The following is a 57,671-nucleotide window of genomic DNA, read 5'->3' on the forward strand; positions in this document are numbered from 1 at the left end:
CTGCGCATGGCTTGCATCTACCAAACCGGCCTCGACTTTAAACGCCTCATCGACGGGCAAGAAATCTTCGCTGCTATCGTCCGTAAACAGCTTTGAAAACTGCGACGCCGCATGCACGGGTGGCATGGCGAGCAATAGCGCCACCAGCACGATCCAGCTTCTTAACCACATTGTCATCAACAATTTACTCCTGCACCCTTGTTTCTGCCGCCACCCATGCCAGATATTCTGGCAAACCCTCGTTCACATGGATGCCTACAATCTCCGGAAGTTCATAAGGATGCAGCATCCTTAACTTAGTCGCGCAGTCAGCATAAACCTGACAAGTCGTTTTGATGGTCAGTCCAATCTCTTCCGCTTGCTCAACTTGCCCTTGCCAGCGATAGATTGATGTCACCGGGCTTGAAATATTGACACATGCCGCCAACTTCTCTGTAACCAGCGTCTGCGCGATATGCTCGGCACATGCCCTGTTCGGCACATGCGTAAACACGATTATAATTTCCTCTTTTGGCGTCATGGGCGCTGACTCACAGACAGGATTCTGACATGCGTTTTCTCATCTTTGCTATTCTACTGGCTTTTCCGTTTCTGGAGATAGCCGTCCTGATCGAACTCAGTCAGCGCTATGGCTGGTGGGTACTGGTCTATTTGGTCACGATTGGCTACCTGGGCCTGAAACTTATCCGCAGCGAAAAAGACCTGATTGCTGCGCGTATGTTCCAGCAAATGAGCGCGGGTGGCAATCCCGTTTCGGCGATGTTTTCAACCGCCAGAAATATGTTTGCCGGGGTACTATTATTAATCCCAGGCGTCATTAGCGACGTGCTCGCCGTCATATTGCTGCTGATTCCCGGCAACAATGCGGGCGTAGGCACAACTGGCAATCAAAACAGCGCGCAGTATCGTGCCAGCGCCAACGACGAAGTGATTGAAGGCGAATTTACCGAAGTAGATGACAGCAAGCCAGCAGACAACGTGGTGCACTTACCTCGCAAAGATTAACCCGACAGAAAACAACGCCTTATGAATCGTGTCTTGATTGAAAATAGCGGCCACATTTTTGATGTGCGCCCTAGCCAAACCGTGCTGGAAGCCGCCATCGAAGCCGGTATCAACCTGCCTTACGGTTGCCGCAATGGCGCCTGCGGCGCATGTAAAGGCAAAGTGTTGACCGGCAAAGTCATGCATGACGACTTTCAAGGCAATGCGCTGACCGATGCAGAACTAGCCGCAGGCCTGGCACTGTTTTGCTGTGCGCGCCCACTGGAAGACCTCGTCATAGAATGCCGCCAGATTGATATGGTGCAAGGCATCAAGCCACGCATTCTGCCCGTGCGCATCCAGCATAAAGAGCAGCTAGGCGATGACGTCATGGTGCTGCATTTACAGTTGCCAGGCACCGAACAACTCACCTTTATGGCCGGGCAATATGTCGAATTCCTACTCAAAGACGGACGCCGCCGCGCATTTTCCATCGCCAATGCCCCGCACGAAAAAGGCTTTATCGAGCTGCACATCCGCAAAATTGCCGGTGGTCACTTCACCGAACAAGTATTTAACGAGATGCCGGTAAAAACCATACTTCGCATAGAAGCACCCTTGGGTAGCTTTTTCCTGCGTGAACAAAATGACAAGCCTATCATCATGGTCGCCGGTGGCACTGGTTTTGCGCCGGTGAAAGGCATGATAGAGCACATGATTTTCAACCAGATCCAGAGACCGGTTTACCTGTATCGCGGCGCGCGTCAGATGGATGATTTGTATATGGATGACTTGTGCCAGCGCTGGGCGCAGTTTATGCCGAATATTCAATATATCCCGGTGATTTCAGATGGCAACAACAGTGATAACTGGGATGGCCGCCGCGGACTGGTGCATCAGGCCGTGCTGGAAGATCATGCGGATTTGAGTGGATTTGAAGTGTATGTGTGTGGCGCACCTGGCATGGTAGATATTGCCAAACAGACGTTTGTCGCGCGTGGGCTGCCTGAAGAAGAGTTTTATAGTGATGCGTTTACGTTTGCGCCTAAGTAACTTGCCTCTGCCTTGCGCTATTTTTTCGCCTGTAGGCGAGTCACTTTCTGATGCTTGCCCCTCAGAAAGTAACCAAAGAGGAGGGCACCCAGCCATCACGGCCTAAAGGCTCCCTTGCGTTGCTCAAATTAGGACTTTCGTCCGTTGCTTTGCTGGACTTAGGCATAAGCCGGTCACGAAACTCATCCTAGCGGGCTGCACACTACGCAGCCCACCGCGGGATTCGGACAGTCGCTCCCTCTACTCTTATTTTGTCTCCGCTACTCAGCGTGATGGAATGGGATTTGTCTCGCCAAACTCAACATAGTAGAAGTTTGAACGGTTAAAAAACAGATTGGTTTGTTAAAAGCACAAATAGTAGCATTCGCCTGGTGTTCGGGGTCCCCATCTGCCGCGCCGAGCAACGCAGGGTTGGCGGGAGTTCTCGGCCATCGGCTGTTTGAGCTCCGCAACAAGCCACGTTCTGTGTGGCTTGTCAGGGCGAGTTTCGATGGACGCCCGGCAAACCGAGTAGCACAGGAATCAAGCGGAAGCTGGGGTGCATTTCTTTTGGTTACTTGTTCTTTGGGCAAGCAAAGAAAAGTAACTCGCTGTAAAAGCGAAAAGGGCTGGTTAAAAAATTACCCTTTTAACCATCTCGCAATATCCATCGCATAATAAGTCAACACGCCATCCGCCCCGGCGCGCTTAAACCCAAGCATCGCTTCCAGCACACACGCTTTCTCATCCAGCCAGCCATTCTGTGCGGCAGCTTTAAGCATAGCGTATTCACCACTGACATGATAAGCATAGGTCGGTACACCAAACTCGTCTTTGACGCGGCGTACAATATCCAGATACGGCATACCTGGTTTCACCATCACCATATCGGCGCCTTCTTCCAGGTCCAGCGCGACCTCTTTCAACGCTTCGTCAGAGTTGGCCGGGTCCATCTGGTAATTGTATTTATTGCTTTTGCCGAGATTGCCAGCAGAACCAACCGCGTCACGAAACGGACCGTAGAAAGCAGAGGCGTATTTGGCGGAGTAGGCCAGTATGCGTGTGTAGATATGCCCGTGCTCTTCCAGCGCATCGCGAATGGCGCCAATACGGCCATCCATCATGTCAGAAGGCGCGACCACATCGGCGCCTGCTTCTGCATGACATAAGGCTTGTTTGACCAGGACCTCAACAGTTTCATCATTGAGCACATAACCCGTGTCATCAATCAGGCCATCCTGGCCATGCGTCGTGTAAGGATCCAGGGCGACGTCAGTAATCACGCCCAGTTCAGGGAAGGCCTTTTTCAGGGCTTTGACCGTACGCGGCACCAAGCCATCCGGGTTGTAGGCTTCTTTGGCATCCAGACTTTTGTATTGCTGTGGCACGACCGGGAACAAGGCCAGCGCAGGAATACCCAGCTTGACGCATTCTTCGGCGGTTTTCAGTAATACATCAATACTTTGACGCTGCACGCCTGGCATGGAGCCGACGGACTCAATCTGCCCTTCGCCTTCCAGCACAAATACCGGGTAAATCAGGTCATTCACCGTGAGGACGTTCTCGCGCATCAAACGGCGAGAAAAATCGTCCTTACGCATGCGGCGTGGACGGATAGCAAGAAATTGATTACTCATGGTAGCCCTTTGCTTTACCCAAATACCCTGGCCAGTTCAGCGCCGGGATCGTCCTGACGCATAAATGCTTCACCGACCAAAAAGCCGTTAACGTTGTGGCTGCGCATCAGGGCGACGTCTTCCGGTGTAAAAATACCGGACTCAGTGACCACAAAGCGATCTTCTGGCGTGTTTTCGAGCAAATCGAGCGTGGTTTGCAAGGTGACATCAAAAGTGCGCAGATTACGGTTATTGATGCCCAACAAAGGCGTTTCCAGTTGCAGGGCCAGTTCGAGTTCGTCTGCATCATGCACTTCTACCAGCACCGCCATACCCAGATTATGGGCGGTCAGTTCCAGCTCGCGCATTTGTGCCAGTTCCAGCGCGGCAACAATCAGCAAAATGCAGTCAGCGCCCATGGCACGCGCTTCATAGACCTGATAAGGGTCGATCATGAAGTCTTTGCGCAGCACTGGCAATTTACAAGCAGCACGGGCTTGTTTTAAATAAGCTGCGGAACCCTGAAAATATTGTTCATCCGTGAGTACGGACAAGCAGGCGGCGCCGCCTTTTTCATAGCTTTTGGCGATTTCCGCAGGGTTGAAATCCGCGCGAATAATGCCTTTGGATGGGCTGGCTTTTTTAATTTCAGCAATCACTGCTGGTTTATCCGCATCGACCTTATCAACAATATTGCCGATAAAATCACGGCAATCAGGCTGATCCAGCGCTTCATCACGCATCGCATTCAGCGGCTTGATCGCTTGTGCCTTAGCGATTTCTTCGCGTTTGGTGGCTAAAATTTTATTTAAAATATCAGACATAATGTACTCGCATGTTTATCGTTTCACTTACTGGCTGCGCGCATGCGCGCTTACTGGTAAGTATGATCTTGATGTTTAATCCAGCCGCTCTGGCGCCCTTGCGGATCGTGGTGCGTCCAATGCATGATGCCACCTTTGGGGTTGTAAATATACTCACCTTTAAAGGTCACTACATCACCTACACTCAGTGCTTCCACCCGTGGTGCCAGGTCAATATTATGCGCAAATAACAAGGTTTGTTCAGGCGAGATACTGACCAAAAAACGCTGGTGCCGGGCACCTTTGTTATCGTCAGGCAGCAGTTTTTTCACCACACCGCTCCCCGCCAGCCAGACATGGCTTTGCTTTTGGGCAAAAGCCTGCTTAACGGCGGCATTGTCTTCTGCTGCCAGACCAGCAGACAGTGATTGCAGGTTAAGCGTTTGAGCCTGTGATTTAACTTCAACCGTTGACTGCGGCCGATTGCTTGTACCATAGCTGCTTGCGCCCTGTTGCGACGTTTGCTGACACGCAGCCAGCAAACAAACCAGCGCAATCAATCCGTAGCGTTTCATGCCGCCTGGCTCAAGGCTTTCAGTTGTTGCAGTTTATTCAAGGCCGCGCCTGAGTCAATGGATTGCGCCGCTTGCGCAATGCCCGATGGCAAATCATTTGCCAGGCCAGACACATAAATGGCAGCACCTGCATTCAGCAATACAATATCGCGCGCCGGGCCTTTTTCACCAGACAGCAAGCCCAGGATAATCTCGCTGGAATGCTGTGCGCTTTCCACCCGGATGCTGTTGATGTCATGCAACGGCATGCCAAACTGGGCCGGGTTCAAAGTGTACTCACTGACTTTGCCGTCTTTGAGTTCGGCCACATAAGTGTCGGCAGAAAAAGAGATTTCGTCCATTTCGTCCGCGCTATGTACCACCATCACATGCTCGCTACCCAGTTTTTGCAAGGTTTGCGCCAGCAATGGCACAAGATCGCGATGAAACACGCCCATGACCTGGCGCTTGGCACCGGCCGGATTGGTCATTGGGCCTAACAAGTTGAACATGGTACGCACCCCAAGTTCACGGCGCACAGGCGCGGCATACTTCATGGCGGCATGATGATTTGGCGCAAACATAAAGCCAATGCCCGCTTCATTGACGCAACGCACCACTTGCTCCGGCGTCAACGCGATATTCACGCCCAGCGCCTCCAGCACATCGGCAGAGCCACTTTTTGAAGAGGCTGCACGGCCACCATGTTTGGCGATTTTTGCACCAGCGCCTGCGGCAACAAAGGCTGATGCCGTTGAGACATTAAATACCTTGTTAGGTGCACCACCCGTGCCACAAGTGTCAATCAAATGACGCGTATCGCTAATATCCACTTTGCTGGAAAGCTCACGCATCACCTGCGCGGCAGCGGCAATTTCAGTGACGGTCTCGCCTTTAACACGCAAAGCAGACAAAAAGCCCGCAATCTGGATCTGGGTAAATTCGCCGCTCATGATCTGCTGCATGATTTGCAGCATTTCTTCATGCGTGAAATCGGTATGGTCAATCAGTCGCTGCAAGGCGATTTTAGGCGTCATACTCACCATTAATAACCTTTCAGGAAGTTGTCCAGCAACTCATGTCCGTACTCGGTCAAGATAGATTCGGGGTGGAATTGCACACCTTCCACGGCCAGTGTTTTATGCTTGACGCCCATAATCTCGCCATCTTCAGTCCAGGCAGTGATCTCCAGACAATCCGGAATGGTTTCACGCTCAATGACTAGCGAGTGGTAACGCGTCGCGGTATATGGGTTAGGCAGATTCCTGAAGACACCGGTATTGGTATGGTGGATCAATGAGGTTTTACCATGCATCAGGGTTTTGGCCTTGATGATCTTGCCGCCAAAGGCCTGGCCGATGCTCTGGTGACCCAGGCACACGCCCAGCAGCGGAATCTTGCCAGCAAATTCATGAATCAGTGGCACAGAAATACCTGCCTCATTCGGCGTACAAGGGCCAGGGGAAATCACGATTTTCTCCGGCTGCATTGCTTTAATCTGTTCCAGCGTGATCTCATCATTGCGGTGCACATGTACGTCTTGCCCCAGCTCGCCGAAATACTGCACGAGGTTGTAGGTAAAAGAGTCGTAGTTATCAATCATCAACAACATATCAGGCTCCCTTTCCTGCATGGGTTTGAATATTGGCCGCTTGGTTATCTAAACCAGCCTGCACCAGTTCGGCGGCACGAATCACCGCCTTGGCTTTATTTTGGGTTTCGTCCCATTCAGACTGCGGCACCGAGTCGGCAACAATACCAGCACCCGCCTGCACATAAAGCTTGTTGTCTTTAATCACCGCCGTACGGATGGCAATCGCCACATCCATATCGCCGTTAAAACCTAAATAGCCGACGGCACCTGCGTAAATACCACGCTTGGACGGCTCCAGTTCCTCAATGATTTCCATCGCGCGTACTTTGGGGGCACCGGAAACCGTGCCTGCAGTAAATGTCGCTTTCAGCACATCAATCGCATCCAGGCCAGGTTTGAGCTGGCCTTCTACATTGCTGACGATATGCATCACGTGTGAGTACCGCTCAATGGTCATATTGTCGGTGACTTTCACCGTCCCCGTCAGCGCGACACGGCCGACGTCATTGCGACCCAAGTCCATCAATTGCACGTGCTCGGCACGCTCTTTGGGATCGGCCAGCAATTCGGCTTCCAGCGCCAGATCGTGGTCACGGTTTTTACCGCGAGGGCGTGTACCTGCAATCGGGCGGGACGTTACCGTGGTGCCTTCCAGGCGCACCAGAATCTCTGGCGAAGCGCCAACCACATGATGGTCGTCCATATCGTAATAGAACATATATGGTGATGGATTCAGGCTGCGCAAGGCACGGTACAAACTCAGTGGCGGGGCGTCAAAGTCTTGCACCATGCGCTGGCTGAGCACCACTTGCATGATGTCGCCCTCAAGAATGTATTGCTGGCCTTTTTTAACTGCCGCTTTGAAGTTATCTTCACCAAACTCTGAAATAGCTGCTGTTTTTGCAGTTGGTAATGCCGCAGGAATCTCAACGTTGCAACGTAATTTCTCCACCAAAGCATGCATGCGCGTACACGCAGTTTCATAGGCATTAGACTTGGCCGGATCGGCATACACAATGAAATACAATTTGCCGGACAGGTTATCCACCACAGCAATCTCTTCAGACACCATCATTAAGATGTCTGGTGTACCAATCACGTCTGGCTTTTTCCGCTTGCCCAGACGCTTCTCAATGTATTGAATGGTCTCGTAACCAAAATAGCCCGCCAGACCGCCGGTGAAACGCGGCAATCCATCGTATGGCGGTGTTTTGAAACGGGCCTGATAGGCTTTAATAAAGTCGAGCGGGTTTTGATCAGTGTGCGACTCAATGACTTGATCGCCTTGAATGACTTGCAGGGCCTCATCACGTACGACAATACGCGTGGTGGCTGGCAAGCCGATAATCGAATAGCGGCCAAAGCGTTCGCCGCCTTGTACGCTTTCGAGCAGGTAAGAGTAGGGTTGATTCGCCAGTTTCAGATACAGCGACAAAGGCGTATCCAGATCGGCAAAGGTTTCCATCACCAGCGGAATACGGTTGTAGCCTTGCGCCGCCAGCGCGTCAAATTCGGTCTTGCTTAAGGTGCTTAACATGATGCTTTTTCCAGGTTGATCGTCGAGTGTGTCGTGGGCAAGCCTCACGACAGATCAGTGCAAATGGCGTGCACCAGCGCCGGGGAGTAGGACTAGCCCCGCCACGAACGACGCCAGCTTAATACTGGCCAACTGGAAGAATGATGAGCACAAAACATCATGATATCTGGACAAATTTCTTGTTATCCCCGCTTAAGAGAGCAGGTAACTCCAGCAAGTTCACCACCTCGGTGAGTTGCTGTACCGTGGCATCCACGGTTGCCACATCAATGGCGCGCCCTTGATTATACCCATAAGGCACAGTCACGACAAAGCACCCCGCAGCATGTGCTGCCTGAATATCGGTTTCAGAGTCACCCACCAGCACTGCCTCGGCTGGCAAAGTGCCTAGCTTTTGGCAAATATGCAACAGCGGCAACGGGTCTGGTTTCTTTTTAGGCAAGGTATCGCCGGAGACAACGATTTCAAAAAAATCCGCCAATCCGGCATGCTGCAATAAAGGCAGGGTAAACTTTTCCGGCTTGTTGGTGACACAGGCTAAACGATAGCCTTGTTTTTTCAATTGTTGCAACGCTGGCAACACGCCAGCAAAGACCTGGCTGGCTGTCGCATTCGCCTCATAAAAACCATGATACAGCGGTTGCGCACGGGCAAATTCCTGCTCAGAGGGCTCACCGTGCATGCTACCAACCAAACAACGTTTGATCAGGTTTTGCACGCCTTCGCCAATATAAGTGGTGATTTGTGCCTGGGGTAACATGGGCTTGCCTAACGCCACCAGCATACGGTTGGCGGCTTCGGCAATTTGCGGCGCGGTATCAAGCAGGGTGCCGTCCAGATCGAACATCACCACCCTGACTTGGAACCGCATCTTGATTACCCTTGCAACGCTTTAAATTTATACCGTTGCCAAGGCAGCTCGCAACTGACCAACAATCGTGTCATAACGGTTAGGGTCAGTGTCTTTACCCGCACCAAACACAGCGCTACCAGCCACGAATGTATCGGCACCGGCTTTTGCAATTTCAGCGATGTTGTTCGCGTTCACGCCGCCGTCCACTTCCAGCCAGATTTGACGACCAGTCTGCTCGTAGTAAGCATCAATGCGTGCACGGGCCTGTTTCAGTTTATCCAGGGTTGCTGGAATGAATTTCTGGCCACCAAAACCTGGGTTCACAGACATCAGCAGAATCATGTCCACTTTGTCCATCACGTAGTCCAGGTAATGCAATGGCGTCGCTGGGTTAAATACCAGGCCAGACTTGCAACCGCTGTCACGGATCAATGCCAGGCTGCGGTCGATATGATCAGACGCTTCCGGGTGGAAAGTGATGATGTCAGCACCGGCTTTGGCAAAGTCAGGGATGATACGATCCACTGGTTTTACCATCAAATGCACGTCGATCAGCGCGCCAGCATTGTGAGACAACTCACGAATGGCATCACAGACCAATGGACCAATGGTCAGGTTAGGCACGTAATGGTTATCCATCACGTCAAAGTGAACAATGTCAGTGCCGGATTTAATGACGTTTTCGATTTCTTGGCCTAATTTGGCAAAGTTGGCAGAAAGAATACTTGGGGCAATGCGAAAAGTTTTATCCATGCTGGTGTTCCGTCTCTTGAGTTCCGTGAATTAATCTAATAAAAATTTAGCAAAACCAATATTTTACCGCCAATTTGTTTCAAATTGACAGGATTCTTGCTTGTGACGCGTGAATATAAGAAAATGTCGGCACTATTAGACATGGATTTCCATCCAAACGCTCATGAACTGTTTGCAAGCGCCGATTTGTTTATCTTTTGACCCTGTCCCGCAGGTAAAATAGCGCCATGCAACTGTATACCATTGGTGTCAACCACACCACCGCCCCCATTGCCATCCGCGAGAACGTTGCGTTTAACAACGAAACCTTGCCGCAGGCGCTGGCGGATCTGGCACGTCATAACGTGGCAGAAGTGGCGATTTTATCGACCTGCAACCGCACTGAAATCTATGTGCAGTCCATCCGCCCCGAAGTGGTGATTGACTGGCTGGCGGCCTATCACCGCTTGGACGCAGACAAATTGCTGCCTTACACCTACACCTTGAGTAGCCACGAAGCGGTCAAGCATGCGTTCCGCGTCGCCAGTGGCCTGGACAGCATGGTGCTAGGCGAGGCGCAAATCCTCGGGCAATTCAAACAGTCAGTCAAAATTGCGCAAGATTCAGGCACGCTGGGCACCATGCTGCACAAGCTGTTCCAGCGCACTTTTGAAGTGGCCAAAGAAGTCCGCACCAATACCGACATTGGCGGCAGCTCGATTTCGATGGCCGCCGCCGCGGTTAAACTGGCGCAGCGTATTTTTGGTGACCTGAGTTCACAAAGTGTGCTGTTTATTGGCGCAGGCGAAATGATAGAGCTGTGTGCCGACCATTTTGCCGCGCAAAAACCCAAAAAAATCACCGTTGCCAACCGCACACTAGAGCGCGGCGAACAACTGGCAGAGAAAATTCGCGGCCAAGGCTTAAACGTACAAGCCATTTTGCTCAATGACCTGCCCGAGCGCTTTCAAGAATTTGATATTGTCATCACCAGCACCGCCAGCCAGTTGCCAATTGTCGGCCTGGGCATGGTGGAGCGCGCCATTAAAGCACGTAAGCACCGGCCGATGTTTATGGTCGACCTCGCCGTGCCGCGTGACATTGAGCCCGAAGTCTCCGCGCTGGATGATGTGTTTTTATACTCGGTCGACGATCTGGCGCAAGTGGTGACCGAAGGCCTGGGCAACCGCCAGGAAGCCGCCGTCAATGCTGAGCTCATCGTAAACTCGCGCGTAGAGCACTTTATGCAGTGGCTCAAACAACGCGAAGCGGTGCCCACTATTAAAGCCTTGCGCGACCAGGTAGACACCGTACGTAAAGCCGAACTGGAAAAGGCGCTTAAATTACTGCAAAAAGGCGAATCGCCGGAAAAAGCCCTCGAAGCCCTAAGTAATGCACTCACCAATAAATTTTTGCATGGTCCCAGCCATGCGCTCAACAACTCTCACGGCGATGCCCATGCGCATATGGAGCACCTCGTGAAACAACTCTTTCAAATTAAAGAATAACTTTTCAAGCCTGGCATCCGCGCACGCTTTGAAGATTAGGTAACCACATGAAACCAAGTATGTTACAAAAGCTCGCCAACCTCAGCGAGCGCCTCGAAGAACTCAACCGCCTGCTCAGCAGCGAAGGCGTGACTGACAACATGGATAACTACCGTAAGATCATGCAGGAACATACGGAAATTACCCCGATTGTTGAGCAGTACCATATCTATGCACAAACCGAGTCTGACATTAAAGAAGCGCATGCCATGCTGGCCGACCCGGAGATGAAAGAGTTTGCCCAGGAAGAAATCGACACTGGCAAAAAGCGCTTGGAAGAAGTCGCGCTGACACTGCAAAAACTGTTACTGCCCAAAGACCCTAACGACGATAAAAACATCTTCCTTGAAATCCGCGCCGGTACCGGTGGTGACGAATCCGGCCTGTTTGCCGGGGACTTGTTCCGCATGTATTCACGCTTTGCCGACCGCCAGGGCTGGAAAGTGGAAGTCGTCTCCGCCAACGAAGGCGAAGTCGGCGGCTACAAAGAGGTCATTGCCAAAATCATCGGCTATGGTGCTTACTCAAAACTCAAGTTCGAATCTGGTGGTCACCGCGTACAACGCGTGCCAGATACTGAAACCCAGGGCCGCATCCACACCTCCGCCTGTACGGTCGCCATTCTGCCCGAGGTAGAAGAAGTGGGGGATGTTGAAATCAACCCGGCCGATATCCGGATTGACACCTTCCGCGCTTCAGGTGCCGGTGGTCAGCACATCAACAAAACCGACTCTGCCGTGCGCATTACCCACGCACCCACCGGCATCGTGGTCGAATGCCAGGATGGCCGCAGCCAGCACGCCAACAAAGCGCAAGCCATGCAAGTGTTGGCTGCGCGCATTAAAGCCAAGCAAGTCGACGAACAACAAAGCAAAATCGCCTCCGAGCGCCGCAACCTCATTGGCTCCGGTGACCGCTCAGAGCGCATCCGCACCTACAACTACCCGCAAGGCCGCATTACCGATCACCGCATTAACCTGACACTCTATAAAATTGAAGCGATCACTGAGGGCGATATGGACGAGTTGATTAATGCGCTGGCGACTGAATATCAGGCAGATTTGCTGGCAAGTTTGGGTGAAGAAAATTAATGCGCTCATTACTCACCTTCATTGGATTAATGTTTTTTCTAAACTTAGCTTTTTCTGAAGAGTTTAGTATCGAGGAAAAAAACCTAATCGCCTTGCCTAAGCCGGTAGTTATGGCAATTAGAGCACCAAAAAATTTCGAATTTCCTGAATGTAACCTGGTGGGAAAAGTAGTGAATATTACTGACACTGCCAAAGCTTCAGAATATATCGCAACCACATCTCAAGCATGTGGCTGGGGTGCAGCCGCAGGACCTATTTGGGTCGTCGCAAAGGTGAACGGTGGCTATACAGTTGTACTACAAACAACTGCATACGCTACTGAAATTTTGAAACATAAAGCTCATGGCCTTCATCAATTAGTGACTACTAGTGGCACAGCAGGCCACGCGTCTTACACACGCTGGGAATTTACTGGTAAAACCTACAGACAACTAGAAAACTACGTATTCCTTCCAGATGATGAGAAGTTATGCAAGGCTCATAAAGAAATATGCCCTTTTGAATCGAACAATTAGTGCGTTGGCGACAAACCGCGTCAAGATAATTAGTTAGCCATGCGCACGCACATATTCATGACATCTTTCAAAATTCCAACGGCCCCCCGCAGCATCCAAAAAGACAACCCAATCAAGTTTCTACTGGATAGCGAGGCTGTAGATTGCCTGGCACACAATATCGGACTGGTACACCCAAGCTTTGACGCACAGACTTTTAAGCAGTTAGCACTTACCAACATTGCACCACTAGGCTTTATGGATAGGTCGGCGCATATTGCGGCTGCTTTAAAAGCAACGCTGCCGGCCAAATTCTCGGATGCCACAGAGATTCTACTTAACACGCTGACGCCGCCCAACGTGCATACCGAGCGCCTGGGCTTGAGCGTGTTTTTCTACTTGCCACATACGCGTTTTATTGCCGAATATGGGCGTGATGCGCAACACAATGGTGGCGAGGATCCTTTTGACACGGCCATGCGCGCTCAATATGAATTGACGCGCCGCTTTACAGCCGAGTTTTCGATTCGCCCGTTTTTGATGCATGATTTTGACCGTACGCTGAACCAGTTAACGCAATGGCTGGATGATCCTGACCCGCATGTGCGGCGCTTGTGTTCTGAAGGTACGCGCTCGCGTTTGCCATGGGGCGCACGCATCCCGCAATTGATTAAAGACCCGACGCCAACCTTGCCGATTCTGGAGGCGCTCAAAAACGACCCGAGTTTATATGTGCGCCGCAGCGTGGCAAACCACTTGGGCGATATTGCCAAAGACCATCCGGCAGTAGCGTTTGAGCTATGTGAGCGCTGGCTCACCAATGCCGACAAAGACCTGAAATGGGTGATCCGCCATGCCGTGCGCCATCCAGCCAAACAAGGCCACGCCACGGCGATTGCTTTGCGCAAAGCGGCCGGCGGCAGGTGATGATGTCTCACACTGTACAACAATGGCTACAAACGGCCCGGCAACAGTTGGCGCAATTTGTCCCGCCGGATGAGGCGAGTATGGAAGCGCAAATATTATTGATGCATGTGCTGAATGTGAACCGTGCCTGGCTGATTGCACACGCAACTGACAACCTGACTGACATGTCTATCACCAAGGTCGAATCACTCTTGCAACGCCGTTTGCAAGGAGAACCGGTTGCGCATATTTTGGGCTCACGCGAGTTTTTCGGGCTCGCGCTCAAAGTCACGCCAGACACCCTGATTCCACGCCCGGATACCGAAACCCTGGTCGAAGCCGCCTTAGCAAAAGTCAATGGCCGCATGCGCGTACTGGACCTAGGCACCGGCACCGGTGCCATCGCACTGGCCATTGCCAGGCATGCACCGCACTGCGAAGTCATTGCAGTAGATGCTTCAACCGGGGCGCTGGCTGTCGCCCAGGAAAACGCGCAAGCATTACACTTAAACAATGTGCAATGTGTGCAAAGCAACTGGTTTGCGGCCTTGCCTGCGCACAGATTTGACCTGATTGTCAGTAATCCGCCCTATATCGAAACAGATGATCCGCATTTGCTGCAAGGCGATTTACGTTTTGAGCCCATCAGCGCACTGGCCTCTGGTGCAGATGGCTTACAAGATATCCGGCAGATTATCGCCGAGGCCCCTGACTACTTAAATGCCGGGGGCTGGTTAATGCTGGAACACGGCTACAATCAGGCCGAGGCCGTGCAACAATTATTGAACGCGCAAGGCTTGCGCACAGTCGAAACCATCAAGGACCTGGGTGGGCAGCCCCGCGTGACGATAGCGCAATGGCCGTAGTGTAAACCAGTATGATTTTTGCTTGAGTAAAGATGCGTTAGTCTCAAGCAACACTTCTGGAAAGACAAGCTATGCAACATATTCCACATATCAAAGCCGTTTTATTCGACCTGGATGGTGTGCTCTACATCGGGAATCAGCTGATTCCCGGGGCATTGTCAGCGGTTGCCCAATTACGCAAGGCAGGGATTAGCGTGCGTTTTGTCACCAATACCAGCACGCTTTCTCTCGACTCATTGCAGCAAAAACTGAATGGTTTAGGCTTCAATACAGTGCCCGAAGAAATCATGAGTGCACCACAAGCGACCATACAGTATCTGAAAAGACAGCCTAACCCGGTCTGCAAATTATTGCTGGCAGAGGACGTTAAAAAAGACTTTGCCTGTTTTGATCAATCAGAAACGGCAGCCAATTATGTGGTGATTGGCGACATCGGTGATCAGTGGTCTTACGAGTTACTCAATGAAGTATTTCATTGCCTAGTGAATGGTGCGCAGTTGATTGCCATTCATAAAAATCGTTTCTGGCAAACCGAGACCGGTCTGCAAATGGATATCGGTGCATTTGTGACTGGCCTGGAATATGCCAGCAATACCAAAGCCATGCTGATGGGCAAACCGTCACAACATTTCTTTAATATGGCGGTCGATGGGTTACGACTCAAGCCATCCGAAGTAGTCATGATAGGCGATGATATCGATGCCGATGTAGGAGGCGCACAAGATGCCGGATTACATGGCATTCTGGTGAAAACCGGCAAATATAGGGAAACCTACACACGCTTGTCAGCGGTAGATCCGGATGCCATGATCAACTCGGTGGCCGATTTGCCAGCGTTGCTGGGCTGCCTGTCCGAAGCGGCACAATAAAAGCAGATACGCCCCGTCTCGCCGTTTGGGCATGCTGCATAGTATAATTGCAGCATGTCTGAATCGAATTCTGTTGGTATCGTCAAAGCGCAGGTTGCGCATTTTACCCAGCCGCTGACCCTGAAAAGTGGCGCAGTGCTGCCACAATACCACCTGACCTATGAAACCTATGGTGAACTCAACGCGGCCAAAACCAATGCCGTGCTGATCTGTCACGCCCTGTCTGGCAACCACCACGTCGCTGGCCGCTATTCGGCAGATGATAAATATCCTGGCTGGTGGGACAACCTGATTGGCCCCGGCAAACCGTTAGACACCAATAAATTCTTTGTGATCGGCCTCAACAACCTGGGTGGCTGTCACGGCAGTAGCGGCCCTTCGAGTGTCGATCCACTGACTGACAAGCCCTATAGCGCGACATTCCCGGTCGTGACCGTGGAAGACTGGGTAGAATCACAAGCCCGTTTACTGGATTACCTGGGCATTGATCAATTAGCGGCCGTGATTGGTGGCAGCCTGGGCGGCATGCAGGCACTGCACTGGAACATCGTTTACCCTGAACGCGTGCGTCATGCGTTTGTGATTGCCTCTGCGCCTAATTTAACCGCGCAGAACATGGCGTTTAACGAAGTGGCGCGCCAGGCCATTATTACCGACCCGGAGTTTTTTGACGGCGATTATTACAACCACGGCACGGTACCGCGTCGTGGTTTGCGCATTGCGCGTATGCTCGGCCACATCACCTATTTGTCTGACGACGTGATGGGCGAGAAATTCGGCCGTAAGCTGCGTCATGGTGACGTCAAATACAGTTTTGATGTCGAATTTGAAATGGAATCTTACTTACGCTATCAAGGCGATAAGTTTGCCGGTGAGTTTGACGCCAACACCTATTTGCGCATGACGCGCGCGCTGGATTACTTCGATCCGGCACTGGATTATGACGGTGACTTGAGCAAAGCGCTGCGTCGCGCGCAGGCAAAATTTGTGGTGATTTCATTTACCACCGATTGGCGCTTTTCACCTGCGCGCTCGCGTGAGATTGTCAAAGCACTACTCGATAACGCCTTGCCAGTGAAATATGCCGAGGTCACCTCAGATCACGGCCATGACGCATTCCTGATGCCAGACCCGTATTACCACGACATCATGCGCGCATATCTGGAGCAGATTAAAGTATGATAAATGCGAAAATTACAAATATTCGCCCAGATTTTGCATTAATTACAAACTGGGTGAATGCCAAAGCCAAAGTCTTAGATTTGGGCTGCGGTGACGGCACGCTGCTGACACATTTGCACGAAACACTGGCAACCACAGGCTACGGTATTGAAAAAGACGATGCCAACTGGCTGGCGGCATTAAAAAATGGCGTTGATGTGATTCAAATGAACCTCGAAGAAGGCCTCTCCGGCTTCGAAGACCAGTCGTTTGATACGGTGATTTTGTCACAAACTTTACAAGCTATGCACAACACTGAAAGCATCGTGCAAGAGATGCTGCGCGTGGGCCGCGAAGTGATTGTGACTTTCCCCAACTTTGGTTACTGGCGTAACCGCATGCAGATTACATTCGGCACCATGCCAGTGTCTAAAAGCCTGCCTTACCAATGGTATGACACACCCAATGTGCACTTGTGCACCATCAATGATTTTGACGATTTTTGCGTGCAGCACCAGATTCAGGTCATTGAACGCAAAGTGATTACTGGCGGCCAGGATGTGCACTTACTGCCCAATCTGATGGGCAACCTGGCGATGTATCGCCTAAGAAAATACAGCGCCTGATCGCCGCCACAGCAAACAATTACCCTAATATTCGCTGCCTACACTGGCTGACGAATAACCACTACCAACAATAGGGCGCATCTCGCATGCTGCCCTATTGCCCACAAAAGACCAACAATTAAAAATAACAGATATATTGACTTCCATCTATTATTTATCAATAATGATAATCATTCTTATTATCAATTAAATAAGAATACATGGTAAGACGTTTGTGAGTAACGCAGCCAGTTAAAAGATTCTGGCGCGGATTAAAGACGCCAGTCATTAATAATTACTCAAAAGGAAGTTAGTAAAATGAAAGCTCAATATTTAAGCATCGCTATCGGTGCAAGCCTGTTTGCAATCACCAGCCTGGCACAAGCCAACACTACTTACAGCAGCTTTGTCGACGTCACGGACTCAGTCTCGTTTGATGGCTGGAACCAGCTGAACCGTAACCGCGTTGATGATAATGGCGCCGCTAACCCACTGACCGCAGCACAATTGGCCGCAGGGACTGCAGGTAACGTTACCGGCTCAGGAGACGCATTGCTGACCCAGGTTTCCGGCAGCTACTACCCCGCTGGTTTTGGTTTGTATGGTGATGGCAACCTCACATTCACTGACAATACCGTTGCAAGCAACATCAGCGCACTGGCATTTCAGGGCATCGTCAATGACTTCAATGCCTCATTCGGTGGCGAAGCCTACACTATCACCCTGAGCTACAACGGCGGTAGCCAGGCAATCGCAGGCACATTGGTCAACTTTGTGAATACTGGTACTGTTGATGACTATTACTACTACTCCTGGGATTTGAGCGGTATTTCTACACCGATCACCTCTTACACTTTAAATTTCAGCGCTGGCTTCTCACAAGCCCTGGCCTTCCAGGTTGATCAAGTTGCCTCCGTGTCTTCAGTGCCTGAAGCTGACAGCTATGCCATGATGATGCTGGGCCTGGGTGTGATGGGTGCTGTTGTACGTCGTCGCAACAAATAATCACCGCATAATAAAGCCATGAAAAAAGCCCCGGGATTGCCGGGGCTTTTTATTTGTTAACCATGCTAATTCAAATTCAACGCTTTCAAACGACGATACAGCGTATTTCTGCTCATGCCTAACTGGCGTGCCACAGCAGAGACATTCCCCGCCTGCTGCTGCATAGCGACACGAATCGCTTCATCAGACTGTGCTTTCAAGGTTAATACCGGTTGCAGCACGGGGTCACGCTCGGCCTCCACTGCCATTTCATCCAGAAAATCATGCGTCAGGTGCTGCCGCTCGATCACGCCGCCATCGGCCAGTGCTACTGCCGTACGCAACACATTATGCAACTGGCGCACATTGCCCGGCCACGGGTGCGTGGCAAATATGGCCATCACGTCATCACTTAGTGTGGTTTGTGGTGCCTGCTCGATTTGCAGAATCATCTGAATCAGGCGTGACATATCCTGGCGCTGGCGCAAGGCAGGTAACTGCACGGTTAACCCGTTGATACGGTAATACAAATCACTGCGAAACTCGCCTGCGGCGACTTTATCCTTGAGCTTCTGGTTGGTAGCGCTCAGCAATATAAAATTCACCGGGATGGATTTGCTGGAACCTAAAGGCGTCACGCTGCGTTCCTGCAATACACGCAGCAACCTGGCCTGTAACGACAAAGGCATATCGCCGATTTCATCCAGGAACAAGGTACCGCCATCAGCCTGCTGGATTTTGCCGACATTGCCTTTACGCTTGGCGCCGGTATACGCCCCTTCTTCATAGCCGAACAATTCAGCTTCGATCAATCCTTCCGGCAACGCCGCACAATTGACCGCAATAAACGGCTGCGTTCTGCGCACACTGGCATCATGAATCGCCCGTGAAAATAATTCTTTACCGGCGCCGGTTTCACCCAGGATCAAGACCGGGATATCGCGGTTAAGCACTTGCTTGACCTGACTGATGGCTAATTTTAATTGCGGGTCGCCGCTATCCAACAACTCCAGGCTGGCCGCCGATTCACGAGGCACAGACTGCATCGGCCTGCTGGCTATGCCAGGCGCCTGCAGACTGGACGCACGTGCAAACAGGCGCGCACCGTTGCGCAAACGCAAGGGGAACAAGACATCAGACGACAATCCACGCTGTTTGAATACCAGCCAAGATTCATCAAAAATATCTTCAAACGGGATGCGACGGGCGGATAACACATCCTGGTCCAGCGGCAGGCCGAACTGGAACTGGCCGCTACGGTTAATCGCCTGCAACTGGCCCTGCGCATCAAACAAGGCCACGCCTTCCCACAAAGTGCCGATAAATTCTGGCCGCACATGAAAATGCACGCCAATGTCACCCTCGGCCGTGGCATGGAACAAGCGGTTTTCCACCATTTGCGCGGCCATTTTGACCAGGGCAAGTGTGTGTTGTTGCGGCGCATTTAAGTCATTGGACACATCCAGCGTGGCGACCAGGTGATTGTTGGCCGCAAATATAGGCACGGCAGAGCAACTTAATGAATGATGATAAGCCATAAAGTGCTCGGCACCTTGCACGCTGATCGGCAGGCGCTCGACCAGCGCAGTCCCAATCGCATTGGTGCCACGGTGTTCTTCGCTCCACGAGGCGCCCGGCAACAATGAAGCACGAATCTGGTTTTCTTCAACGCCTTCACCGCGCGTGCGCAAGATCACACCTTCGCTGTCAGTCAAAATCACCAGGCTGCGCGTATGGGCAATTTGCTCGCTGAGCGTGAGCATTTCCGGCTCGGCATGCGTCAGTAATAAACGGTTCTTTTCCAGTCGCTGCGACAGTTCCTGCGCCGTAATAATCTGGTCTTCACCTGGCGCCTGCTCGTCCACGCCTTTGACCATGCAACGCCGCCATGAGCGTGCAATCGCCTCAGCAATGGCACGCTGATCGTCGCGCATGCCAGGCTGTGGCATTTGAGAAGCGGGCGGGGAATATTTATTGGGCATTTAACACTGAACACCTGTCACATCAGATTGAACAACTGTACCAGTATGACACAGTCGTGAACAGTATTCGCCGCGCGGCGCCCCCTCATGAATGTTTTCATACCAGATTAAGCAATTGATTTTAATTCATTTTTTACAATTTCCCAAATAATGCATGCAGTTGGCACGCGCGTTGCAAACAATGGCAAGCCGTCACAAAAGAAGCCTTTGCTGACCGCTTGCAACACCACACATTCCAGCTTCACCGCAACCATTTTGGAGGTTATTTATGCAACAACGTATCAAGCTCGCCATCACTGCAATGATGCTAGCCAGCGTGAGCACCAGCGTATTGGCAAATGCCGAACTGGACGCCATGATGAAAGACGACAACCAGTGGCCGATGGCGCGTAAAGACTACGCAAACCAGGGTTACAGCCGCTTGTCGCAAATCAACAAGAGCAACATCAAACAATTGAAATTGGCTTGGACATTTGCCACCGGCGTTAACCGCGGCCACGAAGGTGCGCCACTGGTCATTGGCAATACCATGTATATCCACACCGCATTCCCGAACAACGTGTATGCGCTGGACCTGAACGACAACCAGAAAATCCTGTGGTCTTATTTTCCTAAACAAGACCCGGATGTACAGTCTGTATTGTGCTGCGACAACGTAAACAAGGGCTTGGGCTACGGCGACGGCAAGATTCTGCTGCAACAGAATAATGGCGTGCTGGTGGCTTTGGATGCCAAAACCGGCGCCAAATTGTGGGACGTGAAGGTAAACGACCCGAAAATGGGTGCTGCCAACACCAATGTACCACACGTGTTTAAAGACAAGGTCATTACTGGCTGTTCTGGTGGTGAGTTCGGCGTGCGTTGCCATATTTCAGCATACAACCTCAAAGATGGCAGCCTGGCATGGAAAGCCTATAGCACCGGTCCTGATAGCGAAATGCTGATCGGCAAGGACTTCAACAAAGAAAACCCGCACTACAACGCCTTATCTGTGTATGAAGACGTGAACGGCGGCAACAAAATGGGCGGCTCCTTCAAGCCGCTGGATAAATCTCAATTGAAATATCCTGAAGCAGACCTGGGTGTGCGCACCTGGTTGAAACCGCAGCAACAGAAAGACGGCTGGCAAAACGGTGGCGGCCCAACCTGGGGCTGGTACTCATACGATCCTAAATTGAACCTGATGTACTACGGCACCGGCAACCCAGGTACCTGGAACCCGGACGTACGTCCTGGCGATAACAAGTGGTCGATGACGATTTTTGCCCGCGACCTCGATACAGGCATGGCACGCTGGGCTTACCAGATGACACCACATGACGAGTGGGATTACGACGGCATGAACGAGATCATTCTGTGGGAAGCCAACGGCAAACAACTGGCCTCACACTTTGACCGTAACGGTTTTGGCTACACCTTTGACCGCACTAACGGCACTTTGCTGGTAGCGGAAAAAATGCATCCGTTCGTCAACTGGGCGACCAAGATTGACCTGAAAACAGGGATTCCGGTCAAAGACCCGAAATACTCCACGCACCAGGATTACAACGCCAAAGGCGTGTGTCCTTCGGCGCTGGGTGTGAAAGATGAACAGCCAGCGGCTTACTCGCCAAAAAACAAAACCTTCTACGTGCCGCTGAACCACGTGTGCATGACGTATGAGCCTGTTGAATCCAAGTATGTGGCTGGTCAACCATGGGTTGGTGCTACTTTGACTATGTTTGCTGGTCCTGACGGTGTGATGGGTGGCTTTATGGCCTGGGATGGCCTCAAAGGCAAAGCCCAGTGGTACAACAAAGAGAAATTCTCTGCCTGGGGCGGCGCATTGGTCACGGCCTCTGACCTGGTGTTCTACGGCACGCTGGACCGTTGGGTCAAAGCACTGGACGCCAAAACCGGTAAAGAACTGTGGAAGTTCCAGGTCGGTTCCGGCGTGGTCGGCAACATGATCACCTACGGCCACAAAGGCAAGCAATACGTAGGCGTATTGTCCGGCATTGGTGGCTGGGCGGGTGTGGCCATGAACCTGGGCCTGACCAACGATACCGATGGTTTGGGTGCAGCCGGTGGTTATAAAGAGCTGACCAAATACAACGCTGCGCCTGGTGGCGGTGGCATGAACGTATTCAGTTTATAAGGAAGGAAATCTGATGCAATTATTCAACAAAACCTTGCTGGCCACAGCATTGCTGGCGATGACTGCTTCAGCCATCGCTGGCAGCGGTGCCGAAGCACTGGCACAGAAAAGCGGCTGCCTGTTATGCCACGGCGTAGACAAAAAAATTGTAGGCCCTGCTTACAAAGATGTCGCAGCCAAATACAAAGGTGACAAAACCGCAGAAGCCAAGTTGATTCAAAAAGTTAAAACTGGCGGTAGCGGTGCGTGGGGCGAGATGCCTATGCCACCTAACAGCCCACAAGTGAAGGACGACGATATCAAGACCATCGTCCAGTGGGTATTAAGTTTGTAGTTCCCCTGTGAAATAAAGCGTCAGTGGCAGCGCTGGAATATGGCTGCCATGCTTGCAACGGTGCCTCCACTGGCGCTGCATTTCCAACGTTTTACCATTGATCTCCGAGTGTGGCCAACCCGCAAGGGTTGGCTTTTTTTTGCCTTGAGATTGGCGACCAGTTAAAAGCGTTTACAATGCGGGCATGACCATTGCACAAACCCTGTTTACGCGCCGCATGCTCATGTGTGTGGCACTCGGCTTTAGCTCCGGCCTGCCACTTTACCTGCTACTGCAACTCCTGCCCGCCTGGCTACGCAGTGAAGGCCTCAACCTTAAAACCATCGCCGCCTTTGCCTTTATGCAGTTGCCCTACACCTGGAAGTTTTTATGGGCGCCGCTGATGGACAGATACAGCCTGCTACAAGCGCTCGGACGCCGCCGCAGCTGGATATTAGCCACACAACTGGCCTTGCTTGCCAGCATTATCAGCCTGGGCATGTTTCAACCGCAACAAGACATCACCGCCGTCGCTTTCCTCGCCACCCTAGTCGCCCTGTTTTCCGCCAGCCAGGACATCGTCATTGACGCCTACCGTCGCGAAATTTTAAGTGATGAAGAGCTCGGCCTGGGCAACAGCATACACGTCAACGCCTATCGCATCGCGGGGCTAGTGCCCGGCTCACTGGCACTGATACTGGCCGATCACCTGCCATGGTCGCAAGTGTTCCTGATTGTCGGTCTGTTCATGTTACCGGGCATCGGCTTTACCCTGTGGTCACAAGAGCCTGCCATTGTCAGCACACCCAAAACTCTGCTGGCCTCGGTCGTAGAGCCATTTAAAGAATTCATGCAACGCAGCGGCTGGCAGCACGCGCTGTGGGTATTACTGTTTATCCTGCTATACAAACTCGGCGACAGCATGGCCACCGCACTCGCCACCCCGTTCTATATCGACATGGGCTACAGCAAAACCGATATCGGCGCGATTGTGAAGGGCAGTGGCCTGGTGATGCAAATTGCCGGTGCCTTTGTCGGTGGTTTATGGATGCTTAAACTCGGCATCAATCGCGGCCTGTGGGTGTTTGGGGTAGTGCAGGCCTTATCAATACTCGGTTTTGCCTGGCTGGCACATAGCGGCCCGTTTACCGAGATTGGCGTGGTTGAACGCAGCATGCTGGGCATTGTGATTGGTGTTGAAGCGTTTGGCATCGGTCTGGGCACCGCGGCCTATGTCGCCTATATGGCGCGTGAAACGAATCCAGCGTATACCGCAACACAGCTCGCATTGTTTACCAGCCTGTCGGCCGTCCCGCGCTCTGTGTTTAATGCACTTACTGGCGGCATGGTGGAAAGCCTGGGTTGGGAACAGTTTTTTTATGTGTGTACCTTGCTGGCGATCCCGGGGATGTTATTACTATTTAAAGTAGCGGCGTGGCGGGAACGGTAGTTGATTGCTGATCAAGCATTCCTTTTCGCCTCTCGGCGAGTCACTTTCTGGTGCTTGTCCCCCAGAAAGTAACCAAAGAGGAAGACACCCAGCCATCACGGCCTAAAGGCTCCCTTGCGTTGCTCAAATTAGGACTTTCGTCCGTTGCTTTGCCGGACTTAGGCATAAGCCGGTCACGAAACTCAACCTGGCAGCTCACACAAAACGTGAGCCGCTGCGGGATTCGAACAGTCGCTCCCTCTACTCTTATTTTGTTTCCGCTACTCAGCGTGATGGAATGGGAGTTATCTCGCCAAATGAACGTCGCATAAATACGGACGGTTCAAAAAAAACAGATTGGTTTATGAAAATCACGAACGGTGGCGCTCGAACGATGTTCGGGGTCCCCATCTGCCGCGCCGAGCAACGCAGGGTTGACGGGAGTCTTCGGCCATCGGCTGTCCGAGTTCCGCAACAAGCCACGCTCTGTGTGGCTTGTCAGGGCGAGTTTCGATGGACGCCCGGCAAACCGAGTAGCACAGGATACAAGCGGAAGCTGGGGTGCACTTTCTTTTGGTTACTTTTCTTTGTGCAAACAAAGAAAAGTAACTCGCCGAGAGGGCGAAACAAAACTTCCCAATCACCACTCCCCAGACAAAGAATCACTTTTTTAATCAATCCGCATAATCCACCGTCAATGGTGCATGATCACTAAACCGTTCCGCCTTATATACACTGGCCGCAATCACCTTTGCGCCCAATGCCGGGGTTGCCAGTTGATAATCAATACGCCAACCGACGTTTTTGGCATACGCCTGCCCGCGATTACTCCACCAGGTATAGCATTCATCCGTGGTATCAGGATATAGACCGCGATAGGTATCCACCCAGCCCACACGCCCCAGCACATCGGTCATCCAGGCACGTTCTTCTGGCAAAAAGCCGGAATTTTTGCGGTTGCCTTTAAAGTTTTTGAGGTCTATCTCCTGATGCGCAATATTCCAGTCACCGCAAATCACCACGTCACGACCAGAAGCGACCAACTGCTCAAGATGCGGCAAAAATAAATCCATGACCTGGAACTTGAATTGCTGGCGCTCTTCGCCACTGGAGCCACTGGGCAGGTATAAAGACACCACACTCAGATTGCCATACTGGCATTCCAGGTAACGACCTTCAGCGTCAATGTGCGCATGACCCAAACCAATGATGACTTTATCAGCAGGCTGTTTACTGTAGATGCCCACACCGCTATAGCCTTTTTTCTCGGCATAGTGGAAATAGCCGTGATAACCGGGCGGCTGCAACATCTCGGGTTGCATGTCGCCAGCTTGCGCTTTGAGCTCCTGCAAACAGACGATATCGCCGCCACTATTCGCCAGCCACGGCAAAAAGCCTTTGTTACAGGCCGACCGTATGCCATTGAGGTTCAAGGTTATAATACGCATTGTCTAAATACTTTCTGCTTTTAAAAATGACTACAAACACATTAAGTGCCGATTTTATTGCTTTTTCCATCCACAAGCAGGTGCTGCGCTTTGGCGAATTTAAAACCAAAGCGGGGCGCTTAAGCCCCTATTTTTTTAACGCTGGCCTGTTTGATGATGGCGAAAGCATGCTCAAACTGGGCGAATTCTACGCCAACAGCATTCTACAGTCTGGCCTACAATTCGACATGCTGTTTGGACCCGCTTATAAAGGTATTCCGCTGGTCACGGCCATCAGCATTGCGTTTGCGCGCATGGGTAAAAACTACCCTTATGCCTACAACCGCAAAGAGGCCAAAGACCACGGCGAAGGCGGCACATTGGTCGGCGCCGCGCTCAAAGGCCGTGTGCTGATTATTGATGATGTGATTTCTGCAGGCACGTCTATCCGTGAATCCGTAGAGCTGATCCGCCACGCGGGTGCCACGCCTTGTGCAGTAAGCATTGCTTTGGATCGCCAGGAAAAAGGCTTGGGCGAATTGTCCGCGGTGCAAGAAGTGGAGCAAACCAACCAGATGCCAGTCGTCAGTATCGCCAAACTGGCCGATTTGTTCACGTATCTGCAAGGAAATGATCAATTGGCGCAATACTTCCCGGCGATTGAAGCGTATCGTGCACAATATTGCGTACGATAGACAGTGAGCCAAACAATAAAGCGAGCAAAGGCTCGCTTTATTTATTTAAGCATACCCATTAAACGCGACATAATCAGCGCTGGGTTATTCTCCACCGCACCATTCGGCGTCAATTGATTCACGACATCCGGCAAATGTTCGGCAATTTTGCCAGTCAGTTCGTCAGTGCTCATGTTCAGCTTACCAGCAAGCCCTGCCAACACAGAGCTGCCTAATGCAGCACCAATTTGTTGTGCGTTTACGCTCTGGTTAGCGCCTGTACCCACCCAGGAATCCACCTGTTCAGTCAAACCACCATTTTTCAGGGCTTGCAAAATCCCAGGCAAACCACCGTACTGCTGAAACAACTCCATGGCCAGTTTTGCCAATGGGCCTTTATCACCCATGACTTTGTTCATCATGGCGCCAGCGACGCTATCGAATAATCCCATTATGGTTACTCCTAATATAGTTAATTGTTTTAAACTTTTCTTTCGCCTCTCGGCGAGTCACTTTCTGATGCTTGCCCCTCAGAAAGTAACCAAAGAGGAGGGCACCCAGCCATCACGGCCTGACGGCTGCCTTGCGTTGCTCAACAAAATAAGCGGTCACGAAACTCGCCCTAGCAGCTTGCACACTACGCAAGCTGCCGCGGTGCTCAAACAGTCGCTCCCTCTACTCTTATTTTGTCTCCGCTACTCAGCGTGATGGGATGGGATTTATCTCGCCAAACTCACGTCACATAAATGCGGGCGGTCTAAAAACCAGATTCTTTTTCTTCAATTCGCGAATGGTTGCTGTCGTATGGTGTTCGGGGTCCCCATCTGCCGCGCCGAGCAACGCAGGGTTGACGGGAGTCTTCGGCCATCGGCTGTTTGAGCTCCGCAACAAGCCACGTTTTGTGTGGCTTGTCAGGGCGAGTTTCGATGGACGCCCGGCAAGCCGAGTAGCACAGGAATCAAGCGGAAGCTGGGGTGCACTTTCTTTTGGTTACTTATTCTTTGGGCAAGCAAAGAAAAGTAACTCGCCGAAAAGGCGAAAAGCAACCGCCCCACCAAAGAACAACCTTCCTAAGCTACCCCTAAAACCCCATCAAAACCGCTCGTGTGCACCTAAATACCGCCATTGCCCCGGCGGTAATTTACCCAAATTGATACTACCAATCCGAATCCGCTTCAATCCAACCACATGCAAGCCAACCAATTCGCACATGCGACGAATCTGCCGTTTGCGGCCTTCACGCAACACAAATCGCAATTGGTCTTCATTCTGCCAAGAGACTTTAGCGGGCCTTAGCTGAACGCCATCCAAACTAAGGCCGTGGTTTAATAACGCCAGGCCATTATTGCTCAGCTGGCCTTCTACCCGCACCAGATATTCTTTTTCTACATTGGAGTCATCACCAATCAGTTTACGCGCCACACGACCATCCTGTGTGAGCACCAGCAAACCGGTGGAGTCGATATCCAATCTGCCAGCCGGGGCCAGACCACGCAAATGCCCGCGCTTGAAGTCGATGCCACTGCTATCTTCTGACCATTGATTGTCGGGATTAAACAACACGACCGCTGGTTCATAACCATCTTCGGCTTGCCCGCTGACGTAACCAACAGGTTTGTGCAGCAAAATGGTCACCGTTTCGGCCTGGTGCTCTTTGGCATAGGTACTGATGATAATCTCGGCATCTGGATCTATACGCGTGCCTAAGGTTTCGATGATTTCGCCATTGACCTTGACCCAGCCGTTGACGATCCAGTCATCGGCTTCACGGCGTGAGCATAGGCCACGGTCTGCCATCACTTTAGATAAACGCGGTTGCAAGTCAGCGTCTGCCTCGGTTGTGGCTGGTCTGCGAACGGGTGAGCGGTCAGCTGTTTTCGCAGCATATGGGCGATCTTTATCACGCGGCTTTTCGCTACGGCCTGCGCTTGACCTGTTTACAGGTGGGCGTCCGCCAGCATGTGCTGGCTTCCCTGCCGATTTGCGCGGTTCTTTATCTTTAAATACTTTGTCTTTGCGGGGTGCCTGCTCTTTTGGGCCAGCATCTTGCTGCACCTCGGCATACACCTCTTTTTTAGCAGGTGGTTTAGTACGATCACGCAACTCAGGTGACAAGCGCCTAACGGTTTTCTGGCGCGCTTGATCAGTGGTGGCGGGGGATTTATTGAGTTTGAGCGTAGACAAAACAGTCGTCTCACTAATGAAAGATGAATAAGGTGCTATTGTAATTTATTTGGCTGCTGACGCACGAAAATTCAGGCTACCAGGTTGCTTGCGTGCACTCTCTGGCATATAGCGCAAAATGCTTTCGGCACGCGCCAACGCTGGTTTTTTGGCCATAAACTGCTGTTTCCAGGCACGGTGCGGATTTTTGATGATGCCAGCCAGCCAGGCGGCCTGGATCGGATTCATCTGCGCAGGGGAGAGCCCAAAGTAATAATTTGCAGCCGCATGTGCGCCACACAAACTCGGGCCCCAGTCGACCGTATTTAAGTACAGGTTGAGAATTTGTGTTTTATCCAGCGTATTTTCCAGCTGTACGGCATACAGCAACTCTTCTATTTTACGCTTCCAGGTACGCTCACCGTTGGTGAACATATACTTCACCACTTGCTGGGTAATGGTGCTGCCCCCCACGGCCTTGTCAGTACTTTCCTTGCCGAGTAGTTGCTGCATTTGTGTGATGGCATAACCAGGGTGGTGCCTGAACTCGGCATCTTCGGCAATGATGGTCGCCATCGGTAACCAGCGGCCCATTTTGTCATAGTTGAGCCAATGTACTTTTTCCGGATGCTTTTGCTCATCCAGCAGCGGGCAATCATATTGCACAGACGAAGCGGTGACTTTGCTTAAGTCCAGCCCACTCACGTGTAATTGCGATAACTGCGGTTGCACACTCCAGCTTTGACGGGGCCAGCGCAAGATTCCTGTGGCTGAAAGCGCACCTGAGACAGTGGCTTGAGAGATGGCACTAGAATGCGCACGCAAAGGACTCAGCAAACTGGCCAGAGGCGTGGCTGGCAGGGTCCAGTTCAGCTTTAATGAGCGCATGGTAGCCTTGCCTTCAAAATCAATTTTGAATGGCTGATTGGCCGCATCCACTAATAAATAACCGTTTAATTGCTGCCCATCGAGCTTTAACCACAACGCCACAGAGTCCAGCATCAATGGTTTATCACTGACGGATTTGGCTTCCAGCCAACAGTGCTGGCAATGCACACGCAAACCATCAGCATCATAAAGCCGGACATCGCCATGATGCAGGCTGAAGCCTTTTTTATCCAACAACCAGCGCCCCGCTGGAGAAGTCGCCAGCATCAGCATGGGCAGTACGCGCACTTGTATGCCACTGCCTACTGGCAACTTTACCCGCCAGGCAGTTTTGTCATAAGGTTGCCAAACCCAGGCCGCCACGCCGAGGATGGCCAGCAAAGAGGCAATCAACAGGCTAATAATGAGGCGTAAGCACCATTTTTTCAGCATTGTGGCGTCACCTTAAACCAGCAAACGCTCCACCACCTTGCCTTGTTGCAGATGGTTTTCAATGATGTCATCAATGTCGCTTTCATCGACAAAGGTGTACCACACCGCGTCCGGGTAAATCACCATCACCGGCCCTTCGGCACAACGGTCCAGGCAACCGGCACGATTGATGCGGACTTTGCCTGCGCCCGCCAGACCTTGTTGTTTGACTTGTTTTTTCATATAGTCAAACGCGGCCTCGGCGCCTCTGTTCATGCAGCAGTCTTCGCCATTTTCGCGCTGGTTAAGACAGAAAAATACGTGGTATTGAAAGTGACTTGTGGTCATAACGATTGCCTTGTAAAACCTCGCACCGGATGCAACGCTTATTCGGTGGAGAGTTGGTCATCTCTGGTAAAGGTCCAGGTACGCGTAATGCTCAGTACATCGGTATCCTGGCGGATATCTTCCGGAAAGACCGGAAAGGGGGCAGCCAGCTGGACAATGCGGCGTGCAGATTCATCCAATAGCCTGTGCCCGGAGCTCTGGTGGATACGAATACTTTCTATACTACCATCGGCTTTCACTGAAACGGTCATTTGCAGCCTGCCATAAAGCTTTTGTGTCATCGCCGCTTGCGGATAATTCAGGTTACCGACACGTTCAATTCTTTGCCGCCATTGCTCAACATAATTGGCAAAACGATATGCACGCGTGCGCGCACCAACAAACTGGCGCTTGGGCCGCATTTCGTATTCTTCCTGCTGCTTGGCAATCAGCGCCTCTAGCTTAGCCATCTCTTGCATGGCTGCCGTTTGCGGCTGCGCTTGCACCGGCACATGTTGCGAAGGTGGCTGCTGCCTGGCCGCCGCATGTGGCTGCGACAACGGCGGTGTTTGCAGGCTGGTCACGGCCTGACTGGCTTTTAACTGTGTGAGCAGCGCTTGTGCTTCTTGTTCCAATTGCGCCACACGCTGTTTTTCACGCACCAGCTCGGCCTCGTGCGGACTGCTCGCAGTCGTGACTGATGGTAGCGTCGCCTGTGCGGCATGCGGCATGGACGCCTGCATTTGCTGCACACTGGGTAGCGGGCTCTTCATCTGCCGTTTTTCATCGGTATTGCCGCCGCGGTCCAGATTGGCTTGCGCCAGTGCATCGGCTTTTTCAGGCGCACTTTGCGTTTTGCTGTTCACCAGCATCACTTCTAATGAAGGAATCTGGTCTTTAAAGGCTTTAAGTTCCGGTTGAAAATGTAGCGTGAGCACGACCGCATGTGCCAGTAGCGAAAACCACAACGCCCACACCAGTGGTGAGCGTTTGCGGAAACTCTCCGGTAACCCCATGCGGCGCTTGTCCAACTATCCCTGCAAGGCCTGCAACAATTTTTGGTGTACGCCACCAAAGCCGCCATTACTCATCACCAGCACATGATCGCCTGGTTGCGCCATAGCGGTGACCGCAGCCACCAACTGACCCAGCTCATCATAGGTTTGCGCTTTTTGCTGGATGGGGGCTAAGGCAGCGGTGGCATCCCATCCTAAATTATTGGCATAGCAAAACACAGCATCCGCATCACGCAGGCTGTCGGGCAAGGCATCTTTCATCACGCCCAGCTTCATGGTGTTAGAGCGCGGCTCCAGCACGGCCAGAATGCGGGCGGCGCCCACTTTGGCACGTAACCCGGCCACCGTGGTGGCAATCGCCGTCGGGTGATGCGCAAAGTCATCATAGACGGTGACGTCATTAGCCACGCCTTTTATTTCCATACGGCGCTTCACATTTTTAAACTCACCAAGGGCTTCAATCGCGATACAGGGTGCGACGCCGACATGACGTGCGGCGGCAATGACCGCTAATGCGTTGCTGCGGTTATGTTCACCAAGCAAGTCCCAGCTCACATTGCCCTGGCGCTCACCGTTTAAATACACATCGAAACGGCCTTGTGCATCAACGTTTTGCACTTGCCAACCACTGACACTGTCTATGCGCTCCAAGGCACTCCAGCAACCGCGCGCAATCACGCGATCCAGGCTGTCCTGCTGGTTAGCCACAACCAGGCCTTGTTGCGGTACGGTGCGTACCAAGTGATGAAACTGTTTCTCGATCGCGGGTAGGTCTTCAAAAATATCGGCGTGATCGAATTCAAGGTTATTGAGCACGGCCGTGCGTGGACGGTAATGCACGAACTTGGATCGCTTGTCGAAGAAAGCGGTATCGTATTCATCGGCCTCGATGACAAAAAACGGGGAAACCGATTTCTGGTCTTGTTTAGGCGTTTGTGGCAAACGGGCAGACACGCCGAAGTTTTCTGGCACACCACCAATCAGGAAACCAGGCGCCAAACCTGCATATTCGAGCACCCATGCCAGCATGGAAGAAGTGGTCGTCTTGCCATGCGTACCCGCGACCGCCAATACCCATTTGCCTTGCAAAACATTCTCGGCCAGCCATTGCGGACCCGAGATATAAGGTAAACCCTGGTTGAGAATTTCTTCCATCAGCGGATTACCACGTGTGACCACGTTACCAATCACATAGATATCTGGATTCAGGCTGGTTTGGGCAGGGTCGAAGCCCTCAATCAATTCGATGCCTTGCGCTTCGAGCTGTGTACTCATGGGGGGGTAAACATTGGCATCACACCCGGTGACACGATGACCGGCCGCTTTGGCCAGCACGGCGATGCCGCCCATAAAAGTGCCACAAATACCAAGGATGTGAATGTGCATAAATTTTACCAGAACAATGAATGCATGCATTTTACCAAACAACGTCTGGTAAAGCGGTAGCGATTAGCGCTCAATTTTTGGCAAATAATGGCTGGTACTGGCGGCAGCGGGCAACAATATCCGCAGACTGGAAAATATCGGTAATTACCGCCAGTGCATCGGCACCTGCCTCCACCAAGTGGCGGGCGTTATCCAGCGTAATGCCGCCAATGCCGACGACGGGCACGGACAATGACTGTTTGGCTTGGGTAAATAATGCAGCGGCGGCGCTAGGCGCATTGGGCTTGGTAGAAGAAGGGTAACACGCGCCAAAAGCCACATAACTCGCGCCTGCGGCCTGCGCCTGCTCGGCCAATTCAAAGCGGTTATAGCAAGAAGCGCCGATGATTTTCTGTGGGCCCAGCATCTCACGTGCAGCAGCGATTTCACTATCATGCTGGCCGACATGTACGCCATCCGCATCCAAGGCCGCAGCCAGCGCCACATGGTCATTAATCAACAATGGAACATTGAATTGGCGGCACAGAGCGAGTAGAGCTGTCGCCTGCTCTAAACGCAAAGTGTCACTGGCCGTTTTATGCCGGTATTGCACCAGCGATATGCCACCTTGTAACGCCTCTGACACTTGCGCGCAAAGCAGCGCTGTGTCATCGCAATCTGGCGTCACCAGATATAAACCGCTAATGCTGAAGTTCACTCGCTTTTTCCTGCACGTCTGACTCGCGCGCCCAGAAGAACCGGTCAGGAATAAATTGCCCCATGCCAGGGCGGAACGCATGACGTAGGGTCTGCCAGGTAAACTCCTGCGCTTCATGCACGGCCTCTTCCATGGTCAAGCCGTGTGCTAGGCAAGCGGTAATCGCACTGGTCAAGGTGCAGCCGGAGCCATGATAACTGCCCGGCAAGCGCTCCCAGTGGTAATCTTTAATCAGCCCCGGGATCTCGTTTTGCACACCGTACAAGCTATTAACGACATCCAGCGAGCGCTCGTGCGTACCGGTAATCATCACATACTCGGTGCCCATGCCCAGCAGGCGCAACGCACACTCCTCGAGCGAACTGTGTTTGACTTCATCACTCTCATCGTAATAAGCCAAGCGGCGTGCTTCCAGGCTGTTGGGCGTAATCAGCGTCGCTTGCGGAAATAACAGTTCGCACATGGCGGCCTGCATTTCTTCATTAGACAGTTCATCGCCGCGGCCAGAAGCCAGGATAGGGTCAATGATTAACGGCACATCCGGGTAATCGGCAACGATTTCTGCAATCACCGCCACGTTTTCCACGCTGCCCAACAGGCCCAATTTAAAGGCGCTGACAGACACGTCTTCCAAGATCGCACGTGCCTGGTCATTAATCCAGTCTGCATCCAGTGGCATCACACTTTCCACGCCTACGGTATCTTGCACCGTAATGCCAGTAATCACAGACAGCGGGTAACAACCAATACTGGCGAGCGCCATGATATCTGCCTGCACACCGGCACCACTGCTCGGGTCTGTCGCGGCAAATGTTAAAACGGTGGGAGGAGTATTGGCCATGAAAATTCCTTTGGAGCGGCTGACGGGAATCGAACCCGCGTATCAAGCTTGGGAAGCTGGCGTTCTACCATTGAACTACAGCCGCGAACGAATGACCGCTATTTTACTTGCTGTCTGGTCGAATACAAAACATTATTCAGCACAAAAACAAAAGCCGGACAATTGTCCGGCTTCTGCTTGGCTGATTAAATTAAATACAATTCGAGTTCACGCCGTCTGGCAACTTCACGCCAGAACTCAGGATAGGCGTACTACCCAAATGATCTTCGTTAGTAGGACAAGCCACCGCATCCAGGTCTTCCTCGTCACCAGCAGCAGGGTTCAGAGAAACGATAAACATCGTATTCAATACCGGGTTGTTTGGAATCAAACCGCCCAGGCCCGCATTGTCACGTGGTGAAATATTCTGCACAGTTGTTGGGGGCGTCACAGGCAGCGCCAAAATACTGGCTGTCGTTTCACCGGTATTACTTAGCAACTCATAATTGCCTGCATCAGTGCCACCTAAGGTGATACCAGAAACAAAGACTTGCTTGCCATTACCAACCGCACTATCTATGAACTGGCCATTCGCTGCCACAACCGTCAGTTGGTCACCTGTAATCATACCATTAATGGTTGCCGGCCCAGTATTCACAGTTGCCGCAGTCGTGGTATCAAAAAACTTATCGTTCGCAGTGATCCCGCTAACCGTCACTGGCGCCCGGGTAATGGTACCCACATTACCGGAAGCCTGATTGATTGGTAGCCCGGTGCTTTGGTTTGTCTCAAAACTATAGCCATATACAGCCCGATCAATTTGAGCGCCATTTCTGGTGACAGTATTTTTCACGTTCTCAATTGACAGCGGGTTCGTTGTCACGAGCTTATCAACGCCGACATTTTTATTGTCATAATTCGCGCTGACAATATCACTGAACTTAATCACGTCGCCATCTCGGCCTTCTGTGACAACCTGCAATCCAGAAATATCTGCCGTCGTTGTCGCGTCATATACCTTGGTCACTGAACCCTCTAACGTTGGCGTAATCGCGACTTTTTCTGAATAAATCAAACCGTTACCAGTCGCTGCAGCATTGATTTGTTCAGTGCCATTTTTCACACCGTCATAAGTAGTGCCATATTGTTTAAAGTCGTAATTGGTATAAATCTGAGTACCACGTTGACCAACATCCGGCGATGCAGAGTAGATTAACCAGCGCCCGCTAGCACCCGTTGTGATGCCAAAATTACCGGTGTTTTTGTAACCCCGCCCAGCAACCAATGTCACTGCATCTTGTGAGTTGCTGGTAGTGACAATATTACCCTTTTGAATCACATCCCTGCCAGCACGCACGAAGATTGTTTTAGAGTTGCCCTGAATGCCAGTGCCTGTTTTTGCACCACCATTAGCGGTCACTGTCTCGACTGTGACATCCCCATTGCTGCTTTGCAATTTCACTTCAGCCGCTGAACCGCCAGACTTATTCGTCCCATTTCCATCTGCGCCTGAAGCAGTGATGTTCTTGGTAGTAATTCCGGTGCCCGCAGCAATATCAACCGCACCAGCACTCTTACCATCCGTGTTATTACGGCCTTCACCACCACTGGTATTGATATTGCCAGTCGTCACTGCACCATTTGCTGCAGACAGTGTGACTTTATTACCAATGGCGTTAAAACCACCTTTAGTCGTCACATCACCAACCTCAATATTGCCATAGGTACTTGTAACTGAAACTTCACCGGATGTTCTGGCAACCGCAGAAGCACTGCCGGCGTTACCGGCACCGGTGCTAATTCCACCAAGTATTGTTGCGTTACCTGCTGTAGTGACGCTCACATTACCACCTTGGCCACCATACTGCTCCGAATTACCCGCTGCACTGCCAGAGGTATCGATCTTGCCAGACATATCCAAGCTGCCCGCTGTGATATTCACACTACCGCCATTAAAACCGCGTGTTGAACTGGATGCTGAGCGCCCATTCGCTGTAATATTAGCCGTGCCCAACGCAGCCAAGCCATCGACGGTAATCGCCACACTCCCTGCGTGCCCACTGCCCTGGATATTACCGTTAGTACTGATATTACCTGCCGTATGCGTCAATGTTGCCGCCTTCAAAATCATGGCACCACCCGCTGCTGTAATATCTGCCCCAATGGCTAAATTACCCGTCTTATCACCATCTGCATCAGCAATTAAAGTGATGCTGCCACTACCAGGCGTGGTCGTCGCCACCGTTTTAATAGCTGCATTCACATTGATATCATTATTGGCCTCAAGACGAATACTGCCACCAGTATTCATCGTCAGTGCACTGTTTACTGTGATATTGTTGTTCGCTTGCAAGAACAACTCACTGAAACCCACCACATCAGAAATTTGAATCGTCGTGGTATTGCCTGCATTATCAGCAAAGGCGACATCTGGCGTGCCATTGGCATTGTTTGTAGGCGAAGCTTGTGTGCTGGAATCCAGCACAATATTTTCAGGGTCTAACAATACCGTACCGCCGATGCCATTCAGAGACGCGACATTGACCTTACCGATAAAGGCCAAGTTTTGCTTGCCTGACACCTCAACAAAACCACCATTACCACGAGTAGCACCGCCTTGTGCAGAAATGCTGCCGTAGTAACGTGTCAAATCATCGGCCCAAACAACCACTTTACCGCCATCACCTGTTTGAAGTGCATCCGCTTTGATGGTTGCGCCCTGCGCAACATAAGTGGTTCTGGAGTTGTACACAGCATCGTTTTTGCCTTGGTAATCACCACCCACCAGCACTTTACCGCCACCGGTGTCACCTGAAGCATCCAACAAAGCACCATTCATCAATGCAACTTGCTCACCAGTCACCTCAATCGTGCCGCCCGTGGTGCCTTGACCTTTGGCGATTAATTGGCCGGAAACTTCTACCTTAGCGTTATCGCCGCCTTCGAGGCGGATCATACCGTTGCGCTCAACCAGCTGGTTGGCTTCAACAATGCCGGAAATATTGATGGCTGATGAACGCGCATTGGTTGCCATTTGTACAAAGCCACCATCAGCATAAATGTTACCGCTATTCTTAATAGTGGCTTCCAGCGCATCGCCTGATAATTTGGCTTTTACCAAACCATTGCCAAAAAAGTCCAATGTTGCTGCTTGTGCAGAGCCAAGTACGACACTGCCGTTGCTAGCGACTAATGTACCGCTGTTATCAACCGTTTTGCCGAGCAAGACAATATAGCCTTCATTTTTCGCTTTAATGACACCATGGTTTTCGATATCTCCTCTGATGCTACCAACCGTGAAGTTGTAATTACCTTTCAGAAAGTCATCATTGGAAATATTCAAGGTTGAAGCCACAATATTACCGACGTTCACCTCAGCGCCTTTTCCAAACAGAATACCATTCTGGTTGATCAGGAACAGGCTACCATTGGAGTTCAACGTACCCATGATTTCAGAGCGGCTATTACCAATCACACGATACAGCGCACGGCCAGCATCCGGCATAATCACATCCAGCTGATGCCCCTTCATCACGCCAAATTTGTAGAAATCTACAATGTTGACATTCGCCGTATGGATATACTGCGTTTGAGTTGGAGTCACCTCTTTTACGGTTAAATCCCCTACAGGCACGCCAGCGATCACATTGGTATCGGCGGCATAAGAAGAGACTGGCATGACCATGGCCGCAAAAGCGCTTGCAACCAGATAACGCCATTTGCCAGACTGGGTGAATAAAACATTTAGTGCCGCATTTGCCGCAGGCGCTGCTCCTGTTTGGCCGCTCACGCTGGATTTACCATGTGCTCGCGCTGTTTCGGCAACGGCGACCCAAGCTTGCTGGAGTTTGCTCCAGACCAGACGATAGACATGGTTTAAGGATGCTGCTTTCATGACACTTCTCCTTTAGTAAGAAACGCCACTGATCCTAATTAAGGGCCAGTGGGTTACCATCACTTCTCTCAATTCCTGAATATGTGTGTAATTTTGTTTCAGGAAGTTATTTTTGTATGTAGCCCACTATGACTAATCGACGCGATGATTAATCCAACTCCAATTGGATTAATCGATACTCATGTGGGCTACTTTTATATGTCCAGGCTTTTGCCTGGATCATTGCTTACTACAGATTTAAAACTAGAAATTTTTTCTTACTTGCGCCCAGAGTTGGTACTCAGTATTACTTTCCGCGCCATCCAGGTCACGCTTTTGCTGTGAATAAGTGGTGGTCAAAACCCACTGCCCCGGGAACTGGATATCAGTACCAACACCAATATGGTTAGAGCGGACATAAACACTATTACCGATTGGATCATGATTCAGCTTGCCGCGACCAGCATCATAAAAAGCAAATGGCGTCACTGACTGAATATAAGGTGTGACATCAGCGCCCGTGGTCGCAAACGTTCTACGCACATCGGTGCCTACCATCCAGCCCTGATCTGCCTGGCTAGGAATCTCTGAGAACTGGCGCCAGCGGTTGATGGCACCAATCCCGAAACGCTCTGCAATATCCAGGTTATTACCCGCACCTTGGTAATCGGCACGCACCACCCAGTTCACACCATTCTCAAACACTTGGGTGCGGCTCGAGGTCCAGTTCCATTTCACAAAACTGCCTTGGGTATCCAGCTGATTTCTATCATTGGCCTTTGCAGCAGAGTCTTTATATGAGACGTTACCGCCAGTGACCAGGAAACTCCATTGGTAAGCTACGCTACCGATATCATTAATCCAGTCGCCTACCAAGCCTAACTCCAGGCTACTAATATCGCGGCGATTATTAATGGAAAATGCATCGACATCATCATCCAGAATCTTGTAGTTACCACCTACTTTGAACGCAACACCTTTTTTGGTTTCACGCAGTAATGGATGCTCAAGTGAGCCATAAAAATAATGCGCATCACCAGACGCATCAAATTGCTTGAAGTCACCGCCGAGCTTGTAATCTACATAGCTGTATGCCAAGTTCATGATCGTGCCAGCGCTGCCGACAGGCGTAAAGTACAAACCACTGATAGAACGCTGCCCTTCATCTCTGGAGGTTTTACCGACCACCGCCAATTGGTCACCACGGCCACGGAGGTTATTCACCGCCACACCAAAGCCTAACGTTTCACGATTTGTGTAACGGTTACCATAGTTGTTGGCACTGACAAAACCGGTGACACGAGGCGTGCGTGGTTCCACAGAAACCGCCACATCTGAACTACCGACAGCCTCACCCGGGTTCAACTGTGAAGTGACCTGTATACCAGGCAAGCCGTTCATTACCATGATGTTGCGCACCAAATTGCGCTCATTGAGCACATCGCCCTTATTCAGGCCATATTCTGACAGGGATTGAAAATATTCCTGATCCAGGCCTTGCCCGGTCTCAGCTTTCACCTCACCTAGCGTACCTTCCAGGATGGAAAGCTCGACGACGGCCTCTGCCTCTGTAGTTTTCTGTAAATCCTGAGTTGGCAAATATACTTGTGTCAGCAAGTAACCACGCTGACGATAGTAATTACGCACTGTACCGACGGCTTCGTTCAATTCACGCATGCCAATTTCATGACCGGTCAGGTGTGCAAGTTGCGCCGCCAGCACTTCATCTGAAAATTGTTTATTGCCAGAGAATTTGAATGCCTTGACAACAATCTTGAGGCTGGACTTTTTTTGTTTCTTTTCTGGCGTAGGTGTTTCTTCTGGCACCTGAATAATCGGTCTTGGTTCAGGCAAAATAGGTCTAGGCAAATTCTGCTGAATGTCTGGTATTTGAACACCACCGGCCAGCACTTGCGATGTATAGCTTAATGCCAACAGTTGCAACAAGCCTATACGCTTTAATTGTATTTTCAAGATGACTCCCCAAAGCTTTAAAATTCCATAATCTTTTTAATGGTATAACAAGGTCAAAAGTTACTTTAAAAAACCACCAAACGCTAACTTTTTTTTACAACAAATCGACCAATTAGTAGCATATTTGTAACTTTCACTAATATTCCAGCGCATCCACATCCAGCACCCAGCGGATTTTTGCTTGCAGCGGATGTGTCCTGACCCACTCGACCGCCACCTGCAATAGCTGCTGCAAGGCGCCGCGATGTGCAGACTGCAGCATCACATACCCGCGCTCCATACGATTTAGCCTGGCAATGCCTGGACGCACCGGGTCATAGACCAAAGGCTGCTCGGACAAGGCTGCCACTTGTGCAGCGACATAATCCCTGGCCGCTTGACTAAAGTCAGTCAAAAACTGGTTCACCAGCGTGTAGTCGGTCGCCTCAGCCTTCATCACAGCGATATAGGTTGCTGGCGGGAATTGCATCACCATGCGCTCCTGCAACAAGTCATCGGCAAACGCCGCATAGTTTTGCTCGCGCAGTGCAGCAAACAAGGCATGCTGCGGAAAGGCGGTTTGTATCAGCACCTCGCCCGGCTTATCCCCACGACCGGCGCGACCTGCCACCTGCATCAACTGTGCAAACAGGCGTTCACTGGCCCGATAATCAGGGCTGTATAGTGCGCCATCGATGTCCAACACCCCTACCAGCGTCAAATTGGCAAAATCATGGCCTTTGGCCAACATTTGCGTGCCAATCAGAATATCAACTTGGCCAGCATGTACCGCGGACAACAGCTCGGTTAAAGCATCCTTAGCCTGAATGGTGTCGCGGTCCACGCGGGCGACACGCGCCTGCGGAAAAAGCTGCTGCAAGCTTTCCTCAACCCGCTGGGTGGCCTGACCAACCGGGCGCAAATCGGGATTACCGCAGCTCGGACATTGCACAGGAATCGGTTGCTCATCGCCACAATGGTGGCAACGTAATACGCGCTGGCGCAAATGCAATACCGCTTTGGCAGAGCAGCGGCGGCAATCCGCCAGCCACTGGCAAGCGGAACAATGCAGCACGGGCGCATAACCGCGTCGATTAATAAACAGCAAGCTTTGCTCACCGCGCTGCAAACGTAGCTCAATGGCCTGTTTTAGTTGCGGCGTCAGTCCGGCTTCCGGCGGGCTGTGCGTAGTATCAATACAAAAAATACGGGGCAATTTGGCCTGGGCTGCCGCCCGTTTGGTCAGCGTCAGCAATCGGTAACTGGCTTTTTTTGCATTCGATGCAGCTTGTGCCTGATCTCCCATAGCGTTGTACCAGCTTTCCAGCGAAGGCGTTGCGCTACCTAATACCACCGGGATCCGGCATTGTTTGGCGCGCACCAGTGCGACATCTCGCGCATGGTAGCGCATGCCATCCTGCTGCTTGTACGAAGTGTCATGCTCTTCATCCAGAATCATCAATTTCAGATGCGGCATGGGCGTAAACACACTTAAACGCGTGCCGATGATAATACGCGCAACACCGGATTGTGCCGCCTGCCAGTTTTGCAAGCGCTCACTCTCGCTCAAATGGCTATGCAAGGTCACCAGTGGAAACTGGCTCAAGCGACTACGGAAGCGACTTTCTAATTGCGGTGTGAGATTGATTTCGGGCACCATGATCAACGCCTGTGCTTGCGGCTCCGCGAGCACGGTTTGCAGCAAGCGGATATACACCTCGGTTTTACCAGAGCCGGTGACACCGAATAACAACCAGGGTTGGAAACGATCTAAATCGCCCAAAATCGCCTGGACCGCCTGTGCCTGCTCATCATTCAGTGTCGGCTCCAGATCCGATGCGGGCAGGGAAGGGCGCGTCGCAATCACTTCGCGCCTGGACACGTAGCCAGCATCCAGCAGTGGCTGTATGGCTTTGCGCCAGGCACCGGACACTTCGCCCAACATCGCCTCACTGCATTCACCCTGCTGCTGCAGGGACGCAACCAGCCTGGTCAGCACTTGTTGCCGCTTACCAATAAAGTCTTCCGGAATGGTATTCGCCAACTGATACAGCCACATTTTTCGCGTCACCGCCGGTTTAATCTGGCGCAAACGCAGTGGCAAGCTGGCCAGCACGGTCTGGCCAAAAGGGTAGTGATAATAGTCGGCGCAAAACCGCAGCAACTTCAAGGTCGCGGCATCAAACGGCACATCGTCAAACACCTGCAGCACGGCTTTAAGCTTGTGTTGTGCAATATCAGTCTCTGTCAATAACGCCATGACGATGCCCACCAATTGCCGCCCGGCGAAGGGCACCACGACGCGATTGCCTTCGCGAATCAACAGGCCAGGATTTAAATAATCAAACTGACGATCCAGTGGCACGTCCAGCACCACACGCACAATACTGGCGGGGGTTGCGGCCTGAAGGTCGGTGACAGTTGAACACATGGGTGAAAATGCTTAATTAGGTTAAAATGGCGGTTTGACTATTCAGCACCATTTTAACCTTGAAACAAACGATCACAGCACTCATTCTGCAAGCGGTGAAACCGCTGGTAGAAGATACCTCCAGCCTCAATATCATTCTTGAGCGGCCAAAGTCTGCCGACCACGGCGATTTTGCGACCAATATCGCCATGCAACTGGCCAAGCCTTTAAAGCAAAACCCACGTGCGATTGCGCAGCAGATTATTGATGGCTTGCCCGCCAACAATGTCATTAGCAAAGTCGATATAGCGGGTGCAGGCTTTATTAACTTCTTTGTCTCGGCTGACAGCAAACAGGCAATTGTGCACGAGGTGCTGCAAGCAGGGGCTGGGTTTGGCCGCAACCAGGCTGGCCAGGCTGAAAAAGTGCAGGTGGAGTTTGTCTCGGCCAACCCGACCGGACCGTTGCACGTCGGTCATGGCCGTGGCGCCGCAGTGGGTGACTGCTTGTGCCGCCTGCTGGATGCCAATGGCTGGGACGTGACGCGTGAGTTTTATTACAACGATGCTGGTGCCCAGATCGACAATCTGACCAAGTCAGTCTTGGCACGTGTGCAAGGCATCAACCCTGATGATGCAGGCTTCCCGGAAGACGGCTACCGCGGCGACTATATTGTCGATATTGCGCAAGCCTACCTGGCCAAAGCCACTATTATTGCTGACGACATGCAAGTGACCGCCAGCGGCGATGTGAATGATACCGAGTCCATCCGCAAATTTGCCGTGGCTTATTTGCGTCACGAGCAAGATCTGGACTTGCAAGCTTTCCAGATCAAGTTTGATGTGTTTTCACTCGAAAGTGCCTTATATAGCGAAGGCAAAGTAGAAAACACCGTGCAATCCCTGATCGCCAGCGGCCACACCTACGAGCTGGATGACGCCTTGTGGCTGCGCACCACCGAATTTGGCGATGATAAAGACCGCGTCATGCGCAAAAAAGAAGGTGGTTTCACCTATTTTGTGCCGGATGTCGCTTATCACCGCGAAAAATGGAACCGTGGTTTTAAACGCGTGATCAACGAGCAGGGCGCAGACCATCACAGCACGATTACCCGTGTGCGTGCAGGCTTGCAGGCGCTGGACGTCGGCATCCCGCAAGGCTGGCCGGAATACGTACTACACCAGATGGTGACCGTGATGCGCGGTGGCGAAGAGGTCAAATTGTCCAAACGCGCCGGTAGCTACGTCACTTTGCGTGACCTGATTGAAGAGGTCGGCTGCGACGCCACGCGTTATTTCCTGGCTGCCCGCAGCCCGGATTCGCAACTGGTGTTTGATATCGACCTGGCACGCGCGCAAACCAACGACAACCCGGTCTATTACATTCAGTATGCACATGCCCGCATCTGCAGCGTGCTCAACCAGTGGAACGGCGATGCAGCCAATTTAACGGCGGCTGAACTGTCGCCACTGCAAAGCGCCACAGAAACAGCGCTAATGCAAGCGCTGGGCCAATACCCTGAAGTGGTGAGCAGTGCCTGCCAGGCATTGGCACCACATATGGTGGCCAACTACCTCAAGGAGCTAGCCAGTGCCTTGCATAGTTATTACAATGACACCAAATTTTTGGTGGATGACGAACAAGTCAAACTGGCACGTTTGGCGCTGATCACCGCCACCCGCACGGTGTTGCGTAATGGCTTGGCGTTATTGGGCGTTGGCGCGCCGGAAAAAATGTAAGCATCCCTTTAATGACTGCTGAATTGATTGGTTAACCTCACAATGAGTCGCGACTACAAACCCTCACAAGCCAAAGCAAAAAGCAAAAGCAGCGGCAGCACTTTCTTTAACGGCCTGCTGGTCGGCCTGTTTTTGGGTGTCGCGTTAACCGTGGCCCTGATTATCTACATCAAAGGTGATCACAGCCCATTCTCCAGCGCATTCAAAAAAGACGAGGGCCAGCAAGAAATCCCGATCAAGAACACCGTCACCGAAGAAGAAGTCAAACCTGGTAGCGCCTCTATTGAGGACCCGAACAAGTTTGATTTCTATACCATTTTGCCCGACACCGAGAGCAAAATCAGTGAACAGCAAGTGAAAAAAAACCCGACCATCAAGCAAGAAAGCTATTTTGTGCAAGTCGGCGCCTTTGCCAAAGAAGATGATGCCAACAATCTCAAAACCCGCTTGGCCCTGGTTGGTTTTGAAGCGTTTGTACAAACCGCAGAAATCCCCAACAAAGGCACCATGCACCGGGTGCGTATTGGCCCGCTCAATGACTTGGCCAAAATCAACAAAATTAGCCACGATCTGGAAACCAATGGCTTCCAGGCCAATCTGATCAAGGTCAATATCGAATCTTCCACCCATTAATGCGGTTGTCATCGTATGCACAGCTGCCACGTTAATGCATGATGTTCCACAAAACTTTAGGAAACTGACTTTATGAAAAATATGTTGTTGAGTTTGATGCTTTGGGCTGGCTTTACGGCGACCTCAGCACTGGCAGACCCGCAAATGGGTGAACAGTTTGATCAGGTTGCGCAGCAAATCACGACCGACCAACCGGCCAAAATTGAAGTCATGGAATTGTTCTGGTACGGCTGCCCGCACTGTTACCACATGGAGCAGCCTTTACAAGCCTGGGTGAAAAAACTGCCCGCAGATGTATACTTCAAACGCATCCCAGCCTTGCCAAACGCAGGCTGGGCTCCGTTAGCTAAAACCTATTTTGCCATGCAAGAACTCGGCGTGCTGGAAAAACTGCATAGCCAGTTATTTGACGCCATCCACAAAAGCAAAACCCTGAGCCAACAGGCTGACGAAGCGTCTTTGATCGATTGGGTGACCAAGCAAGGTGGTCTCGATAAAATCAAAGTTGAAAAAGCATTCAAGTCATTCGCGATTAACATGCAAATGAATAAAGCCATGCAAACTTTCCGCGCTTCAGGCGCGACTGGCGTTCCTGCCCTGATTATCGACGGTAAATTCATCACCGGTAGCTCCATGGCCGGTGGCAATGAAGCAGCCCTGCAAACCGCTGACTTTATTATTCAGAATGTGCGCAAAGACAGAGCAGCTGGTAAAAAGTAAATCTCCGCTTGAATTAAAAAACGCCCGATGCCCCACATCAGGCGTTTTTTATTGAGTACTAGCTTTTTCTTTCGCCTCTCGGCGAGTCACTTTCTGGTGCTTGTCCCCCAGAAAGTAACCAAAGAGGACGACACCCAGCCATCACGGCCTTCGGCTCCCTTGCGTTGCTCGTCAAAATAAGCGGTCACGAAACTCAACCTGGCAGCTCACACAAAACGTGAGCTGCTGCGGGATTCGGACAGTCGCTCCCTCTACTCTTATTTTGTCTCCGCTACTCAGCGTGATGGAATGGGATTATTCTCGCCAAACTCACATAGTAGAAGTTCGGATGGTTCAAAAACCAGATTCTTTTTCTTCAATTCGCGAATGGTTGCAGTCGTATGGTGTTCGGGGTCCCAATCTGCCGCGCCGAGCAACGCAGGGTTGGCGGGAGTTCTCGGCCATCGGCTGTCTGAGCTCCGCAACAAGCCACGTTCTATGTGGCTTGTCAGGGCGAGTTTCGATGGACGCCCGGCAATTCGAGTAGCACAGGATACAAGCGGAAGTTGGGGTGCACTTTCTTTTGGTTACTTGTTCTTTGTGCAAGCAAAGAAAAGTAACTCGCCAAAAAGGCGAAAAGCAACGCCCCAATCACCTTACACAATCATTCAAACTAAAACACTCTAGCGCCCACCAGCCTTAAGCCAACGCCCAATCCAGGTTTCCGGCATCTCCGTCCCCGTCACCAGGTAATGCAAGGTTTTAATATCATGCATCACAAAACGCTGTATCGATTTCGCCTGGTCCAGACCACAACACAAAATCGTGTCGCCAATTTGCAAGGGCGTAGATAACTCCGGCAATAACATCTTTTGCTCACCGCGCACCAGCATCAGCGGTACCACCGGCATTTCATGTCGCTGCTGCCCGGCCGGACGCATCATCAAATGTTTAAGTGCAGGCAGTATGCCTTGCTCCATCAGCGCGCACACGGCCACCGCCATGTCGTCCGCAATGGTGATATCCCAGGTATCAGGCACTTGCTCGCCTAATTTTGAAACCAGTTGCGCAATGACAGCATTGGCCCAGGCGTTGCCCTGATGCCGCGCAGTCACTAGAAACTCCGCCAGCATGGGCGACACCATATAAGACAAGCAGGTATGCGCAATCACATCGCTAGGTTGCATCGTGATATCAGCATTAAAGTGCTGAAACAGGGGATCGTTATGCCGTTTGTTTTTGCGGATGATGACGAACAGCTTGGGATTCAGTTCGAGCGCCGTCATCACGATCGACAAGTTGTTAATATCATTGTCGGTGCCGGCAACGATACCCACCGCATTTTCTACCCCGGCCTGCTGCAAAATATGCGATTCCACACCACTGCCGATAATACAGTCCTCACATTGCGTGCCTTGCGGGTCGGCTTCAATAATGGTGACATGCATCTCGCCATTTTGCAGGCTGCTCACAACTGACTTGCCAAAACGACCGAAACCACAGGCAATCCAATGCCCTTGCGGCACCGGCGCTGGCGTGGCAATCGCATCTCCCGGCGCCCTGGTCAGCCATTCGTGCAACAAATAAGTACCCAGCGCGTTCAGGCGCATGGCCAGATGTTCGCCAAAAATATTGTAAGGGTTAATAATGCGGTCAGTGCCAAACGAGGCCATATTGGCGGCAATCACATCATTCTGCACGCGTGCCAGCACCGGCAAATCGGGCTTGATCAGCTTCACAGCCACCGAAATCGCCAGGTTGGCATGGTCATCATCGGTCAGCGCGGCCACCCCACGGCACATCGGGTTTTTAATGCCTGCATAAAGCAACACTTCTGACAATTTGGCGTCTGCACACAAATGCGGAATATAGAACTGGTAATCGGTCATTTCCAGTTCATTGATACGCTCCGGCGAAATTTCCAGCACCACGACACGTAACTCATTTTTATCCAGCGCCCGCACCAGTTCGCCACCCGTCTCACCATAGCCACAAATCAGGTAAAACGGCTCCATCAGGTTGCGCACATCGCGCTGAAACATGGCATTTTTAAAGGCCAGTTTTAAGGCGGACTCCTGAAACAGGGCAATAATCGCGCCGATGGCATAAAACCAGGAAATGACCGTCAGGTAAATCGAAAAAGTCATCCACAAGCGCTGATGCGTGGTGAACGGGTAGGGGATTTCACCAAAACCAATGGTGGTGGCGGTGTAGCTCAGGATATAAAACGCATCAAAAAAACCGTAGCGATAAGGCTGACCATGATCATCCACACCTGGGATGAGTACAAAACCAATCAGCGCGATCGCATAGCTAATAATGACCATGAGCAGCGGCGCACGCATACGCCGCAAGATCAGGAAGATGATTTGATTGAGACTCACGACTGTCCCCGTTGCTGCACCTTAGCGGCGCAAGGTCACGGTTTCGTAAATCAGCAAAATCACTGAGGTGATATTAGCCAGGAAAGCACCGCCAGACAAAGAAACAATGCCCACAATCACCTCGGGCTCGGCGCCTTTGCTCCCTGCCACCACCCAGATAATCGCGGCGGCAATCAGTTGTATGTCAGCCACCAGGCTGGTCGCCAGGTGAATCGCGCCAATCTGGGTACGGTCGCCAAACTTGAGCACGGTGGCAATCAGGTTCACCACAATCGCCACATATAACTCGTAATGCAAGTGATGTTGCGGATTATCAATCTCGCCTACAAAAAAACCAAAATTGAGTGTCATGGCCAGAATAATAAAAAAGCCAAAAATCACTTTTTCCAAATTCATTTAGGTTTCCCCCGACGATTGTTTTATGGCATTCTACCCGATTAAAATTTGTTTACCCCGATGTTTTTTATGTCACAAAACCCTGTGCCTGCCATGCGTATTTTAATTACCGGCGCCTCCAGCGGCCTAGGAGCGGCCATGGCTGCTGCCTACGCCAGAGAATATGGCGGGAAGCTGGTGCTGGCTTTGTGCGGCAGAAACGAAGCCGCATTGCAAACGCTGGCAGACAGCTTAAAACAGCAATATCAAACCACCTGCGTCATTTATTGCGTGGATGTGCGTGTCGCCGAGCAAATGCAATCCATGGCTCAGGACTTTTTACACCGCTTTGGTACGCCGCACATCGTTATCGGCAATGCCGGTGTCAGCCGTGGCACCTTAACCGAATTTGCCGAAGACATCCCGGCATTTCAAGCCGTGTTTGAAACCAATGTCATGGGCCTGGTACACACCTTCCAACCTCTGATCGAGGCTATGAAAACCAGGGCGGCCAAAGGTGAGCCTGCGCAATTGGTTGGCATTGCCAGCGTCGCCGGTATCCGCGGCCTGCCAGGCTCGGGTGCTTATAGTGCCAGCAAGGCTGCGGCGATCACCTACCTCGAAAGCCTGCGCGTCGAAATGCAACTATACGGCATCGCTGTCACCACCATTGCCCCGGGTTATATCCGCACGCCAATGACTGATATCAATACTTACCCCATGCCGTTTTTAATGGATGCCGATGTGTTTGCGCGCAAAGCCGTGCGGGCGATTGCCGCACAACGCCGCTTTACTGTGATTCCGTGGCAAATGGGCATCGTCGCGCGTCTGATGCGATTATTACCTGCATGCGTGTGGGACTTCATCATGAAAAAAGCCCCGCACAAAGCGAGGCTTTAATCACGACACTGACCGGATCAGGTCAAATCTTTAATCGTTTCGGTTGAACCATTGGTTTTCACCGAAGCAATGCCATTATCACGCCCAGCTTCCGCAGAGTACATCTGGCTGGTGCCGATGACCTGGCTATTGCCTGCCAGCAAATTAAAATAAGGGCAACCATCTTTGGCCGTCAGTTTCTGATAACGCTCATCCAAAGGACTGTTTTTTTGCACAGACTCAATGCCGTTTTGTGCCGCCGCTTTGGTGGTGTACTGTTCACTTTTAAGAATCTGCTCACCATTACCCGCCTTCAATGCAAAACTGAATTGACCGTTCGCATCACTTTTTGTTAGTTCAAACCAACCTGCCATCGCTCGCTCCTCTGTCTATCATCAATAAAGAAATTCTTACAACGATTCCAGGTTCATCTTGCGTTTTCAGCTCATGTTTGTAAAGCGCCGTTCTTTTTAAACCGTTTTAAAAAGAACGGCTGTGGATGATTTACAACATCCCTTAACATTCGCCATAAAAAAGCCCATTCAATCGAATGGGCTTTTAAGTTAACGCGTAATAGGTTTGTAACGAATACGCTTGGGTTTAGCACCTTCTTCACCCAGCCGTTTTTTCTTGTCGGCTTCGTATTCCTGGTAGTTACCGTTAAAGAAGGTCCATTGTGAATCACCTTCTGCCGCCAGAATATGCGTCGCAATCCTATCCAGGAACCAGCGGTCATGCGAGGTGACCAATACGCAACCGGCAAATTCCAGCAAGGCGTCTTCCAGCGCACGCAGGGTTTCCACGTCGAGATCGTTTGACGGTTCATCCAGCAGCAAGACGTTGGCGCCGGAAATCAGGGTTTTCGCCAGATGCAACCGGCCACGTTCACCGCCAGACAGCTGGCCAACGATTTTCTGCTGGTCGCCGCCTTTAAAGTTAAAGCGGCCGATGTAGGCACGGCTAGGCATTTCAAATTTGCCGACACTCAACACATCCAGGCCACCAGAAATCGCCTCGAAGACGGTTTTATCGTTGTCCAAACCGTCACGGGTCTGATCGACTGCTGCCAACTTGACGGTAGGCCCGGTGATGATTTCACCACTATCTGGCTGCTCTTGTCCTTGCAGCATGCGGAACAGTGTCGATTTACCAGCACCGTTAGGGCCGATGACGCCAACAATCGCGCCTGGCGGCAAGCTGAATGATAAATTATCAATCAGCAGGCGATCACCAAAGCCTTTGGACACATTATTGAACTCAATGACCTGGTTACCCAAGCGGTCACCTGGCGGAATAAAGATTTCCTGGGTTTCGTTACGACGCTGGTATTCAACGCTGGACATTTCTTCGTAACGTGCCAGACGCGCTTTACTCTTGCTCTGGCGGGCCTTAGCCCCCTGACGCACCCATTCCAGTTCTTGCTTCATAGCCTTACGGTGGGCATCTTCCTGTTTCTGTTCCAGGGCTAAACGGTCTTCTTTTTGCTCCAGCCAGCTGGAATAATTGCCTTTCCACGGGATACCTTCGCCACGGTCCAGTTCCAGGATCCACTCAGCCGCATTATCGAGGAAGTAACGGTCATGGGTAACAGCCACCACGGTACCCGGGAAGCGCACCAGGAACTGTTCCAGCCACTCCACAGATTCCGCATCCAGGTGGTTAGTCGGTTCGTCCAGCAGGAGCATGTCCGGCTTGGACAGCAGCAATTTACACAAAGCCACACGGCGCTTTTCACCGCCAGACAACGGGCCTATCATGGCATCCCACGGCGGCAGGCGCAGCGCATCGGCAGCGATTTCCAGTTGTTGTTCAACATCGCTACCACTGGCAGCGAGGATATTTTCATATTTGGCCTGTTCTTCAGCCAATTTGTCAAAGTCAGCATCCGGTTCGGCATAAGCCGCGTAAATTTCTTCCAGCTTTTGCTTGGCTTCCATAATGGCGCCCAAACCCGCTTCGACTTCCTGACGCACAGTTTTGTCCGGATCTAGCTGAGGCTCTTGTGGCAAATAGCCAATGGACAAATTAGGCTGCCATTGCACTTCGCCTTCGTACTCTTTATCGGCACCCGCCATGATGCGCAGCACAGTGGATTTACCCGAACCGTTTAAACCCAGCAGGCCGATTTTGGCACCCGGGAAAAATGACAAAGAGATATTTTTAATGATTTGCCGTTTGGGCGGCACGATTTTGCTCACGCGGAGCATGGACATCACATATTGCGCCATGAGAAATTCCGGGACGGTGATTGAAAGTGCGTATTTTAATACGCGCGGTCAAAATTAGCTTGTAGATAAAAGTATTCGGCATGAAAAAAGGGCCTTTCGGCCCTTTTTAACTTAAACACTTATGCTGCGACGCGTTGTTCAATAAAGCTAGGATTGGTTTGCGCCTGCGTGCCGATCTGGATTTTTCGTGGCTTCAAGGCCTCAGGGATTTCACGCAGCAGGGCAATGGTTAACAGGCCGTTTTCAAGATTGGCACCAGTCACTTTGACATGGTCAGCCAGCTGGAACTTGTGTTCAAAATCACGCGTGGCGATCCCACGGTGCAAAAAGGTAGTTTCCTGTTGAGTTTTCGCTTTGCGGCCAGTCACACGCAACGCCTGGTGTTCGGTTTCAATCTCCAGCTCATCCTGCTGGAACCCGGCGACGGCCATCACAATTTTGTAGGCGTTTTCGTCGACCAGTTCGATGTTATAAGGTGGATAGCTGATTTCGTTTTCACTACGCTGGTTTTCGTTGAGCATTTTAGCCAGGCGGTCAAAACCAATGGCGGTTCTGTAGAAAGGGCTTAAGTCATAAGTACGCATAAAGTTGATCCTTGTAAAAATAAAGCGATTAACATGAATTTCAGACCTCAAACTGCAAGCATCTGTATTTTCAATATGGGAATACGCTTTATTTTTTCAAGGGCCAGCGAGCAGGTTAAATACCCAATGCCTCCGTCCAGGCCAAGGCATCCATATGGCACTGGTTCACTTTGTCAGGGTCTAGTTGCAGCATTGCCGCCAATTGTAAAATCTCCTCGCTGTTGGCATCTTCACACGCTTCTGTCAGCTTGAGGAAAGGGCCAAAAATACCTTCACGCTTGGTCAAAGCATCTACAATAGTCTCTGGCAACTGCAACTTTTCCAGCACCTTGTCCATGGGTACTTTCAGCATCACATCCAGCAAGGAAAACACACCCACCACAAACAGATTGTCGCGGTCACGTTTCTCAAAGAAAGGCTCGCCCAGCAGCTCGGTCAAACGGCCACGGGTAATGGATGTTTTCATCAGGGCAGGGGAGCTGCTGTTATTGCCAGCGGTGACCATCAATAACGTTAACCAGCGGTATAACTGATTGCGGCCCAAAATAGTCAGTGCATGGCCAATTGACTGTACCTCGCAGGACAAGCCAAAGCCCACAGAATTGATGTAGCGCAGCAGCTTGTAACTCAGGGTAGTATCGCGCTTGAAACCATTTTCTATGGTTTTGTTGTCCGCCTCCTGGCTGACCAGGTTCAACAAATGCAGCACGCCGTCAAAACTTGGGTTAATGACTTTGCTATTGAGGTTTTCCGGCTTGGCGTAAAAATAACCCTGGAAGTGCTGGTAACCTGCCTCAAGCAAGCTATCAAACTGGGCAGTCTGCTCGACTTTCTCAGCAATCAGTTTGCAACCTGTCGGTTGATATTTTTTGAGCCACTGTGTCGCTTGTGCAATATCCACATTTCGCATATCCAGCTTGATGTAATCTGCGTAGGGAATCAATGCCTCTAACTGCGGGTGGTGTTGCGGGTTATCCAGCGCAATCCTGAATTTGGCTTCTTTGAGTTCACGGCAACGTGCAATGATCTCGGGGGTCACATCTACTGTATGCACCACCTCTAAAACAGTTTTTTCAGCAGGCATCAGCTCCAAAAATACACTGCCGAGCATGACATGGTCGACATTGATAAAAGCCAGCTGTTGTCCTAACAACCAGTTGTCCTGCATCTCATCAATGGTCGTAGAGAGAATCTTGGCACAGGTTTGAATATCTTCTTCAAATGGCGCATGGCTGCCATTGCTATCGTTCCTGAAAAAGAACTCATAGCCGATAATCTCTTGTTGACTGTTAACAATCGGCTGGCGACCGATAATACTGTGTTGTGACGTGGACATGACTGCCTTTCTGATGAGCATCTACTATCAGTATAAGGGATACTAGCCGTTTTCTTATTTGAAAAAAGCCCCGAATGTCGGGGCTTTTTACCTTTATTACTTACTCAACAGTCACACTCTTGGCCAGGTTACGTGGTTTGTCCACATCAGTGCCTTTGAGTAAAGCTGCATGATAAGCCAGCAACTGTACCGGAATCGCATGCAAAATAGGCGAGAGCACACCGACATGGCGCGGCGTACGGATCACATGCACGCCTTCAGACTCTTTAAAATGGCTGTCGGCATCGGCAAACACAAACAGCTCGCCACCACGTGCTTTGACCTCCTGCATGTTGGATTTGACCTTCTCCAGCAGAGCATCATTAGGGGCAATCACCACTACCGGCATATTGCTATCCACCAGTGCCAGCGGGCCGTGTTTGAGCTCACCAGCCGGATAGGCTTCAGCGTGAATATAGGAAATTTCCTTGAGTTTAAGTGCACCTTCCATCGCAATCGGGAAGTGCACGCCGCGCCCCAGGAACAAAGCATGTTCTTTATCCCCAAAACGGTGTGCCCATTCGCGGATTTGCGGCTCCAGATTGAGGGCAATTTGCACACTCCCTGTGAGCTGGCGCAAGTCAGCAAGATATTGTTGCTCCTGGCCTGTGCTTAACAAGCCACGTGCCTTGGCCAGGGTCACTGCCAGGACAAATAGCGCGATCAGCTGCGTGGTGAAGGCTTTGGTACTGGCCACCCCGATTTCGGCACCGGCGCGCGTATAAAAAATGAGGGAAGATGCGCGCGGAATGGCGCTTTCCTGTACATTGCAAATAGCGAGGCTATGAGTATGGCCTAGCTTTTGCGCATGCTTGAGGGCTTCCATGGTATCCAGCGTTTCACCCGACTGTGAAATGGTCACAATCAACTGTTTTGGATTGGGCACAGATTCGCGGTAACGGTATTCACTGGCGATTTCTACCGAGGTTGGAATTTTGGCGATACTTTCCAGCCAGTATTTCGCTGTCAGGCCAGCGTAGTAACTGGTCCCTGCCGCTAAAATCAATACGCTGTCGATGTCAGCAAATACCGCAGCCGCTGTTTGGCCGAATAACTCACTTCTGAACGCGCCATCGTCAATCAGCGCCTCAATCGTATCGCTAATGGCCCGAGGCTGCTCGTGGATTTCTTTTTGCATGAAGTGGCTGTATGGGCCCAGTTCAAGGGAAGCCAGCGACACATCACTCATATGCACCTTGCGCTCGACGATGCTGCCCTGTCTATCCGTAATGACCACGGCATCGGTTTGCAGGGTGGCGACATCGCCATCTTCAAGGTAGATCACTTTGCGCGTGGCCGAAAGGACGGCAGACACATCTGAGGCGACAAAATTTTCACCTTCACCCAGGCCGATGAGCAAAGGGCATCCTAGGCGGGCAACGACCATTTGTTGTGGCTGATCCAGCGCAATTACGCTGATGGCATACGCGCCTGTCAGCTCGGCAATCGCCTGTTTCACCGCGGTGAACAAGTCATGGCTTTGTTGATAATAGTAATGCACCAAATGCGCGATGACTTCAGTATCGGTTTGTGAGTAAAACTGGTAACCGAGTGCTTTCAAGCGATCACGCTGTTCGTCGTGATTTTCGATAATGCCATTATGCACGACTGCAATCTGTGCGTTGTCTTGCGCAGGAGAAACATGCGGGTGCGCATTTTGTTCTGTGACGCCACCATGCGTGGCCCAGCGCGTGTGGCCGATACCAATCTGGCTATGCATGCTTTCTGCTTTTAACTGCAGCTCGGACACACGCCCGACAGCGCGAGCGCGTTCTATGGTTTGATTGAGCACGGCAATCCCGGCTGAATCATAGCCACGATATTCGAGCCTGCTTAAACCCTCGATCAGGAGAGGAACGATATTTCTATTGGAGACCGCACCGACAATGCCGCACATACGCTTATTTTTTCACCTTTTGTGGACGTTTCCATCCCTGAATTGACCGTTGTTCCCGTGCGCGGCACAGCGTTAAGCTATCTGCCGGCACATCTTTGGTAATGGTTGAGCCTGCTGCAATCGTTGCCCCATGGCCCACAGTCACTGGCGCAACTAATTGGGTATCGGAGCCGACAAACACATTATCCTCAATGATGGTTTTATGTTTGTTCGCCCCGTCATAATTACAAGTGATCACGCCGGCACCGATATTCACATTGGCACCAATGCTGGCATCGCCCACGTAAGTCAAATGATTGACCTTACTACCGACGCCCACGGTGGCATTTTTGATTTCAACAAAATTGCCGACATGTGTCTCTGCGGCTAACTGCGTACCAGGGCGCAAACGCGCAAACGGGCCAACTTTGCTGCCTGGGCCAACCTTAGCATCATCTATATGCGTAAATGCTGCCAAACGTGTGCCTTTGGCGATCACGGCATCCTTAATCACACAATGCGGGCCAATCTGTACATCATCTTCAAGCGTGACCTGACCCTCAAAGACACAGTTCACATCAATCAACACATCGCGACCGCATTGTAATGCGCCACGGATATCAATACGCTGCGCATCCAGCAAGGTCACGCCTTGTATCATCAGCGCTGTTGCCTGGCGCAGTTGGTACTCACGCTCGATTTGCTGCAAGTCCAGTTTGGAGTTAATGCCGGTGACCGACCAGGCGTCGGCGACCACATGCGGCAATACCGCACGGCCTTCATTGACGGAGAGGGCGATGATATCGGTTAAATAATATTCCTGTTGCGCATTCTGGTTGCTGATATTAGCCAACCAATGTTTCAACTGTACATTCGGCATCGCCATAATGCCGGTATTCACTTCCTGTATTGCGCGCTGGGCCTCACTGGCATCTTTATGCTCGACAATGGCGACGACTTCATGCCTGTCATTACGCACAATACGGCCATAACCGGTAGGGTCTGCCTTGATAAACGTCTGCACCACCAGGTGCTGATCAGCTTGCGTCAGCATGTCACGGCAAGCCGCCACATCGACCAGTGGCACATCCCCTAGCAGAATGAGTGTTTTACCATGATCAGGCAAGGTGGGCAGGGCTTGTTGTACAGCATGGCCGGTACCCAGTTGTTCTGCCTGCAATACCCATTGCAGGTCATCACCTGGCGTCTGTTGTTGTACTTGTTCGCCGCCAAAGCCATACACCACCGTGATGGTTTGCGGATTCAGCTGGCGGGCCGCATCAATCACATGATGCAAAATAGGCTTGCCCCCCACCGCATGCAGCACCTTAGGCAGGTCTGATCGCATGCGTGTGCCTTTACCCGCAGCGAGAATTACAATATTCAAATCAGTCATGCTGTTATTTTATCTCAGAAACAAAAAAGGCGGCTCGAAAGCCGCCTGTTTTATTGCCATACTCCACAGGAATCTAGTGCACAGATTTACGCAATTTCTGGATTGCCTGGATTTGTGCGATCGCTTCTGCCAATTCAGCCTGGGCAGCTGCGTAATCGATCTCTGAAGAACGGTTACGCAATGCTTCTTCTGCGGCTTCTTTCGCTGCGATGGCTTTTGCTTCATCAAGGTCTTGGCCACGAATTGCGGTGTCCGCCAGCACTGTCACCAGTCCTGGTTGTACTTCCAGCATGCCGCCGGAAATATAAATCACCGTCTCTTCTTGCTCGGCAGTTTGCTTGATACGCAATGCGCCTGGCTTGATGGTGGTAATCATCGGTGCGTGATGTGGATAAATACCCACTTCACCTGCGCCAGCTGGTGCAACCACAAACTCGGCTTCACCAGAGAAGATGGACTCTTCGGCACTCACAACATCGATATGCACTGTATTTGCCATAATGTTCTCTTTTCTATATCACTGAAGATTTTTGATGCAAGCAGGTTTAAGCCTGCCTGCACCGGCAACCATTAGTTCAGTGTTTTAGCCTTTTCAACGGCTTCTTCAATGCCACCCACCATGTAGAACGCTTGCTCTGGCAAGTGATCGTATTCACCAGCCACAATCGCTTTAAAGCCTTTGATGGTTTCTTTCAGTGGTACGTATTTGCCTGGCGCGCCAGTAAACACTTCAGCCACGTGGAAAGGTTGTGACAGGAAACGTTGGATTTTACGTGCACGGCCCACAGCCAGTTTGTCTTCTGGAGACAGTTCGTCCATACCCAGAATCGCGATAATGTCACGCAATTCTTTATAGCGTTGCAATGTTGCTTGTACGGAACGTGCAACAGAGTAATGCTCTTCACCAACCACCAGTGGATCCAGCTGACGTGAAGTAGAGTCCAGTGGGTCAACCGCTGGGTAGATACCCAGGGAAGCGATGTCACGTGACAACACAACTGTCGAGTCCAAGTGTTGGAAAGTCGTTGCTGGTGATGGGTCAGTCAAGTCATCCGCAGGCACGTAAACGGCTTGGATAGAAGTAATAGAACCGACTTTAGTAGAGGTAATACGCTCTTGCAAACGGCCCATTTCGTCAGCCAGGGTAGGTTGGTAACCTACGGCTGAAGGCATACGGCCCAGTAACGCAGATACTTCAGTACCAGCCAAGGTGTAACGGTAGATGTTGTCCACGAAGAACAACACGTCACGGCCTTCGTCACGGAATTTTTCAGCCATGGTCAAACCAGACAACGCTACGCGCAGACGGTTGCCTGGAGGCTCGTTCATCTGACCGAACACCATCGCTACTTTGGACTCTTTCATGTT

At 51.3% G+C, this 57,671-nt stretch carries 52 protein-coding genes and 1 tRNA gene (2 of these 53 cut by a window edge); 19 read left to right on the forward strand and 34 right to left on the reverse strand.

What is annotated here, in order from left to right:
• Positions 1–171 carry the start of a protein-disulfide reductase DsbD gene (gene dsbD / locus INP79_RS00255; protein ID WP_194753778.1) on the reverse strand. 1,653 nt of this gene lie to the left of the window's left edge, so the window shows 171 of its 1,824 coding nt (coding positions 1–171); the start codon lies at positions 169–171; the stop codon falls past the left edge of the window.
• Between the two features lie 13 nt (positions 172–184).
• Positions 185–520 carry a divalent-cation tolerance protein CutA gene (cutA, locus tag INP79_RS00260; protein ID WP_194752473.1) on the reverse strand — a complete coding sequence of 112 codons (336 nt, stop codon included), beginning with the start codon at positions 518–520 and terminating at the stop codon, positions 185–187.
• A 29-nt stretch (positions 521–549) separates the two neighbouring features.
• Between cutA and INP79_RS00265 the strand changes: the two genes are divergently transcribed.
• Positions 550–1,005 (forward strand): FxsA family protein, encoded by a 456-nt coding sequence (locus tag INP79_RS00265; RefSeq protein ID WP_194752474.1) that lies wholly within the window; start codon positions 550–552, stop codon positions 1,003–1,005.
• A 21-nt stretch (positions 1,006–1,026) separates the two neighbouring features.
• Positions 1,027–2,037, forward strand: coding sequence for a CDP-6-deoxy-delta-3,4-glucoseen reductase (locus tag INP79_RS00270; RefSeq protein WP_194752475.1), 1,011 nt, complete (start codon positions 1,027–1,029; stop codon positions 2,035–2,037).
• A 620-nt stretch (positions 2,038–2,657) separates the two neighbouring features.
• Here the strand turns inward: INP79_RS00270 and hemB are convergent.
• From hemB to rpe, 8 genes are all read right to left on the reverse strand, one after another.
• On the reverse strand, positions 2,658–3,653 hold the full coding sequence (gene hemB, locus INP79_RS00275) for a porphobilinogen synthase (protein ID WP_194752476.1): 996 nt from the start codon (positions 3,651–3,653) through the stop codon (positions 2,658–2,660).
• A gap of 14 nt (positions 3,654–3,667) precedes the next feature.
• Positions 3,668–4,456: an indole-3-glycerol phosphate synthase TrpC gene (gene trpC / locus INP79_RS00280; protein ID WP_194752477.1), complete on the reverse strand. Its 789-nt coding sequence runs from the start codon at positions 4,454–4,456 to the stop codon at positions 3,668–3,670.
• A gap of 50 nt (positions 4,457–4,506) precedes the next feature.
• On the reverse strand, positions 4,507–5,010 hold the full coding sequence (locus INP79_RS00285; protein WP_194752478.1) for a DUF3465 domain-containing protein: 504 nt from the start codon (positions 5,008–5,010) through the stop codon (positions 4,507–4,509).
• Positions 5,007–6,035 carry an anthranilate phosphoribosyltransferase gene (gene trpD, locus INP79_RS00290; RefSeq protein WP_194752479.1) on the reverse strand — a complete coding sequence of 343 codons (1,029 nt, stop codon included), beginning with the start codon at positions 6,033–6,035 and terminating at the stop codon, positions 5,007–5,009. The genes INP79_RS00285 and trpD overlap by 4 nt, the downstream gene beginning before the upstream one ends.
• Positions 6,035–6,601: an aminodeoxychorismate/anthranilate synthase component II gene (locus INP79_RS00295; protein WP_019880692.1), complete on the reverse strand. Its 567-nt coding sequence runs from the start codon at positions 6,599–6,601 to the stop codon at positions 6,035–6,037. The genes trpD and INP79_RS00295 overlap by 1 nt, the downstream gene beginning before the upstream one ends.
• A gap of 1 nt (position 6,602) precedes the next feature.
• The gene (gene trpE / locus INP79_RS00300; protein WP_194752480.1) at positions 6,603–8,120 is read right to left on the reverse strand and encodes an anthranilate synthase component I; all 1,518 of its coding nucleotides are present in this window, start codon (positions 8,118–8,120) and stop codon (positions 6,603–6,605) included.
• Positions 8,121–8,277: 157 nt separating this feature from the next.
• Positions 8,278–8,991, reverse strand: a complete 714-nt coding sequence (locus INP79_RS00305) for a phosphoglycolate phosphatase (RefSeq protein WP_194752481.1) — start codon at positions 8,989–8,991, stop codon at positions 8,278–8,280.
• A 27-nt stretch (positions 8,992–9,018) separates the two neighbouring features.
• Positions 9,019–9,726 carry a ribulose-phosphate 3-epimerase gene (gene rpe, locus INP79_RS00310; protein WP_194752482.1) on the reverse strand — a complete coding sequence of 236 codons (708 nt, stop codon included), beginning with the start codon at positions 9,724–9,726 and terminating at the stop codon, positions 9,019–9,021.
• A 227-nt stretch (positions 9,727–9,953) separates the two neighbouring features.
• On the opposite strand from rpe, the gene hemA reads away from it, so the two are divergent.
• From hemA to INP79_RS00355, 9 genes are all read left to right on the forward strand, one after another.
• A complete protein-coding gene (gene hemA, locus INP79_RS00315) occupies positions 9,954–11,213 on the forward strand; it encodes a glutamyl-tRNA reductase (protein ID WP_194752483.1) in 1,260 nt (419 codons plus the stop codon).
• Positions 11,214–11,260: 47 nt separating this feature from the next.
• On the forward strand, positions 11,261–12,343 hold the full coding sequence (prfA, locus tag INP79_RS00320; protein WP_194752484.1) for a peptide chain release factor 1: 1,083 nt from the start codon (positions 11,261–11,263) through the stop codon (positions 12,341–12,343).
• Complete coding sequence (locus tag INP79_RS00325; protein ID WP_194752485.1) at positions 12,343–12,858, forward strand: hypothetical protein; 516 nt, start codon at positions 12,343–12,345, stop codon at positions 12,856–12,858. Before prfA ends, INP79_RS00325 begins: the two co-directional genes overlap by 1 nt.
• A gap of 57 nt (positions 12,859–12,915) precedes the next feature.
• Positions 12,916–13,764 carry a DNA alkylation repair protein gene (locus INP79_RS00330; RefSeq protein WP_194752486.1) on the forward strand — a complete coding sequence of 283 codons (849 nt, stop codon included), beginning with the start codon at positions 12,916–12,918 and terminating at the stop codon, positions 13,762–13,764.
• Positions 13,765–13,766: 2 nt separating this feature from the next.
• Positions 13,767–14,609, forward strand: a complete 843-nt coding sequence (prmC, locus tag INP79_RS00335) for a peptide chain release factor N(5)-glutamine methyltransferase (RefSeq protein ID WP_194753779.1) — start codon at positions 13,767–13,769, stop codon at positions 14,607–14,609.
• A gap of 71 nt (positions 14,610–14,680) precedes the next feature.
• Positions 14,681–15,478, forward strand: a complete 798-nt coding sequence (locus INP79_RS00340; RefSeq protein ID WP_194752487.1) for a TIGR01458 family HAD-type hydrolase — start codon at positions 14,681–14,683, stop codon at positions 15,476–15,478.
• A 54-nt stretch (positions 15,479–15,532) separates the two neighbouring features.
• Positions 15,533–16,660, forward strand: a complete 1,128-nt coding sequence (locus INP79_RS00345; protein ID WP_194752488.1) for a homoserine O-acetyltransferase — start codon at positions 15,533–15,535, stop codon at positions 16,658–16,660.
• Positions 16,657–17,265 carry a methionine biosynthesis protein MetW gene (gene metW, locus INP79_RS00350; protein WP_194752489.1) on the forward strand — a complete coding sequence of 203 codons (609 nt, stop codon included), beginning with the start codon at positions 16,657–16,659 and terminating at the stop codon, positions 17,263–17,265. Before INP79_RS00345 ends, metW begins: the two co-directional genes overlap by 4 nt.
• A gap of 297 nt (positions 17,266–17,562) precedes the next feature.
• Positions 17,563–18,249 (forward strand): PEP-CTERM sorting domain-containing protein, encoded by a 687-nt coding sequence (locus INP79_RS00355; RefSeq protein ID WP_194752490.1) that lies wholly within the window; start codon positions 17,563–17,565, stop codon positions 18,247–18,249.
• A 65-nt stretch (positions 18,250–18,314) separates the two neighbouring features.
• Here the strand turns inward: INP79_RS00355 and INP79_RS00360 are convergent, their stop codons facing one another.
• Positions 18,315–20,177 (reverse strand): sigma-54-dependent Fis family transcriptional regulator, encoded by a 1,863-nt coding sequence (locus tag INP79_RS00360; protein ID WP_194753780.1) that lies wholly within the window; start codon positions 20,175–20,177, stop codon positions 18,315–18,317.
• A gap of 301 nt (positions 20,178–20,478) precedes the next feature.
• Here INP79_RS00360 and INP79_RS00365 point away from each other — a divergent pair, with 301 nt between their 5' ends.
• The 3 genes from INP79_RS00365 to INP79_RS00375 all read left to right on the forward strand — a co-directional run bounded on the left by INP79_RS00365 (position 20,479) and on the right by INP79_RS00375 (position 24,110).
• Positions 20,479–22,347 carry a methanol/ethanol family PQQ-dependent dehydrogenase gene (locus tag INP79_RS00365; protein WP_194752491.1) on the forward strand — a complete coding sequence of 623 codons (1,869 nt, stop codon included), beginning with the start codon at positions 20,479–20,481 and terminating at the stop codon, positions 22,345–22,347.
• Positions 22,348–22,360: 13 nt separating this feature from the next.
• On the forward strand, positions 22,361–22,681 hold the full coding sequence (locus INP79_RS00370; protein WP_194752492.1) for a c-type cytochrome: 321 nt from the start codon (positions 22,361–22,363) through the stop codon (positions 22,679–22,681).
• A gap of 184 nt (positions 22,682–22,865) precedes the next feature.
• Positions 22,866–24,110 (forward strand): AmpG family muropeptide MFS transporter, encoded by a 1,245-nt coding sequence (locus INP79_RS00375; RefSeq protein WP_194752493.1) that lies wholly within the window; start codon positions 22,866–22,868, stop codon positions 24,108–24,110.
• Positions 24,111–24,763: 653 nt separating this feature from the next.
• On the opposite strand, the gene INP79_RS00380 is transcribed toward INP79_RS00375, so the two are convergent.
• Positions 24,764–25,537: an exodeoxyribonuclease III gene (locus INP79_RS00380; RefSeq protein ID WP_194752494.1), complete on the reverse strand. Its 774-nt coding sequence runs from the start codon at positions 25,535–25,537 to the stop codon at positions 24,764–24,766.
• A gap of 26 nt (positions 25,538–25,563) precedes the next feature.
• Between INP79_RS00380 and pyrE the strand changes: the two genes are divergently transcribed.
• A complete protein-coding gene (gene pyrE, locus INP79_RS00385; protein WP_194752495.1) occupies positions 25,564–26,211 on the forward strand; it encodes an orotate phosphoribosyltransferase in 648 nt (215 codons plus the stop codon).
• Between the two features lie 41 nt (positions 26,212–26,252).
• Here pyrE and INP79_RS00390 read toward each other — a convergent pair whose 3' ends face one another.
• The 12 genes from INP79_RS00390 to INP79_RS00445 all read right to left on the reverse strand — a co-directional run bounded on the left by INP79_RS00390 (position 26,253) and on the right by INP79_RS00445 (position 42,156).
• Entirely contained in the window at positions 26,253–26,642 is a 390-nt protein-coding gene (locus tag INP79_RS00390) for a YidB family protein (RefSeq protein WP_194752496.1), read from the reverse strand.
• A gap of 640 nt (positions 26,643–27,282) precedes the next feature.
• The gene (locus tag INP79_RS00395) at positions 27,283–28,374 is read right to left on the reverse strand and encodes a pseudouridine synthase (protein ID WP_194752497.1); all 1,092 of its coding nucleotides are present in this window, start codon (positions 28,372–28,374) and stop codon (positions 27,283–27,285) included.
• A gap of 45 nt (positions 28,375–28,419) precedes the next feature.
• Positions 28,420–29,673, reverse strand: a complete 1,254-nt coding sequence (locus INP79_RS00400; protein WP_194752498.1) for a biosynthetic peptidoglycan transglycosylase — start codon at positions 29,671–29,673, stop codon at positions 28,420–28,422.
• A 12-nt stretch (positions 29,674–29,685) separates the two neighbouring features.
• Positions 29,686–30,000, reverse strand: a complete 315-nt coding sequence (locus INP79_RS00405; protein ID WP_228519650.1) for a ferredoxin — start codon at positions 29,998–30,000, stop codon at positions 29,686–29,688.
• 38 nt (positions 30,001–30,038) lie between these two features.
• Positions 30,039–30,995, reverse strand: coding sequence for an energy transducer TonB (locus INP79_RS00410; RefSeq protein ID WP_194753781.1), 957 nt, complete (start codon positions 30,993–30,995; stop codon positions 30,039–30,041).
• Between the two features lie 15 nt (positions 30,996–31,010).
• Positions 31,011–32,381, reverse strand: a complete 1,371-nt coding sequence (gene mpl, locus INP79_RS00415) for a UDP-N-acetylmuramate:L-alanyl-gamma-D-glutamyl-meso-diaminopimelate ligase (protein ID WP_194752499.1) — start codon at positions 32,379–32,381, stop codon at positions 31,011–31,013.
• A gap of 70 nt (positions 32,382–32,451) precedes the next feature.
• On the reverse strand, positions 32,452–33,078 hold the full coding sequence (thiE, locus tag INP79_RS00420) for a thiamine phosphate synthase (RefSeq protein ID WP_194752500.1): 627 nt from the start codon (positions 33,076–33,078) through the stop codon (positions 32,452–32,454).
• Positions 33,062–33,919, reverse strand: a complete 858-nt coding sequence (locus tag INP79_RS00425) for a hydroxymethylpyrimidine/phosphomethylpyrimidine kinase (protein WP_194742298.1) — start codon at positions 33,917–33,919, stop codon at positions 33,062–33,064. Before INP79_RS00425 ends, thiE begins: the two co-directional genes overlap by 17 nt.
• An 11-nt stretch (positions 33,920–33,930) precedes the next feature.
• A tRNA-Gly gene (locus tag INP79_RS00430) sits at positions 33,931–34,004 on the reverse strand.
• A 105-nt stretch (positions 34,005–34,109) separates the two neighbouring features.
• Positions 34,110–37,793, reverse strand: a complete 3,684-nt coding sequence (locus INP79_RS00435) for a YDG domain-containing protein (protein ID WP_194752501.1) — start codon at positions 37,791–37,793, stop codon at positions 34,110–34,112.
• Between the two features lie 243 nt (positions 37,794–38,036).
• The gene (locus tag INP79_RS00440) at positions 38,037–39,746 is read right to left on the reverse strand and encodes a ShlB/FhaC/HecB family hemolysin secretion/activation protein (protein WP_194752502.1); all 1,710 of its coding nucleotides are present in this window, start codon (positions 39,744–39,746) and stop codon (positions 38,037–38,039) included.
• A gap of 136 nt (positions 39,747–39,882) precedes the next feature.
• Positions 39,883–42,156 (reverse strand): primosomal protein N', encoded by a 2,274-nt coding sequence (locus INP79_RS00445; RefSeq protein ID WP_194752503.1) that lies wholly within the window; start codon positions 42,154–42,156, stop codon positions 39,883–39,885.
• Positions 42,157–42,215: 59 nt separating this feature from the next.
• On the opposite strand from INP79_RS00445, the gene argS reads away from it, so the two are divergent.
• The 3 genes from argS (at position 42,216) to INP79_RS00460 (ending at position 45,227) form a co-directional block, all read left to right on the forward strand.
• The gene (gene argS / locus INP79_RS00450) at positions 42,216–43,874 is read left to right on the forward strand and encodes an arginine--tRNA ligase (RefSeq protein ID WP_194752504.1); all 1,659 of its coding nucleotides are present in this window, start codon (positions 42,216–42,218) and stop codon (positions 43,872–43,874) included.
• Positions 43,875–43,916: 42 nt separating this feature from the next.
• Entirely contained in the window at positions 43,917–44,507 is a 591-nt protein-coding gene (locus tag INP79_RS00455) for an SPOR domain-containing protein (protein WP_194752505.1), read from the forward strand.
• 72 nt (positions 44,508–44,579) lie between these two features.
• Positions 44,580–45,227: a thiol:disulfide interchange protein DsbA/DsbL gene (locus INP79_RS00460; protein WP_194752506.1), complete on the forward strand. Its 648-nt coding sequence runs from the start codon at positions 44,580–44,582 to the stop codon at positions 45,225–45,227.
• 662 nt (positions 45,228–45,889) lie between these two features.
• Here INP79_RS00460 and INP79_RS00465 read toward each other — a convergent pair.
• Positions 45,890–47,551: a TrkA family potassium uptake protein gene (locus INP79_RS00465; protein ID WP_194753783.1), complete on the reverse strand. Its 1,662-nt coding sequence runs from the start codon at positions 47,549–47,551 to the stop codon at positions 45,890–45,892.
• 60 nt (positions 47,552–47,611) lie between these two features.
• Positions 47,612–47,986, reverse strand: coding sequence for a DUF6394 family protein (locus tag INP79_RS00470; RefSeq protein WP_019880750.1), 375 nt, complete (start codon positions 47,984–47,986; stop codon positions 47,612–47,614).
• A 60-nt stretch (positions 47,987–48,046) separates the two neighbouring features.
• Between INP79_RS00470 and INP79_RS00475 the strand changes: the two genes are divergently transcribed.
• Positions 48,047–48,865, forward strand: coding sequence for an SDR family oxidoreductase (locus INP79_RS00475; protein WP_194752507.1), 819 nt, complete (start codon positions 48,047–48,049; stop codon positions 48,863–48,865).
• 17 nt (positions 48,866–48,882) lie between these two features.
• Here the strand turns inward: INP79_RS00475 and INP79_RS00480 are convergent, their stop codons facing one another.
• From INP79_RS00480 to atpD, 8 genes are all read right to left on the reverse strand, one after another.
• Positions 48,883–49,218, reverse strand: coding sequence for a YegP family protein (locus INP79_RS00480; RefSeq protein ID WP_194752508.1), 336 nt, complete (start codon positions 49,216–49,218; stop codon positions 48,883–48,885).
• A gap of 189 nt (positions 49,219–49,407) precedes the next feature.
• Complete coding sequence (gene ettA, locus INP79_RS00485; protein WP_194752509.1) at positions 49,408–51,072, reverse strand: energy-dependent translational throttle protein EttA; 1,665 nt, start codon at positions 51,070–51,072, stop codon at positions 49,408–49,410.
• Between the two features lie 119 nt (positions 51,073–51,191).
• Positions 51,192–51,656 (reverse strand): Hsp20 family protein, encoded by a 465-nt coding sequence (locus tag INP79_RS00490; RefSeq protein ID WP_194752510.1) that lies wholly within the window; start codon positions 51,654–51,656, stop codon positions 51,192–51,194.
• 115 nt (positions 51,657–51,771) lie between these two features.
• A complete protein-coding gene (locus INP79_RS00495) occupies positions 51,772–52,992 on the reverse strand; it encodes an EAL and HDOD domain-containing protein (protein WP_194752511.1) in 1,221 nt (406 codons plus the stop codon).
• A 100-nt stretch (positions 52,993–53,092) separates the two neighbouring features.
• Positions 53,093–54,928, reverse strand: coding sequence for a glutamine--fructose-6-phosphate transaminase (isomerizing) (glmS, locus tag INP79_RS00500; RefSeq protein ID WP_194752512.1), 1,836 nt, complete (start codon positions 54,926–54,928; stop codon positions 53,093–53,095).
• Positions 54,929–54,932: 4 nt separating this feature from the next.
• A complete protein-coding gene (gene glmU / locus INP79_RS00505) occupies positions 54,933–56,303 on the reverse strand; it encodes a bifunctional UDP-N-acetylglucosamine diphosphorylase/glucosamine-1-phosphate N-acetyltransferase GlmU (protein ID WP_194752513.1) in 1,371 nt (456 codons plus the stop codon).
• A gap of 73 nt (positions 56,304–56,376) precedes the next feature.
• On the reverse strand, positions 56,377–56,802 hold the full coding sequence (locus tag INP79_RS00510; protein WP_019880759.1) for a F0F1 ATP synthase subunit epsilon: 426 nt from the start codon (positions 56,800–56,802) through the stop codon (positions 56,377–56,379).
• Positions 56,803–56,873: 71 nt separating this feature from the next.
• Positions 56,874–57,671, reverse strand: the 3' portion of a protein-coding gene (gene atpD / locus INP79_RS00515; protein WP_194752514.1) for a F0F1 ATP synthase subunit beta. The gene runs 639 nt beyond the window's last position; only the last 798 of its 1,437 coding nucleotides appear in the window; its start codon lies off the right edge, out of view — the gene reads right to left on this strand; its stop codon occupies positions 56,874–56,876.

Source organism: Methylophilus sp. QUAN (genome assembly GCF_015354445.1).
Taxonomy (GTDB): domain Bacteria; phylum Pseudomonadota; class Gammaproteobacteria; order Burkholderiales; family Methylophilaceae; genus Methylophilus.

Coding starts and splice junctions, on each gene's coding strand:
- INP79_RS00445 (WP_194752503.1), bottom strand. CDS start 42,156: ATGTGTTCAACTGTCACCGACCTTCAGGCCGCAACCCCCGCCAGTATT.
- INP79_RS00340 (WP_194752487.1), top strand. CDS start 14,681: ATGCAACATATTCCACATATCAAAGCCGTTTTATTCGACCTGGATGGT.
- pyrE (WP_194752495.1), top strand. CDS start 25,564: ATGACTACAAACACATTAAGTGCCGATTTTATTGCTTTTTCCATCCAC.
- INP79_RS00510 (WP_019880759.1), bottom strand. CDS start 56,802: ATGGCAAATACAGTGCATATCGATGTTGTGAGTGCCGAAGAGTCCATC.
- INP79_RS00465 (WP_194753783.1), bottom strand. CDS start 47,551: ATGCGTGCGCCGCTGCTCATGGTCATTATTAGCTATGCGATCGCGCTG.
- INP79_RS00360 (WP_194753780.1), bottom strand. CDS start 20,177: ATGCCACAGCCTGGCATGCGCGACGATCAGCGTGCCATTGCTGAGGCG.
- trpC (WP_194752477.1), bottom strand. CDS start 4,456: ATGTCTGATATTTTAAATAAAATTTTAGCCACCAAACGCGAAGAAATC.
- cutA (WP_194752473.1), bottom strand. CDS start 520: ATGACGCCAAAAGAGGAAATTATAATCGTGTTTACGCATGTGCCGAAC.
- INP79_RS00410 (WP_194753781.1), bottom strand. CDS start 30,995: ATGGGGTTACCGGAGAGTTTCCGCAAACGCTCACCACTGGTGTGGGCG.
- INP79_RS00265 (WP_194752474.1), top strand. CDS start 550: ATGCGTTTTCTCATCTTTGCTATTCTACTGGCTTTTCCGTTTCTGGAG.
- INP79_RS00460 (WP_194752506.1), top strand. CDS start 44,580: ATGAAAAATATGTTGTTGAGTTTGATGCTTTGGGCTGGCTTTACGGCG.
- INP79_RS00330 (WP_194752486.1), top strand. CDS start 12,916: ATGACATCTTTCAAAATTCCAACGGCCCCCCGCAGCATCCAAAAAGAC.
- INP79_RS00270 (WP_194752475.1), top strand. CDS start 1,027: ATGAATCGTGTCTTGATTGAAAATAGCGGCCACATTTTTGATGTGCGC.
- hemA (WP_194752483.1), top strand. CDS start 9,954: ATGCAACTGTATACCATTGGTGTCAACCACACCACCGCCCCCATTGCC.
- INP79_RS00380 (WP_194752494.1), bottom strand. CDS start 25,537: ATGCGTATTATAACCTTGAACCTCAATGGCATACGGTCGGCCTGTAAC.
- prfA (WP_194752484.1), top strand. CDS start 11,261: ATGAAACCAAGTATGTTACAAAAGCTCGCCAACCTCAGCGAGCGCCTC.
- glmS (WP_194752512.1), bottom strand. CDS start 54,928: ATGTGCGGCATTGTCGGTGCGGTCTCCAATAGAAATATCGTTCCTCTC.
- prmC (WP_194753779.1), top strand. CDS start 13,767: ATGTCTCACACTGTACAACAATGGCTACAAACGGCCCGGCAACAGTTG.
- glmU (WP_194752513.1), bottom strand. CDS start 56,303: ATGACTGATTTGAATATTGTAATTCTCGCTGCGGGTAAAGGCACACGC.
- ettA (WP_194752509.1), bottom strand. CDS start 51,072: ATGGCGCAATATGTGATGTCCATGCTCCGCGTGAGCAAAATCGTGCCG.
- INP79_RS00390 (WP_194752496.1), bottom strand. CDS start 26,642: ATGGGATTATTCGATAGCGTCGCTGGCGCCATGATGAACAAAGTCATG.
- INP79_RS00370 (WP_194752492.1), top strand. CDS start 22,361: ATGCAATTATTCAACAAAACCTTGCTGGCCACAGCATTGCTGGCGATG.
- INP79_RS00345 (WP_194752488.1), top strand. CDS start 15,533: ATGTCTGAATCGAATTCTGTTGGTATCGTCAAAGCGCAGGTTGCGCAT.
- mpl (WP_194752499.1), bottom strand. CDS start 32,381: ATGCACATTCACATCCTTGGTATTTGTGGCACTTTTATGGGCGGCATC.
- trpD (WP_194752479.1), bottom strand. CDS start 6,035: ATGGTGAGTATGACGCCTAAAATCGCCTTGCAGCGACTGATTGACCAT.
- INP79_RS00405 (WP_228519650.1), bottom strand. CDS start 30,000: ATGACCACAAGTCACTTTCAATACCACGTATTTTTCTGTCTTAACCAG.
- INP79_RS00475 (WP_194752507.1), top strand. CDS start 48,047: ATGTTTTTTATGTCACAAAACCCTGTGCCTGCCATGCGTATTTTAATT.
- INP79_RS00490 (WP_194752510.1), bottom strand. CDS start 51,656: ATGCGTACTTATGACTTAAGCCCTTTCTACAGAACCGCCATTGGTTTT.
- INP79_RS00480 (WP_194752508.1), bottom strand. CDS start 49,218: ATGGCAGGTTGGTTTGAACTAACAAAAAGTGATGCGAACGGTCAATTC.
- rpe (WP_194752482.1), bottom strand. CDS start 9,726: ATGGATAAAACTTTTCGCATTGCCCCAAGTATTCTTTCTGCCAACTTT.
- trpE (WP_194752480.1), bottom strand. CDS start 8,120: ATGTTAAGCACCTTAAGCAAGACCGAATTTGACGCGCTGGCGGCGCAA.
- INP79_RS00295 (WP_019880692.1), bottom strand. CDS start 6,601: ATGTTGTTGATGATTGATAACTACGACTCTTTTACCTACAACCTCGTG.
- INP79_RS00365 (WP_194752491.1), top strand. CDS start 20,479: ATGCAACAACGTATCAAGCTCGCCATCACTGCAATGATGCTAGCCAGC.
- INP79_RS00375 (WP_194752493.1), top strand. CDS start 22,866: ATGACCATTGCACAAACCCTGTTTACGCGCCGCATGCTCATGTGTGTG.
- metW (WP_194752489.1), top strand. CDS start 16,657: ATGATAAATGCGAAAATTACAAATATTCGCCCAGATTTTGCATTAATT.
- INP79_RS00305 (WP_194752481.1), bottom strand. CDS start 8,991: ATGCGGTTCCAAGTCAGGGTGGTGATGTTCGATCTGGACGGCACCCTG.
- INP79_RS00400 (WP_194752498.1), bottom strand. CDS start 29,673: ATGCTGAAAAAATGGTGCTTACGCCTCATTATTAGCCTGTTGATTGCC.
- INP79_RS00495 (WP_194752511.1), bottom strand. CDS start 52,992: ATGTCCACGTCACAACACAGTATTATCGGTCGCCAGCCGATTGTTAAC.
- INP79_RS00325 (WP_194752485.1), top strand. CDS start 12,343: ATGCGCTCATTACTCACCTTCATTGGATTAATGTTTTTTCTAAACTTA.
- INP79_RS00455 (WP_194752505.1), top strand. CDS start 43,917: ATGAGTCGCGACTACAAACCCTCACAAGCCAAAGCAAAAAGCAAAAGC.
- INP79_RS00425 (WP_194742298.1), bottom strand. CDS start 33,919: ATGGCCAATACTCCTCCCACCGTTTTAACATTTGCCGCGACAGACCCG.
- INP79_RS00285 (WP_194752478.1), bottom strand. CDS start 5,010: ATGAAACGCTACGGATTGATTGCGCTGGTTTGTTTGCTGGCTGCGTGT.
- hemB (WP_194752476.1), bottom strand. CDS start 3,653: ATGAGTAATCAATTTCTTGCTATCCGTCCACGCCGCATGCGTAAGGAC.
- INP79_RS00470 (WP_019880750.1), bottom strand. CDS start 47,986: ATGAATTTGGAAAAAGTGATTTTTGGCTTTTTTATTATTCTGGCCATG.
- INP79_RS00435 (WP_194752501.1), bottom strand. CDS start 37,793: ATGAAAGCAGCATCCTTAAACCATGTCTATCGTCTGGTCTGGAGCAAA.
- INP79_RS00355 (WP_194752490.1), top strand. CDS start 17,563: ATGAAAGCTCAATATTTAAGCATCGCTATCGGTGCAAGCCTGTTTGCA.